This is a genomic window from Variovorax sp. FW301-JW7 (assembly GCF_058788795.1).
In genome coordinates this window covers 53,130-107,580 of sequence record NZ_JBYTBC010000007.1, presented here as the reverse complement: position 1 = coordinate 107,580, position 54,451 = coordinate 53,130, and the positions used below count along the sequence as shown (strand labels likewise).

Here is a 54,451-nt window from a genome sequence, read left to right as displayed (position 1 = left end):
TGGTCAGCGGTCAGGGCCATTTGAGATCTCCAGAAAGGATGATGGGGTGGTCGATTCACGTTGCGCTGCGCCTCGTCGTTCATGTTGCGGTGCAGCATGGCCTGAAGTATAGGCAGCTGAACGCAGCGATCAAGCGGTTTTTGCTGCTGTGCAGCAATTTAGAAGCGGCCTTCTAAATTCGGCAACTTCGGGGCGCGCCGCCAGAATGAAGGCCATGCGTGCTTTCTATTCCGGGCAGTTCGTCCTGCCCCTGCCGCCGGGCCACCGCTTTCCCATGTCGCGCTACGCGATGCTGCGCGATCGCCTGCAGGAGCAGCTGCCGGACGTCGAGATGGACGCGGCCCCGCGCGCCACCGACGACGAGCTGGCGCTGGCCCACACCCCCGAATGGATCGCCGCCGTCAGCGAAGGCCGCGTGAGCCCGCAGGCCATGCGCGAGATCGGCTTTCCGTGGAGCGAGGCGATGGTCGAGCGCTCGCGCCGCTCCACCGGCGCGACCATCGCCGCTTGCCGCGCCGCCTTCGCGGGCGGCGTGTCGGCCAACATGGCGGGCGGCACGCACCACGCCTACGCGGACAAGGGCAGCGGTTTCTGCGTCTTCAACGACGCGGCGGTGGCTGCGCGGCTGATGCAGGTCGAGCAGGCCCGCACCGGCCGGCTGCTCAGGGTGGCCATGATCGACCTCGACGTGCACCAGGGCAACGGCACCGCCCGCATCTTCCAGGGCGACCCGAGTGTGTTCACGCTGTCGGTGCACGGCCAGAAGAACTTCCCGTTCCGCAAGGAGGCGAGCGACCTCGACGTGGAGCTGCCCGACGGCTGCGGCGACACCGACTACCTCGCGGCACTGGAGCACGCGCTCGACGAACTCGACCGGCGCTTCTCGCCCGGCCTCGTGATCTACCTGGCCGGCGCCGATCCCTTCGAGCGCGACCGGCTGGGCCGCCTCAAGCTGAGCTTCGACGGCCTGGAGGCGCGCGACCGCCGCGTGTTCGACTGGACCTGGCAGCGCCGCATTCCGACCGCCTTCGCGATGGCCGGCGGCTACGCCAGCGACATCGCCGAGACGGTGCAGGTGCAGCTGGGCACCTTCCGCGTGGCGCTGGACTACTGGCGCCGCTGGCAAAATGCCGCGCGATGAGCGCCCCCACCACACCCGCACCAACCCCCAAGCCCACGCCCCACACCCGCAGCGCCTACCGGGCGTTTCGCAGCATCCCGACGCGCTGGGCCGACAACGACATGTACGGCCACGTCAACAACGTCGTCTACTACAGCTGGTTCGACACCGCGGTGAACGCGCTGCTCATCGAGCGCGGCGCGCTCGACATCCACGGCGGCTCCACCATCGGCTTCGTGGTCGAGACGCAGTGCAACTACTTCGCGCCGGTGGCCTTCCCGCAGACGGTGGAGGCGGGCATCCGCGTGGCGCAGGCGGGTCGTTCGAGCGTGCGCTACGAGATCGCGCTGTTCGCCGAGGGTTCCGACACCGCGGCCGCGCAGGGGCACTTCGTGCATGTGTACGTCGACCGCGCGACGCAGCGGCCGGTGCCGTTGCCCGAGGCGCTGCAGCAGGTGGTCGATTCGCTGCGCGCCTGAGCGCCCATGAAAAACGGCGCCCGCAGGCGCCGTCCGTGAGAGGGGCCGCAGCCCCGCTTACATCGTCTTCTTCATGGCCTTGATGTCGGCCTTGCCCTGGGCTTCATCAGCCTTGGCCTGCTTCACGCAGGCGTCCTTGGCAGCGCCGGTCTGGTCGTCGCACTTTTCCTTCGCGACTTCATAGGCAGCCTTCACCTTCTCTTCGGCCACCTTGCGGGCATGGCTGTCGCTCGGCTGGTACTGCTGCTCCAGCTCGGCCTTGGCCACTTCTTCCTTGCCCTTGGCTTCCTTCTGGCAGACGTCCTTGGCGTTGTCCTTCATCGTGTCGCACTGGGCCTTGGCGACCTTGTAGTCGGCCTCGACCTTTTCCTTGGCGACCTTGTACTCGTCCTTGGTCATGGCTCCGGCCTGGCCGGCGACGAAGCAGGTGGAGGCGAGGGCGAGCATGACGAGGTGCTGTTTTTTCATGGTGTGTGTCCTTTGCGGTGAGCGTGAGTGACAGAGGAGGGCGGAGGGCGCGTTCTTTCTCAGTTCTTCTCGAACCAGAGCGCGTCCGGCGAGCGGCCGTCGCGCGATTCCCAGTCCTTCACCTGCTTCTCGGCCTCGTCGCGGCTGATGCCGTGGCGTTCCTGGATGCGGCCCAGCAACTGGTCGCGCTTGCCGGCGATGACGTCGAAGTCGTCGTCGGTCAGCTTGCCCCACTGCTCGCGGACCTTGCCCTTGAGCTGCTTCCAGTTGCCTTCGATGGTGTCCTTGTTCATGTGAATCTCCTTGCGTAAGAGTGATGACCCGGCGGAACATGCCGCCGCCGTGAAATCAATGTCGCGTGAGTGATTCCCCCTGCCGGTAGGACGTGCAGTCCGACCCTCGTAGGCACAGGCCGACGCAGGCCGTGATAATGGAACGGACGCCGACGCCAGAGACCCGAGACACCGCGCACCGCACCATGATCATTCACAGCCTGCTCGACACCGACCTCTACAAGTTCACGATGATGCAGGTGGTCCTGCACCACTTTCCGGGGGCGCGGGTCGAGTACCGCTTCAAGTGCCGCAACCCGGGCGTCAATCTCGCGCAGTTCGCGGGCCAGATCCGCGACGAGATCCGCAGCCTGTGCTCGCTGCAGTTCCGCGACGCCGAACTCGCCTACCTGCGCTCGATGCGCTTCATCAAGAGCGACTTCGTCGACTTCCTGGGCCTGTTCCGGCTCAACGAGAAGTACATCAACGTCATTCCCCAGCCCTCGGGCGAGCTCGAGATCCGCATCAAGGGCCCGTGGCTGCACACGATCCTGTTCGAGATCCCGGTGCTGGCCATCGTGAACGAGGTCTACTTTCGCAACACGCAGAAGAACCCCGACTTCGAGGAAGGCCGCCGCCGCCTCGACCTCAAGATCAGCCAGCTGCAGGAGGCCGGCCTGGGCGACCTCAAGATTGCCGACTACGGTACGCGCCGCCGCTTCTCGAAAGACTGGCATGAAGAGGTGCTGCGCACGCTGACGCAACGGCTCGGCGCCGTGGCCTCGCCGCCGGCCAAGTCGCCCGCGGGCGAGCACCTGCCGCAGCTGGCCGGCACCAGCAACGTGCTGTACGCCATGAAGCTCGGGCTCATTCCGCTGGGCACCATGGCGCACGAGTACCTGCAGGCCTGCCAGGCCCTGGGCCCGCGGCTGCGCGACAGCCAGATCTTCGGCTTCGAGAGCTGGGCGCGTGAATACCGCGGCGACCTGGGCATCGCGCTGTCCGACGTGTACGGTATGAGCGCCTTCCTGCGTGACTTCGACCTGTACTTCTGCAAGCTCTTCGACGGCGCCCGCCACGACAGCGGCGACCCGTTCCAGTGGGGCGAGCGCATGCTGGCGCACTACCACGCGAACCGGGTCGACCCGCTCACCAAGACGCTGATCTTCAGCGACGGCCTCACGGTGCCGCGCACCATCGAGCTGTACCAGCAGTTCCGCGGTCGCTGCCTGCTGGCCTTCGGCATCGGCACCAACCTCACCAACGACCTGGGCTACGAGCCGCTGCAGATCGTCATCAAGATGATCCAGTGCAACGACCAGCCTGTGGCCAAGCTGTCGGACACGCCGTCCAAGAACATGTGCGAGGACGAGAAATACCTGGCCTACCTGCGCCAGGTGTTCGAGATCGAACAACCCCCCGTTTGAAGGCTGTACTGACCTGTCTGGTACGGTACAGCCCCCATGAAGAAAACGATCCGACTGACGGCAGCCGCGGCGCTGCCGATGCTCTTTCCCGCCCTGGCCTTCGCCGCTGATTTCGACGGTGCCGCGCTCTCGCCGCTGTGGGGCGTGCCGTTCGCCGGCATCCTGCTTTCCATCGCGCTGTTGCCGCTGGCCACGCCCGCGTTCTGGCACCACCACTACGGCAAGATTTCCGCCGCCTGGGCGCTGGCCTTCCTGCTGCCCTTTGCCGCGACCTACGGCGCGGGGCTGGCGGGCGTGCAACTGGTGCATGCGCTGGTGGCCGAGTACATCCCGTTCATCATCCTGCTCACGGCGCTCTTCACCGTGGCGGGGGGCATCCACATCCGCGGCAACCTGCACGGCACGCCCGGGCTCAACACGGCGATCCTGGCCATCGGCGCGGTGCTCGCGAGCTTCATGGGCACCACGGGCGCCTCGATGCTGCTGATCCGGCCGCTGATCCGGGCCAACGACAACCGGCAGCGCAAGGTGCACGTGATCGTGTTCTTCATCTTCATCGTGTCGAACGCGGGCGGCTCGCTCACGCCGCTGGGCGACCCGCCGCTGTTCCTCGGCTTCCTCAAGGGCGTGGGCTTCTTCTGGACCGCGCAGCACATCCTGCCCGAGACCATCTTCATCCTGGCCGTGCTGCTGGCGCTTTTCTATGTCATCGACCGCCACTTCTATCGCAAGGACGGCGTGCTGCCCGTCGACCCGACACCCGACACCCCGCGCCTGGGCTTCGACGGCGCGGCCAACTTCTGGCTCTTGGGCGGCATCGTCGCGCTGGTGCTGCTGAGCGGGTTCTGGAAATCGCCCGTGGTGTTCGACGTGTTCGGCACCGAGGTCGGCCTGCCGGGCCTGGTGCGCGACGTGGGGCTGGCGCTGATCGCCATCGTCTCGTACAAGCTCACGTCGCCCAAGGTGCACGCCGACAACCAGTTCGAGTGGGGCCCGATGGCCGAGGTGGCCAAGCTCTTCGCCGGCATCTTCCTGACCATCATCCCGGTGATCGCCATGCTCAAGGCCGGCACGCAAGGCCCGTTCGGCGCCATCGTGGCGGCCGTGACGCGCGCCGACGGCCAGCCCGACCCGGCCATGTACTTCTGGGCCACCGGCATCCTGAGCTCGTTCCTGGACAACGCGCCGACCTACCTCGTGTTCTTCAACACGGCGGGCGGCGACCCGGCGGCGCTCATGACCACCTATGCCAGCACGCTGGCCGCCATCTCGGCGGGCGCCGTGTTCATGGGCGCCAACACCTACATCGGCAACGCGCCGAACCTGATGGTCAAGGCCATCGCCGAAAGCCGCGGCGTGCGCATGCCCAGCTTCTTCGGCTACATGGCGTGGTCGGGGGCGATCCTGATCCCGCTGTTCGTCCTGTGCACCTTCATCTTCTTCCGTTGATCCTTCCAGCCCTTCAAAGAAAGAGACACGTTCCATGAGCAGCAGCAAGCCCAAGATCCTGGTCGCGCGCGCGGTGTTCCCCGAGACCCTCGCGCGCCTGGCGCAGCATTTCGAGGTCGAGTCGAACCAGGCCGACGAGACCTGGAGCAAGGACCAGCTGATCGCCAAGCTGCAGGGCAAGCAGGGCGCCTTCACCACCGGCAGCGAGCGCATCGATGCCGCGGTGCTCGACGCCTGCCCCGAGCTGAAGATCTGCGCCAACATGGCCGTGGGCTACAACAACTTCGACGTCGACGCCATGGCCGCGCGCGGCGTGCTCGGCACCAACGCACCCGACGTGCTGACCGAGACCACGGCCGACTTCGGCTTTGCGCTGCTCATGGCCACCGCGCGCCGCATCACCGAGAGCGAACACTTCCTGCGCGCCGGCAAGTGGGAAAAGTGGAGCTACGACATGTTCGCCGGCTCCGACATCCACGGCGCCACGCTGGGCATCATCGGCATGGGCCGCATCGGGCAGGGCATTGCCAGGCGCGGTGCGCACGGCTTCGGCATGAACGTGATCTATCACAACCGTTCGCGCCTCGATGCCGCGCTCGAAGCCGAGTGCAAGGCCCGCTATGTCGGCAAGGAAGAGCTGCTCAAGACCGCCGACCACGTCGTGCTGGTCGTGCCGTACTCGCCGGCCTCGCACCACACCATCGGCGCGGCCGAGATCGCGCTCATGAAGCCGACCGCCACGCTGGTCAACATCGCGCGCGGCGGCATCGTCGACGACGCCGCGCTGGCCGTGGCGCTGCGCGAGAAGCGCATCGCCGCCGCCGGCCTCGACGTGTTCGAGGGCGAGCCCAAGGTCCACCCCGACCTGCTCACCGTGCCCAACGTGGTGCTCACGCCGCACATCGCCAGCGCCACCGTGCCCACGCGCCGCGCCATGGCCGACCTCGCGGCCGACAACCTCATCGCCTGGGGCACCGGCAAGGGGCCTCTGACGCCGGTCACGCCGGTGCCGGCGGCCACGAAGTAACCTGAAACCTGACCGCGAGCGCGACACGCCCCCACCTTGGAACTGACGGATCTGATTCTTCTCGCACTGGCCGCATTCGCCGTGGTGCAGCTGGTGCTGGTCATCTGGCTGCTGGCCCGCCGGCCACCCCCCCCTGATCACAGCGAAATGCTGGGCGTGCTCGCCGCCATGGGCCGCGCCCACGAGCGCACCGAGCGCGAACTGCGCCACGAGATCGGCGAAAGCTCGCGCGGCGCACGCCAGGAAACCACGCAGGCCTTCGCTACCTTCCAGCAGTCATTGACGCAGCAGGGCGCCGAGGCCACGCGCACGCAGAACGCGCAGCTCGATGCCTTCTCGCTGCAGCTCGCGTCGCTGCAGAAAACTTTGGCCGACACGCTGAACACCCAACTGCAGGGCCTGAGCGAATCGAACGCGCGCCGCCTCGCCGAGGTGCGCACGACCATGGAAACCCAGCTGGCCCAGCTGCAGCAGAGCAACACCGCCAAGCTCGACGAGATGCGCAAGACCGTCGACGAGAAGCTGCAGAGCACGCTCGAAGCGCGACTGGGCGAAAGCTTCAAGCAGGTGGCCGACCGGCTCGAGCAGGTGCACAAGGGCCTGGGCGAGATGCAGACGCTGGCCGTCGGCGTGGGCAGCCTGCAGCGCGTGCTGACCAACGTGAAGACGCGCGGCGTGTTCGGCGAAGTGCAGCTCGAGGCGCTGCTCGAGCAGGTGCTCACGCCCGAGCAGTACGCGCGCCAGGTCGAGACCAAGCCGCGCAGCGGCCAGCGCGTCGACTTCGCGATCCGTTTTCCGGGGCGCGGCGACGACGGCGCGCCGGTGTGGCTGCCGATCGACGCCAAGTTCCCGCGCGACGACTACGAACGCCTCATCGACGCCCACGAGCGCGCCGATGCCGCCGGCGCCGAGGCCGCGGCCAAGGCGCTCGAGACGCGCATCCGCGTCGAGGCCAAGTCGATCGCCGAGAACTACCTCGCAGCGCCGCACACCACCGATTTCGCGATCCTGTTCCTGCCGGTCGAAAGCCTCTACGCCGAGGTGCTGCGCCGCCCCGGCCTGATGGACGCCATCCAGCGCCAGCACCGCGTGACGCTGGCCGGCCCGACCACCTTGCTCGCCATGCTCAACAGCCTGCACATGGGCTTTCGCACGCTGGCGCTGGAGCGCCAGGCCTCCGAGGTCTGGAAGGTGCTGGGCGCGGTCAAGACCGAGTTCGAGCGCTACGGCGAATGGGTGGCGCGCATCAAGGAACAGGTGGCCAAGGCTTCCGACACCATCGACAAGGCCGACACGCGCGCCAAGCAGATGCGCCTGGCGCTGCGCAAGGTCGAGGCCTTGCCCGAGGCGCAGTCGCAGGCGTTGCTGCCGCCCACGGCCGACACTGACAGCGAGGCCGACGACACCCCGTGAAAGGTTCTGAACTGCTGCGCGTCATCGTGGCGCAGGTCTGTTTGCACGCCACGATGGCGGGCATGCGGCTCGCCACCCCGCTGCTCGCGCTGCAGCAAGGCTACAGCGCGGCGGCCGTCGGCCTGCTGATCGCGCTGTTCGCGCTGACCCAGGTGTTTCTTGCGCTGCCGGCCGGGCGTTTTGCCGACCGGCACGGGCTCAAGCGCCCGCTGTGGCTGTCGGTGATCGCGGCCTCGGGCGGGGCAGGGCTGGCGCTGGTCTTCCCGGTGTTCCCGGTCATGTGCATCGCCGCGCTGCTGACCGGCGGCGCCACCGGTGCGACCGTCATCGCGCTGCAGCGGCACGTGGGCCGCTCGGCCACCGACCCGACGCAACTCAAGCGCGTGTTCAGCTGGCTGGCCATCGCGCCCGCCGCGGCGAACTTCGTCGGACCCTTCCTGGCCGGCATGCTGATCGACCACGCCGGCCGCGCGCCGGCCGACCTGCTGGCCTTTCGCATCTGCTTCGCCGTGATGGCCTTCCTGCCGCTGCTGTGCTGGCTGCTGGCGCGCGGCGCGCACGAGCCGCCGCGGGTGGCGCCGGTGCCGGGCGCCGCGCCCACGCGGGCCTGGGACCTGCTGCGCGAGCCGATGTTCCGCCGTCTGTTGTTCGTGAACTGGCTGCAGTCGTCGAGCTGGGACGTGCACGCCTTCGTGCTGCCGGTGCTGGGCCACGACCGGGGCATCAGCGCTTCGGTGATCGGCTCCATCCTCGGTGCCTTCGCGATCGCCGCGGCTGTCATCCGCGTGGTGCTGCCGCTGATCGCGTCGCGCGCCTCGGAGCGCAGCGTGATCCTGAGCTCGACGGTCGTCACCGCTGCCGTGTTCGCCGTCTATCCGTTGCTGGATTCGCCGTGGACCATGGGCATCTGCTCCGTGATCCTGGGCTTTGCGCTCGGCGCGGTGCAGCCGATGGTGATGAGCATGCTGCACCAGATCACGCCGCATGCCCGGCACGGCGAGGCGCTGGGGCTGCGGCTCATGACCATCAACGCATCGAGCGTCGCGATGCCGATGCTGTTCGGCTCGCTCGGCGCGCTGATCGGCATTGCCGGCGTGTTCTGGGTAGTGGGCGGCGTGCTGGCGCTGGGCGCCAAGGCGACCTGGGGATTGAAGCTGTGACGGCGGTTTGAATCCCACGTTGCAAATAACAGTAATTCTCATTTGGTTGACAAAATACTGACTCAAAGTCAGTATCGGCGCCTTCTTCGTTCCTGACCCGAAGGCGTCCATGGACTCCCATTCCCCGTCGGCGGCTGCCGATCCGCGCCGCCGCCTGGCCCTGGTGGCGGCGGTCTACCTCGGCAGCTTCATTGCCACGCTCGATGTGAGCATCGTCAACGTGGCGCTGCCCACGCTGCAGCGCGCGCTCGCCACCGACCTGGCCGGGCTGCAGTGGGTGATCGACATCTATGCGCTGTGCCTGTCGGCCTTCATGCTGTCGGCCGGCCCGATCGGCGACCGTTACGGCCGCAAGCGCGCGTGGCTGGCCGGCGTGGTGGTCTTCACCGTGGGCTCGGCGATGTGCGCGATGGCGTCGGGCCTGCCGATGCTGCTCGCGGGCCGCGCGGTGCAGGGCGTGGCCGGCGCGCTGATGATTCCGGGTGCGCTGTCGCTGCTGGCGCACGCCTTCCCCGAGCCGGCGAGCCGCGCGCGGGTGATCGGCGGCTGGTCGTCGTTCACGGCGCTGTCGCTGATCCTCGGGCCGATGCTCGGCGGCCTGCTGGTGGACCACGCGGGCTGGCAGAGCATCTTCCTCATCAACCTGCCGATCGGCGTGCTGACCGTGGCGCTGGGCATGTGGGGCCTGCGCGAGTCCTCGCACCCCGAGCATGCAGCGCTCGACCCGGCCGGGCAGGTGCTCAGCGTGCTCTGGCTGGGCGCGTTGACCTACGGGCTCATTGCCGCGGGCGAGCACGGCTGGGGCTCGCGCCACGCGGTGGTCGCGCTCGTCGCGGCGGGTGTCGGCCTGGCGCTGTTCCTGGCGGTGGAGGCGCGCGTGGAACGGCCGCTGCTGCCGCTCGCGCTGTTCCGCGACGCGCGCTTTTCGGTCACCAACTTCGCCTCGTTCGTGCTGGGCTTCTCGACCTACGCCAGCCTGTTCTTCTTCTCGCTGTTCCTGCAGCAGGTGCAGGGCTGGTCGGCCAGCGAGACCGGCTGGCGACTGGTGCCGCAGTTCGTGGCGACCGGCCTCGTGGCCTCGCAGTTCGGCCGGCTGGCGCGCCGCTTCGAGGTGCACACGCTGATGGTCGCGGGCTACGGGCTGATTGGCGTGGCGATGCTGCTGCTGACGCTGTTCTCGGCCGACACGCCGTACCTGCCGCTGGCGCTGCTTTTCGTGGCGCTGGGGGCGGGCGCGGGCTTGGCCGTGCCGGCGACGAGCACGGCGGTGATGGCCTCGGTGCCCGCGCAGCGCTCGGGCATGGCCTCGGCGACCATGAACGCGCTGCGCCAGGGCGGCATGCTGATCGGCATCGCGCTGCTCGGCACGCTGATGCGCACGCGCGCCACCGCGCTGATGGCCGAATCGCTTGCGCGTGCCGGCGTGCCCGATGCACCGCAGGCGGCGGTGGCCGCGGTCTCGCGGCACGACCTCGGCGCGCTCGCAGCGCTCGACGCCGGCACCGCGCAGCGGCTGTTGAGCGATGCGCTCGCGGGCGGCTTCCATGCGGCGATGGCCTGTGCCGGCGTGGCGGGGTTGGTGGCGGCGGGGCTGCTGCTGCGCGTCAGGCCGCGTGCCGCCGCACTCGCAGCCGCCACGCGCGCCTGAGCTGTTCGCCATGCCCGCCGTCCGCATTCCCTTCCTGCGCCGCAGTGCCCGGCGCCTTCCGGTTATCTACAAGGAGTCTTTCATGATCCGTCACGAGCTCAGTCAATGGCCGCTGGTCATCAGCGTGTCCGCAGGCCTGCAGACGCTGGAAAGCCTGCAGGCCTTCACCGAGGACTGGAACCGCTGGCTCGACCGCGGCGAGCCCTTTGTCTCGCTGCGCGTGTTCGCGGACGCCGACGCGCTGGTGCATCCCGAGGGCAGCGCCCAGAGTGCGAAGCAGTGGCTGCAGGCGCGCGGCGCCGACATCCGCCGCCATATGATGGGCATGGCGAGCGTGGTGCCCGCCGACCAGTTCGAGAAGATCAGCAAGATGAACGTCGAAAAACTCTTCGGCATTCCCGCGAGCACCTTCGCCCGCACCGACGAGGCCCTGGCCTGGCTGCGCGAGCGCGTGCTGGCCCCGCGCGGCCTGCGTCTCGATGCTGCGGCCGTGCACGCCGCCATCGACACGGCACGCGCCGGTACCTGACCATGACAAGCAGCAGCCCCGACGACACCTCCGCCAGCACCGCACGCCGCCGCACCAAGGCGCCGCAGACCCGCGCCGTCGCGCTGATGGACGCCGCCGAGCAGCTGTTCATCGCCAAGGGTATTGCCGCCACCAGCATCGACGACATCGCGGCCGGCGCGCAGGTGGCCAAGGGCACCTTCTATCTGTACTTCTCGTCGAAGGAGGCGCTGCTCGGTGCGCTGCAGCAGCGCTTCGTCGACACCTTCTGCGCCCGCCTGCAGGAGGCGATGGACCGCCACGCGCCGGGCAAGTACCGCGCGCGGCTCAAGGCCTGGGTGGAAACGGGGCTGGAGACCTACCTGGACAACGTCGCGCTGCACGATGTGGTGTTCCACGAGTACCGGCCCGAGGACCGGCGCATGCGCAACGACAACGTCGTCATCACGCAGCTGGTCACCCTGCTGAAGCAGGGCGACGCCGCGGGTGTGTGGGAGGTCGAGGACGCGACGCTGACGGCCGTGATCCTCTTCAATGCGCTGCACGGCGTGGCCGACGATGCCGTGGCCATGGGGCCGCACGCGAACCCCGTGGCCGACCGCCGCCGCCGCGCCCGCGCGCTCACGCGCTTCTTCGAGCAGGCCCTGCGGCCCGACGACAGCGACGACGCCTGATCGATATCGGGTCGATCAGAGTTTGTAGAAACGTTTGATGGCGTCCCACGCGTCTTCGGGCGCGTCGACGTATTCGAAGAGCTTCACGTCGCCGGGCGAGATCACGCCTTCGTCGACCAGGAAGTCGAAGTCGATCAGCTTCTTCCAGTAGTCCGAGCCGAAGAGCACGATCGGCACCGGCTTCGACTTCTTGGTCTGCACCAGCGTGATCACCTCGAACAGCTCGTCGAGCGTGCCGAAGCCGCCCGGGAACGCCACCAGCGCCTTCGCACGCATCATGAAATGCATCTTGCGGATCGCGAAGTAGTGGAACTTGAAGCTCAGCGCCGGCGTGACGTAGGGGTTGGCTTCTTCTTCCATCGGCAGCGCGATCGCCAGGCCGACCGAGAGGCCGCCGGCTTCGTGCGCGCCGCGGTTGGCCGCCTGCATGATGCCGGGGCCGCCGCCGGTGCACACGAAGAGCTTGTCCTGCGGTTCCTTCTTCTCGCTGTACTGCGCGACCAGCTTGCCGAAGGTGCGCGCCTTCTCGTAGTAGTGCGAGTTGCGCGAGAGCCGGCGCCAGCGCTCGGCCAGGGCCGTGTCGCCGGCCGCCTCGGCCTGCGCGACCAGCGCGGCGGCCTCGTCTTCGCTGCGAAAGCGCGCGCTGCCGAAGACCACCACCGTGTTCTCGATGCCGTGGGCGCGCTGCTCGAGGTCGGGCTTCATCAGCTCCAACTGCATGCGGATGCCGCGCGTTTCGCGGCGCAGCAGGAACTCGGGATCGGCAAAGGCCAGGCGCGAGGGATCAGGGTCCAGGGGAAGGCCCCGGTCGGAATGGGACTGCAGCGTGGCCCAGGCATCGGCCAGGCGCTTGTCGTGAATGTTGTGCGTGTTGTTCATGGAGCTGTCGAGCTGAATTGACTTGGCATTGTGCGCCGACGCAAGCGATGTGCCCGCCAACGAAAAAGGCTCCTTGCGGAGCCCTTTCGTGGTGGCGGTCAACCGGGTGCGAACACGTTCAGACGCGCTTGCGGTATTCGCCGGTGCGGGTGTCGATTTCGATCTTGTCGCCTTGCGACACGAACAGCGGCACGCCGACTTCGAAGCCGGTGGCGATCTTGGCGGGCTTCATGACCTTGCCCGAGGTGTCGCCCTTGACGGCCGGCTCGGTCCAGGTGATTTCGCGCTCGACGCTGGTCGGCAGTTCGACCGAGATGGCCTTGCCGTCATAGAACACCACTTCGACGGCCATGCCGTCTTCGAGGTAGTTCAGGGCGTCGCCCATGTTCTCGGCTTCGACTTCGTACTGGTTGTACTCGGCGTCCATGCAGACGTACATCGGATCGGCGAAGTAGGAGTAGGTGCACTCCTTCTTGTCCAGCACGATCTGGTCGATCTTGTCGTCGGCCTTGAAGACCACTTCGGTGTTGAAGTTGGCGATCAGGCTCTTCATCTTCATGCGCACGGTGGCGCTGTTGCGGCCGCCGCGGCTGTATTCGGTCTTGAGGACGACCATCGGGTCCTTGCCGTGCATGATGACGTTGCCGGCGCGGATTTCTTGAGCGATTTTCATATCAGGTTCTCTGGATGTTGGCCGCTCGGTGCGCGGGGCCCTCGGCGCTGCATGCCGTCGTATCTGGCCCCGCCGTACATGTCCCGCGGCAGGTTTGGCGAAAGGCGTCCCCGACCGTGGCGGCCAGGGCTGAATTCCGCAAAGCCCGCTATTTTAGCTTTTTCCGGCGACCAGCTGCCGCAACTGGGCCAGCAGATCGTCCTGCGCGAGCAGCCTGCCGCGCGCCGCACGGGCGGTGTCGCGCCAGGCGTCCAGCGGGCCAGGCGCGGGCAGGGGCGCGTCGCCGAAGCCGTTCCAGGCGTGGTGAAAAAGCCGCAGCTGAGGCGGGGCGCCGAGCCAGTCGAGCCAGGCGTTGAGCTTGACGTGGTGCGCGTCGTCGTCCTGCGGGTAGATCTGCCAGACCAGCGGCGCGCCGGCCCAGAGGGCGCGCACCAGCGAGTCTTCGCCGCGCACGAAGTTGAAGTCGCAGGCCCACAGCAGGTGGTCGAAATCCGCCTGGCTGAGGTAGGGGAGGTATGAAATTGATAGCGAACTTTGGGCGCCCATCGGTCGATCGAGCGCATCAAGGCTCGCCTGCACGGCGCGCGCAGCCCGGCCTGCGGTGGCCAGCAGCCGCGTGGGCACCGGGTCGGCGGCCAGCTGGGCGAGCAGGGCGGCCAGCGCCGGCGGCTCGTAACAGAAGAGCGAGACCAGGCGCTCGCCCTCCTGCCAGGGAATCTGCTGCGCCTCCAGCCAGGGCGCCCGGTCGAAGCGCGCCTGGCGCGCCATGAGGTCGGGCTCGCGCAGCAGGCCGCCGGTGGCGGGCGTGAAGCCCGGGTAGAAGAAACGTTTCGTCAGCCCGGCCCCAGGGCCCTTGAACACCGGTGACGGCAGTCGGTGCAGTTTCTCGACATAGGGCTCGGCCGACAGGTACTCGAGGTTGATCCAGGCTTGCGCAGGGCCCGGGGCCTGTGCGAAACGCGCGATGAGCTCGGGCTCCGGGTCGCAGCCGAAGGCCTCGACCAGCACGTCAGGCACGGAATCGGCAACGGCGCGGCGCACGGCTTCGGCGTCGGACCAGTCGATCACCTGCACGCCGTCGCAGCCGGCCGGCGCCATCCAGTGCAGCGCCGTCGGGTCGTCGACCCACAGCCGCGCGCGCTCGCCCGCCGCCGCCAGCTGGCAGGCCAGGCGCCAGCAGACGCCCAGGTCGCCGTGGTTGTCGATGACCTTGCAGAAGATGTCCCATTGCATGCGCGTGCCCATGGCCGCGAGTGTGCCCGTCTTCGCGGTCGCTCAGGCGCGGGCGAAAACGGGGCCCGCTTGCTATGCTGCCCGTCGCCACAACAACCATCGGAGAGAGCCAGACCATGAGGATGCAGACCCGTCGCCGTTCGTCGTTTTCTTCTTCGCCCTTGCGCAGCGCCAAACGCGGCGTGCTCGCGCTCTCGCTGGCCCTGGCCGGCATCGCCGGCGCCCAGGCGCAGACCGCGCCGCTCACCGCGCAGCAGCAGCGCTTTCGCGAGATCTACAAGGAACTGATCGAGATCAACACCACGCACTCGGTGGGCGACAACACGGTCGCGGCGCGGGCCATGGAAAAACGGCTGGTCGACGCGGGCTTCGCGCCCGGCGACATCCAGATCTTCGAGCCCTTCCCGAAGAAGGGGAACCTGGTGCTGCGCTTCAAGGGCGACGGCAGCAAGAAGCCGCTGCTGCTCTTGGCCCACATCGACGTGGTCGAGGCCCGCCGCGAAGACTGGAAGACAGACCCCTTCAAGCTGCAGGAAACCGGCGGCTACTTCACGGCGCGCGGCGCCATCGACGACAAGGCCATGGCCGCGGCGCTGGTCTCCGTGCTGGGGCAGCTCAAGCAGGAAGGCTTCAAGCCCAAGCGCGACATCATCCTGGCGCTCACCGCCGACGAAGAGCGCGGCGACGCACTCAGCAACGGCGCCTTCTGGCTCATCAACAACAAGCCCGAGCTGCTGCAGGCCGAGTTCGGCATCAACGAGGGCGGCGGCGGCGAGCTGCGCGGCGGCAAGCCGAACCTGCACCGCATGCAGGTGGCCGAGAAGATGTACACCACCTACATGCTCGAGGCGCGCGACGTGGGCGGCCACAGCTCGGTGCCCACCAAGACCAACCCGATCTACGCGCTCTCGGCCGGCCTGGAGCGCCTGGGCAACTACGCCTTCCCGATCAAGCTTGCGGACGTCACCAAGACCTACTTCGCGCGCAGCGCGCCGTTCGCCACCGGCCAGCTGGCCGACGACATGCGCGCCATCGGCACCGGCAACCCCGACGCCGGCGTGCTCGAGCGCATGACGGCCAACCCGGCCTACAACGCCCAGCTGCGCACCACCTGCGTGGCGACGATGGTGCAGGCCGGCCATGCCGAGAACGCGCTGCCGCAATCGGCCAAGGCCACGGTCAACTGCCGCATCCTGCCGCACGACGATCCCGAGGAGGTTGAGCGTCTGCTGACCCAGGCGGTGGGCAACGACAAGATCGTGGTGCGCAACATGGGCAAGCCGCTGCGCAGCCCGGCCTCGCCGCTCAATGGCGACCTCGTGAAGACGGTCGAGACGCTCACGCAGCAGATGTGGCCCGGCGTGCCCGTGGTGCCCGCCATGAGCACCGGCGCCACCGACAGCCGCTTCCTGCGCAACGCCGGCATCCCGATGTACGGCGTGACCGGCATGTTCCTCGAGCCGGCCGATGCGCGCGCGCACGGGCTGGACGAGCGCATCGAGATCCAGCGCCTGTACGACGGGCGCGAGTTCCTGTACCGGCTGGTGTCGGAAGTCGCGAAGTAAATCAACAGGTGATCAGGCAAGGGGGCTGGCGCAGCGAAGGCGGCGCCAGCCCCCTTGTCGTTCAGGGCGTGAAGGTGTCGCCCAGCACGATGCCTTCGCGGCGCGGATCGGCGCCGCCGGTCAGCGCGGGCTTGCCGCCGACGTTCGTGCGCAGGATGGTGCTCACGCCGCTGGACTGCGCCCCCAAGTTCACCGTGTGGCCGAGCGCGCGCAGGCCGGCGATCAGCGGGTCGTTGTTGCCCGAGTTGGAGGTGTCGATGGCCGGGTGCTCGCCGCCCACGTTGGTGAGGCTGTAGGTGGCGCCGGCGGGCGTCGGTGGTGGGGTGTTGGTGGCACCGAAGTCGACCAGTGACGTGGCTTGTTGCGCATCGAGTCCCCAGTCGAGCGCGCCGACCAGTGTCTTCACCACGTACTGGATGATCGTGCCGCCGCCCGGCGAGCCGGTGCCCATCACGAACTCGCCCATGCTGCCGTCGGCGTTCTTCTTGAACACCAGCGTCGGCGCCATCGTGCTGCGCGGGCGCTTGCCGGGGGCGACGCGGTTGGCGAACTTCACGTTCGGGGTCACCGAGGTGTCGATCGGGTTGAGTGCGAAGTCGGTCAGCTGGTTGTTCAGCAGGAAGCCTTGCGTCATGTGGAACGAGCCCATGCTGGCTTCCACCGTCGTGGTCATCACGACCACGTTGCCTTGCTTGTCGACGACGGTGAAGTGCGTGGTGCCATGCTCTTCGGTCTTGTCGACGCCCAGCGGCACGTCGCCCCGATCGCCAGCCTTGGCGAGGTTCATGCTCTTCGTCAGGCTGATGAGGCTGGCGCGGCCCTGCAGGTAGGACTTGTCGATCAGCATGGCGGGGCTGCCGCCGGGAAGCGGCACGAAGTCGGTGTCGGCCACGTACTTGTCGCGGTCGGCATACGCCAGGCGCTCGGCCTCGCTCACCAGGTGCACGCCCATTACGCTCGGCTTGCCGCCTTCGAGGTCGATGGCGGTCGGCTTGTGGTCGCTCAGCGTGAAGTTCTCGAGGATGCCGAGGGTCGCCACCACCGCGATGCCGCCCGAGGAGGGCGGCGACATGCTGCAGATGTAGTACTCGCGGTAGGTGCTGCAGACCGGGTCGCGGCGCTTGGCCTTGTAGGTGGCCAGGTCGGCCAGCGTGGTCTTGCCGGGGGTGATGGCCGAGCCGTCGCTGGCCGCCGTGGTGACCCCGATCTTGTCGACGATGCTCTTGGCGATGTCGCCCGTGTAGAAGGCGTTGGCGCCCTGTGTGGCGATGGTGTTCAGCGTCCTGGCGTAGGCCGGGTTCGTGAGCCGGGTACCCAGCGCCTTGGGCGTGCCGTCGGCGTTGAAGAAATAGGCCGTGGCGTCGGCGTCGCGCTTCAGGCTCGATGCGGAACCCGCGATGGCGCTCGCCATGCGCCCGCCGATCAGGAAGCCGTCGGACGCCAGCGTGATGCCATAGCCGAACAGGTCTTTCCAGGGCAGCTTGCCGTGGTCTTGATAAGCGATGTCGAGCATGCGCACGGCGCCGGGCGTGCCGATGGAGCGGCCGCTCGCTCGGGCGCCGCCGGGCTTGGGTGCGGTCTGGTCGTTCGTGTCGTCGATCCAGCGCAGGTAGTTCTCGGTGGCCGCGGCCGGTGCGGTCTCGCGCCCGTCATAGGCCTGCACCTTCTTCGTCGCCGCGTCGTAATGGAGCATGAAGGCGCCGCCGCCCAGCCCGCTCGATTGCGGCTCGACCAGGCCGAGCACGGCCTGCACCGCCACCGCCGCATCGACCGCGCTGCCGCCGGCCTTGAGCACGTCGCAGCCGGCGCGCGTGGCCAGCGGGTGGTTCGCGACCACCATGTAGTTCTTGGCGTACACCAGCTTGTGGCCGGGCACGTAGCCCGACGCCGGTTCCGGCGCGGCCGGATCGCCCGGGTCGCCCGAGCCGACGACCACCGAGGTGCCGCTGCTCGGGATCTGGCAGCCGTTGTCGGCGGCGGGCGGTGCCGTGGGCGTGGTCTGGTTGGCCGCGTTGATCGCGGCGATGGCCGCGACCAGTGCGGCGTTGTTCTGCGCGTTGTTGTTGCTGTTTCCGCCGCAGCCGGCCACGGCCAGGGAGAGCGCGAGGGGCGTCAGGGCCCACCACGCGCGCGTGGAGTTCTTGTTCATGGAGAGTGTTTCCCGAGTGGTGTTATTCGAAGGACAACGGGCGCTCCTCACGCCCGCGTCCATCATGAGCACATTTCATTCCCGTGCGTGTCGCGTTCGTACCGGGGGCGCCGCAGGGGCCCGCGCCGCGCGCCACAATAGCCGCCATGTCCGACGTGCATTCCGATCAATTGCTCAGCGAAGTCGCGGCCCTGCCGCAGTTGCCGGGCGTCTACCGCTATTTCGACGCGGCCGGCGCCGTGCTGTATGTGGGCAAGGCGCGCAACCTGAAGAAGCGGGTCGCCAACTACTTCCAGAAGAGCCACGGGGGCACCCGCATCGGCCACATGATCTCGAAGATCGTGCGCATGGAGACCACGGTGGTGCGCTCCGAGGCCGAGGCGCTGCTGCTCGAGAACAACCTGATCAAGACGCTCAAGCCGCGCTACAACATCCTGTTTCGCGACGACAAGAGCTACCCCTACCTGAAGATCGCCTCGCACGGGTTTCCGCGGCTGGCCTACTACCGCGGCGCGGTCGACAAGAAGCACCGCTACTTCGGGCCGTACCCGAGCGCCTGGGCGGTGAAGGAATCGATCCAGCTGCTGCAGAAGGTGTTCCGCCTGCGTACCTGCGAGGACACGGTGTACGCCAACCGCACGCGGCCTTGTCTGCTGTACCAGATCAAGCGCTGCAGCGGCCCCTGTGTGGGCCTCATTTCGCCCGAGGCCTACGCGCAGGACGTGGCCAGCGCCGAGGCCTTCCTGCTCGGCGACACGCAGGGCGTGCTCTCCACGCTGGAGCAGCGCATGACGGCGCATGCCGAGAAGCTCGAGTTCGAGCAGGCGGCCGAGCTGCGCAACCAGATGTCAGCCATCTCGCGCGTGCTGCACCAGCAATCGATCGAGGTGGTGTCCGACAAGGACGTGGACATCCTCGCGGTCAAGGTGCAGGGCGGCAAGGCCTGCGTCAACCTCGCCATGGTGCGCGGCGGGCGCCACCTGGGCGACCGCGCGTACTTTCCGGTGCACGTGGACGACGCGGCGCAGATCCACCACGGCGAGCTCGACGCCGAAGACGGCGCCGCCCCGGTGGCCGCCGACCCGATCGAGGTGCAGGTGCTCGAGGCCTTCATCGCCCAGCACTACATCGACGTGCCGGTGCCCGCCACGCTGGTGCTGGGCCGGCAGGTGAGCCGCGCGCTCATCGAGGCGATTTCGCAGCAGGCCGGCGCGCGCGTCACGGCCGTGTTCCAGCCGCACGAGCAGCGTCGCCACTGGCTCGAGATGGCCGAGACGAATGCCGGCCTGCAGCTCGCGCGGCTGCTGGCCGAAGAGGGCTCGCAGCAGGCGCGCACCCGTGCGCTGGCCGACGCGCTCGAGCTGGCGTCGGACGACCTGGAGAACTTCCGCGTCGAGTGCTTCGACATCTCGCACACGGCGGGCGAGGCCACGCAGGCCTCGTGCGTGGTGTTCGCGCACCACACGATGCAGAACCGCGAGTACCGCCGCTACAACATCGACGGCATCACGCCCGGCGACGACTACGCCGCCATGCGCCAGGTGCTGCACCGCCGCTACGGCAAGCTGGCCGAGGCGATGGCGGCCGAGACCGAGGCCCTGGCCCCGGGCGACGCGGAAAGCGAAGGGGCCGAGGGCGTCGAGGCGCCGCCGCCCAGGACGCCGGCCGCGCGCATGCCCGACCTGGTGCTGGTCGACGGCGGCAAGGGCCAGGTGTCGATGGCGCGCGAGGTGTTCAGCGAACTGGGCCTGCCGCTGTCGCTGATCGTCGGCGTCGAGAAGGGCGAAGGCCGCAAGGTCGGGCTCGAAGAGCTGGTGTTCGCCGACGGCCGCGAGAAGGTCTACCTCGGCAAGGATTCGGCCGCCCTGATGCTGGTGGCCCAGATCCGCGACGAGGCACACCGTTTCGCCATCACCGGCATGCGGGCCAAGCGCGCCAAGGTGCGGGTGGGCGGCAGCCAGCTGGAAGACATTCCGGGCATCGGCCCGAAGCGCCGGGCGCGCCTGCTGCAGCGTTTCGGCGGCATCCGCGGCGTGGCGGCGGCGAGCGTGGAAGACATTGCGTCGGTCGAAGGCATCGCCACCGAACTGGCCGAGGAAATCTATCGCGCGCTGCGCTGAAGACGGGATTGCCCCCGACCTTCCAGCGCTTCACGTGTGCATGACACAATCGCCCGCATGTTCTGGACCCTACCGACCATCATGACCTGGACGCGCATCGTCGCGATTCCGTTGATCGTCGGCGTTTTCTACCTGCCGATCAGCGAACCGACGCGCAACCTGATCGCCACGGTCATGTTCATCGTGTTCGCCGCCACCGACTGGCTCGACGGCTACCTGGCGCGCAAGCTCAACCAGACCTCTTCCTTCGGCGCCTTTCTCGATCCGGTGGCCGACAAGTTTCTCGTCTGCGCAGCGCTGCTGGTGCTGGTGCATCTGCAGCGCGCCGACGTGTTCGTGGCGCTCATCATCATCGGCCGCGAGATCGCCATCTCGGCGCTGCGCGAATGGATGGCGCGCATCGGCGCCGGCAAGAGCGTGGCGGTCCACATGATCGGCAAGGTCAAGACGACCGTGCAGATGGTCGCGATTCCCTTCCTGCTCTATGACGGGCACCTCTTCAAGGTGATCGACACCGGCCTGTGGGGCCAGTGGCTGATCTGGATCTCGGCGGTGCTCACCGTCTGGTCGATGGTCTATTACCTGCAGAAGGCCATTCCCGAGATCCGGGCCCACTCCAAATGACGGCGGCCGTCTCGGTCCGCAACGCAGGCTGGCTGCGGGCGATGCCGGCGGTCTTCGTGCTGATCTGGAGCACGGGTTTCATCGTTGCGCGCTATGGCATGCCCTATGCGCCGCCCCTCAAGTTCCTTGCCGTGCGCTATGCGCTGTCGCTCGCCTGCTTCGGCGTGTGGGTCGTGCTCGCGCGCGTGGCGTGGCCGGCGAAGCGCGCGCAATGGGGGCACCTGGCGGTCACGGGCATGCTGATGCAGGCCGGCTACCTCGGTGGCGTCTGGGCGGCCGTGCATGCGGGCATGGGCGCGGGGCTGGTGGCGCTGCTGGTCGGCATCCAGCCGGTGCTCACGGCGGTGTGGCTGTCTTTCAACGGTGGGCGCATTTCGGGACGGCAGTGGGCCGGGCTGGCCCTGGGCTTCGCGGGGCTCGTGCTCGTGGTGTCGCGCAAGCTGGGGCAGGGCACCGAGGTCAATGCGCTGACGATGGGGCTGGCCGTGATGGCGCTGCTGTCCATCACGGCGGGCACGCTGTACCAGAAGCGTTTCGTCGCGCCTTGCGACGTGCGCAGCGCCAGCGCGGTGCAGATGGCCGCCGCGCTGCTCGTGACCCTGCCTTTTGCCGCGCTCGAGGCGCAGGCCATCGAATGGAACACGCACTCGATCGGCGCGATGGCGTGGTCGGTGCTGGCGCTGTCGCTGGGCGGCAGCTCGCTGCTCTACATGTTGATTCAGCGCGGCACGGCCACCGCCGTCACCAGCCTGCTGTACCTCGTGCCGCCGTGCACGGCGCTGATGGCCTGGCTGCTGTTCGCCGAACCGATCACCTGGACCACGGTGCTGGGCATCGGGCTGACGGCCGTCGGCGTGAGCCTCGTGGTGCGCGCCGAGCGCTGACGGCGCTTTCCTTTTCTTTCAGCGCCCGCCCGGCTTGACCGGCTTCCAGGGCTCCGAGCGGAATTGCTCGACGAGGTGATCGACCAGCAGGCGCACGCGCCGCGGCGTCTTCGGTCGCCACGGCGCGACCCAGTGGATGTCGGCATCGGGCATGCCGTACTGCGGCAGCACGCGCACCAGTTCGCCGCTCGCCAGCTGCGGTGCGATGTCCCAGAGGCTGCGCAGCATGACGCCGCGGCCCGCAAGGCACCAGTCGCGCACCATCTCTCCCGAATTGCTCGTGAGCGGGCCCTGCACCCGCACGCGTGCCGTGCTGCCGTCGCGCGCGTGGCGCAGCGTCCAGAGCGCGAACTGGCGCGATTGGGCGGCGTCGCCGTTCTCGCGCGCGATCAGGCAGTCGTGCGTGGCCAGCGCCTCCACCGTGGCGGGCGTGCCACGGCGTGCGAGGTAATCGGGCGAGGCGGCCAGCACGCGCTGGTTGCGCGCGATGCGGCGCGTGGTCCAGTCGGCGGCGCGGTGCTGCTGCACCGCCCACAGCCAGACGGCGCCGTCGTAGCCTTCGGCGCCCAGGTCGGGCAACTGCTCGCTCAGCAGCAGCTCGACCTGCAGGCCGGGATGCTGCGCCTGGAAGTCGGCGAGCGCCGGGCCGAGCCAGCGCCGGCCGAAGCCGAAGGTGGCCGCGAGGCGGACCGTGCCGATCAGCGCGTTCTGCCGTTCGCCGAGTTCGCTTTCGAGCGCCGCGAAGCCGTCGAGCAGCGTGCGCGCATGCAGGCACACGGCCTCGCCCTCGGCCGTGACGCTGAGCCGCCGCGTCGTGCGGTCGAACAGCCGCTGCCCGAGCCGTGCCTCCAGCGCGCCGAGCCGCTTGGTGATGACCGAGGGCACCACGTCGAGCGTGGCGGCGGCGCCAGCCAGGCTGCCCTGGTCGCGGATGGCCAGCACCAGTTCGAGATCGCCGCGTTCCATCGCGTGGGGATTCATGCCAAAGTGGAAAGTATGAATTGGCTGATTGTTGCTTGATGGCCGCCAGGGTGCAACGCACAATCGCGGCGTGACGGCTTCCTTCCTCGACTTTCCCCGCTTCGACATCGCCCGCGATGGCGTGCGCATCCACGGTCGCGTCGGCGGGCAGGGCGCTCCCTTGCTGCTGTTGCACGGCCATCCGCAAACGCACGCGATCTGGCACCGCGTGGCGCCCGCGCTGGCCGAGCGCTTCACGGTGATCGCCGTGGACCTGCGCGGCTACGGCGACTCGGGCCGACCGGCGGTCGACGCCGAACACGCGGTCTACAGCAAGCGGGAGATGGCGCACGACGCGCTGGCCGCCATGCATCACCATGGCTTCGAGCGCTTCGCCGTGCTGGCGCACGACCGCGGCGCGCGCGTGGCCCACCGGCTCGCGGCCGACCATCCCGGCGCGGTCGAGCGCATGCTGCTGCTCGACATTGCGCCGACGCTGGCGATGTACGAAGGCACCACCGAAGCGTTCGCCAAGGCCTACTGGCACTGGTTCTTCCTGATCCAGCCGCCGCCGCTGCCCGAGGCGCTGATCGCCTCCGACCCGGTGCGTTACATACGCAGCGTGATGGGCGGGCGGCACGCGGGCCTCGCGCCGTTCGCGCCCGAAGTGCTGGCCGAGTACGAACGCTGCATCGCCATTGCGGGCACCGCCGAAGCCATCTGCGAGGACTACCGCGCCTCCGCCACCATCGACCTCGTGCACGACCGCGCCGACATCGCCGCCGGCCGCCGCCTCGCGCAGCCGCTGCGCGTGCTGTGGGGCGAGCACGGGGCGGTGGGGCGCGCGTTCGATGTGCTCTCGCTGTGGCGCGAACGGGCCGACGACGTGTCGGGCCGCGCCTTGCCTTGCGGCCACTACATCCCCGAAGAAGCCTCCGAGGCCTTGCTGGCCGAGGCGCTGAATTTTTTCGTTTCCCCCGAACACCCAGGAGCCCACCCATGAGCACCCACAGAATCGCAGTCATCGCCGGCGACGGCATCGGCAAGGAAGTCATGCCCGAGGGGCTGCGCGTGCTCGATGCGGCGGCGCGCAAGTTCGGCATCGACTTGAAGTTCGACCACTTCGACTTCTCGAGCTGGGACTATTACGAGAAGCACGGCCAGATGCTGCCCGACAACTGGAAGGACCAGATCGGCGGCCACGACGCCATCTTCTTCGGTGCGGTCGGCTGGCCCGAGAAGATTCCCGACCACGTGTCGCTGTGGGGCTCGCTGCTCATGTTCCGCCGCGAGTTCGACCAGTACATCAACCTGCGTCCCGCGCGCCTGATGCCCGGCATCGTCGCGCCCGTGGTGCGCCGCGACGGCACGCCGCGCCAACCCGGCGAGATCGACATGTACATCGTGCGCGAGAACACCGAAGGCGAGTACTCGAGCATCGGCGGGCGCATGTACCAGGGCACGCCGCGCGAGATCGTGGTGCAGGAAACCGTGATGTCGCGCGTGGGCGTCGACCGCGTGCTGAAGTTCGCGTTCGAGCTTGCGCAATCGCGGCCGAAGAAGCACCTGACCAGCGCCACCAAGTCGAACGGCATCTCGATCACCATGCCGTACTGGGACGAGCGCGTGGTGGAAATGGCCAAGGGCTACCCGGGCATCACGCTCGACAAGTTCCACATCGACATCCTCACGGCGCACTTCGTGCAGCGGCCCGACTTCTTCGACGTGGTGGTGGCGAGCAACCTGTTCGGCGACATCCTGTCCGACCTGGGCCCGGCCTGCACCGGCACCATCGGCATCGCGCCCAGCGCCAACCTCAACCCCGAGCGCACCACGCCCTCGCTGTTCGAGCCGGTGCACGGCTCGGCACCGGACATCGCCGGCCAGGGCATCGCCAACCCGATCGGCCAGATCTGGTGCGGCGCGATGATGCTGGAGTTTCTCGGCCACAAGGACGCGCATGACGCGATCCTGGCGACCATCGAGAAGGTGCTCGCGCCCCAAAGCGGCGCACCGCGCACGCCGGACATCGGCGGTCGGGCGGGCACGGCCGACCTCGGAAAGGCAATTGCCGAGGCCCTTTGAAAAGTACGTCGCGAAACGCCCCTAAAATCGCGCGCTCCGCTGGGCTGCAGTGCGTTGTGTCTTATTGACACCCCGCAGACCAGTGGTTGTAATCCTCGCTGGCAGTGCGCTGCCGAGGCGTCAGGCCTGCCATGTTCTTGAGTCGCACCCGTCGCGGCCAGGTCGCAGCTGACGAAAGCCGACCAACTTTTTTTCGACAAGGGGCCCTTGTGAACAAGACCGAACTGATTGAGCACATCGCAAAGAACGCCGATATTTCCAAAGCCGCAGCGACCCGTGCGCTCGAATCCACCATTGGCGCCATTCGTACCACGCTCAAGAAGGGCGGTTCCGTGTCGCTCGTCGGTTTCGGCACTTTCGCAGTCGGCAAACGCGCAGCCCGCACCGGCCGGAATCCCCGCACCGGCGACGCGATTAAAATCAAGGCAGCCAAGATCCCGAAGTTCCGTCCCGGCAAGGCGCTCAAAGACGCGCTGAACTGAGGCTGTAGACTCGGAGAGTATTCCAGGTGGGGTGCTTAGCTCAGTTGGTAGAGCGGCGCCCTTACAAGGCGTAGGTCGGGGGTTCGAGCCCCTCAGCACCCACCACCACCCGATGCAAAGGCGAACACCGGTTCGCCTTTTTTATTGCCGTCCGGCGCCCGTCGAAAAAGAGTGTTCAAGCATGTTTGATACCTTCCGCAAGTACAACAAAGTCGTGATGATTTTCTTGTTCTTGCTGATCATTCCCTCGTTCGTCTTCTTTGGTGTCGAGCGCTACCAGGGCATGGGCGGCGACGAGAAGGTGGCCCGCATCCAGGGTCACGACATCACCAAGCCCGAGTGGGACCAGCAGCACCGCGTCGAGACCGACCGCATCCGCCAGCAGTCGCCCAACGTCGATCCGACGCTGCTCGACTCCGACGCGCTGCGCTACGCCACGCTGGAACGCATGGTGCGCGATCGCGTGCTGGCGGCCGCGGCGGTCAAGTCCAACGTATCGGTGTCTGAAGACCGCCTCTCGCGCATGTTCGCGCAGGACGCCGGCCTGGCCGCGTTTCGCACGGCCGACGGCAAGTTCGACCGCGAAGCCTTCCTGCGTGCCACCGGCCGCACGCCCGAGCAGTACGAAGCTTCGGTGCGCGCCGACATGGCCTCGCAGCAGGTGCTGCTGGGCGTGACGGGTACGAGCTTCGCGCCGGCGGCACTGACCGCGGCCACCGTCAATGCGTTCTACGACCGCCGTGAAATCCAGGTCGCGCGTTTCGCGCCCGAAGGCTTCGCGTCGAAGGTGACGGTGAGCGATGCCGACATCGAGACCTACTACAAGGACCACACGGCGCAGTTCCAGGCGCCGGAGCAGGCCAGCATCGAGTACCTCGTGCTCGACCTCGAAGCCGCGAAGAAGAACATCGTCGCGAACGAATCCGACCTCAAGACCTACTACGAACAGAACACCGCGCGCTTCGGCACCAAGGAAGAGCGCCGTGCGAGCCACATCCTGATCACTGCGCCGGCCAGCATGTCCAGCGGTGACCGGGCCAAGGCGAAGGCCAAGGCCGAACAGCTGCTGGCCGACGTGAAGAAGGCACCCGCCACCTTCGCCGACGTGGCGCGCAAGAACTCGCAAGACCCCGGCTCGGCCGAGAAGGGCGGCGACCTCGACTTCGTCACGCGCGGCGCGATGGTCAAGCCGTTCGAAGACGCGATGTTCGCGCTCAAGAAGAGCGACATCAGCGACCTCGTCGAGACCGAGTTCGGCTACCACATCATCCAGCTGACCGACATCAAGCCGGCCGTGGTGCCGCCTTTCGAGAAGGTGCGCGCCACCATCGAGAGCGAAGTGCGCGCGCAACAGGCCACGCAGGAATTCGCGAAGGCTGCGGAAATCTTCACGGACACCGTGTACCAGCAGCCCGAGAGCCTCAAGCCGGCCGCCGAGAAGCTGAAGCTCACGATCCAGACCGCGACCAACGTGCCGCGCACGCCCGCGCCGGGCGCCACTGGCCCGCTTGCGAGCCGCAACTTCCTGCAGGCGCTGTATGCCTCCGACGCGCTGGAGCGCAAGCAGAACACCGAAGCCATCGAAGTCGGTCCGAACCAGCTCGCATCGGGCCGCGTGACGCAGTACACGGCCGCACATCCGATTCCGCTGGCCGAGGTGAAGGACAAGATTCGCGCGCAGCTCATCACCGAGCGCGCCGCTGCACTGGCCAAGGCCGAGGGCGAAGCCAAGCTCGCCGCCTGGAAGGTGAAGGCCGACGGTGCCACTTTCGGCGCGCCGGTCACGGTGTCGCGCATCGATGCGCAGTCGCAGCCCGCACCGGTGATCGACGCCGCGTTGCGCGCCGACGGCGCCAAGCTGCCTGCGCTGCTCGGCGTGGATCTGGGCACGCAAGGCTACGCCGTGGTCCGCGTGACCAAGGTCGTGCCGCGCACGCCACCGACGGCCGAACAGGCGCAACAGGAAAGCATGCAGATCGCCCAGTCGGTGACTGCTGCCGAAGCCGCTGCGTACTACGAGCTGCTGAAGCAACGCTTCAAGGTGGAGATCCTCGTGCCGAAGCCGGTCGACACGCTGCCGACCGCTGCTGCGGCTCGCTGATACAGCCGAGCGACTGCTGCTCGCAACAAGCCCGGGTCCGACGACCCGGGCTTTTTTTTGGTCGCACGAGGGACAAGCGCCGCCCGCGCTTCTTGCCAGAATCCGGCGCATGGGAACCCTTTACCTCGTGCGCCATGGGCAGGCCAGCTTCGGTGCTGCCGACTACGACAACCTGAGCGAACTCGGTCACCGGCAGGCCGTGCGCCTGGGCGAATACTGGCGCGAGCGCGGCATGCGTTTCGATGCCGTCATCACCGGCACGCTGAAGCGCCACAAGCAGACCTGGGAGGGCATCGCCCAAGGATTGGGGCTGTCGCGCGACGACGTGTTGCCATGGCCGGGGCTCAACGAATACGACAGCGAGGCCGTCATCGCCACGGTGCACCAGGGCAAGCTCGAAAAGCCCGATTCACCCGAGATGTACCGGCATCACTTCCGTCTGCTGCGCGATGGACTCGGCGCATGGATGCAGGGGCGCACGGCACCGGTCGGCATGCCGAGCTACATCGACTTCCTGGCCGGCGTGACCACGGCGCTCGACCATGTGCGCGAGCGGCACCACGGCGCGAAGGTGCTGGTGGTGTCGAGCGGCGGGCCGATCAGCACCGCGGTCGGCCACGTGCTGGGCACGAGCGCCGAGACGACCATCGAACTCAACCTGCGCATCCGCAACAGCTCGGTGACCGAGTTCGCCTTCACGCCGAAGCGGCACATGCTCGTGACCTACAACACCTTGCCGCACCTCGATGGCCCGGCGTACGAGGACTGGGTCACCTACTCCTGAACTGCGTCAGGCCTGCCAGACGCCGTAGCCGGCGCGGCGCAGGGCGATGCCCAGGTCGACCTCCATCAGCCGCGCATCGTCATACGGCATCGGGTTGTAGCGTTCATAGAGCGCGGGCAGCAGCCGCAGGCCGAACTCCTGCACGAAGCGGTTGGCCTGGATGCCGGCCTTGTGCTTGTCGAAGCGGATGTCGGGGTCCAGGCCGGTCATGCCGACATAGACGAAGGGCTTGCCGAGTTGGTAGTCGGGGTTGGCGCGCCGGAAGCGGCCGTTGTTCCAGACGCGATCGTCGAGTTCGACCACATAGACGTGGTGACGGGCGCGTGGTTTGCGGGGCATCGGCGGGGAGGCCTCGCGAGGCTGGCTGAAAAGAATGCGGTGGCTCAGTCAGCCGGGGCCGCCGGCCGCAGGGCGCGGCACAGCGGCGGGGGCGTCATCAGCTCTTGCGCTTGATGAGGCCGTAGAGAATCAGCAGCACGATCGCGCCCAGCACGGAAGCGATGAAGCCGGCGCCCTGGCCGGCGGTGTACCAACCCATCGCCTGGCCCAAATAGGTCACGCCGAGCGAACCCGCGATGCCGATCAGCGTGGTGACGATGAAGCCGGCGGAATCGTCGCCCGGCTTGACGGCCCGCGCCACGAGACCCACGACGAACCCGATCAGGATAGTCCAGACGATGCTCATGAAGAAGTTCCTTTGATGAAGTGAAGTGGCGAAGGCCGGGCCCGGTCGGGCCGCTCGCATTCATGATAGCGGAGCCATTCGCGCGTCGGCGTCGCCCAGGCACATCGAACGGGCGACTGCGAAGTTATGCCCATGGGGCAGGGCGCATGTGTGGCGGCAGGCCATCGCGGGCGGCCTCTGAAAGCGTTGGGCCGCACATCGATGTGGCATTTCAGCGTCTTTGGTGATCGCGGGAGCGAAAGCCGTGATTTTTAACGCTACAATCAGAGGCTCTACGGTGGCTGTAGCTCAGTTGGTAGAGTCCCAGATTGTGATTCTGGTCGTCGTGGGTTCGAGTCCCATCAGCCACCCCAAAAAATTCAGTCCCAGCGCTATTTCTCAATAGCACCCAAGGGATTCCAACGCCGGGCTTGCCCGGCGTTGTCATTTCTGGCTTCGCCGTCGCTTCAAGCGCCAGGTTGCAAGCCGCATTCTTTCCCCGCCGCTCTGATTTTGAAAGTACCCAAAATGGTGCGCGTGTGTTGCGGGTTGTTGCATTCAACCAATGCGTCTGCATTTTTCTGCTGAAAAGGCGCTTGTGGCAAAAGTGGTTTGAATTAGAATTCAGCCGTTTTCAATTCACAACAGGAGTCCAACAATGGCTTCGTCACTCGCCGATATCAATTCCCAGATCCAGAAGCACGACGAGCAGATTGCCCAATTGCGCAAGCAGGCCGAAGACCTGCGTAACCAGGAACGGGCCGGCGTGATCGAAGAAGTGCGCAGGAAGATTGCGGAATACGGTTTGACCGCTTCCGATCTGAAGCTGGGTGGCGGCCGTGCGGCTGCAACCAAGCGCAGCGCAGGTCCTGCAGCCGCCAAGGCCGCCGCCAAATACCGCGGCCCGACGGGCGAAACCTGGTCCGGTGGCCGTGGCCGCAAGCCGCGCTGGGTCACGGAAGCCCTGGCAGCCGGCAAGTCGCTCTCCGATTACGAGATCAAGTGATTGCCTGCAGAATCAGTTGGACATTCGCCCAATAAAAAAGCCCGCTTCGGCGGGCTTTTTTATTGGGAAGCACGCAGGGTGATGCGCGCGTGCCCGATCAGTTCACCATCACGAGTTTTCCCTTGACGCCGCGCGATCCCATGTGCGCATAGGCGGCCTTCAATTCGGCCATCGGCATCGTGCTGTCGATCACCGGCTTGATTTTTCCCTGGCCGTACCACTGGGCCAATTCGGCCATCATCTGCGCATTGGCCTTGGGTTCGCGCTTGGCGAAATCGCCCCAGAACACGCCCACGAGCGACGCGCCTTTGAGCAGCGTCAGATTCAATGGCAGCGACGGGATCGGGCCCGACGCAAAACCGACCACCAAATAGCGACCGCGCCAGCCAATCGAGCGGAATGCCGGTTCTGCGAAATCACCACCCACGGGGTCGTAAATCACATCCGGGCCTTTGCCGTCGGTCGCCGCTTTGATGGCATCGCGGAAGCCATTGGGCAGGGCGTGCGTCGTGTAATTGATCGTCGCGTCGGCGCCAATCGAGCGGCAGAGTTCGCACTTCTCGTCGGTCGATGCCGCGGCAATCACTTTGGCGCCCGCCGCCTTGGCGATCTGGATCGCCGCGGTGCCCACGCCGCCGGCCGCGCCGAGCACCAGCACGGTTTCACCGGCCTTGAGCTGCGCGCGGTCCATCAGCGCATGCCACGAGGTGGCGTAGATCATGATGAAAGCAGCCGCATCCACGTGGCCAAAGCCTTCGGGCAGCGGCATGCACAGCGCGGCGGGTGCCAGCGTGTGGGTGCCGAAGCCACCGGTGCCCGAGAGGCACGCCACGTTCTGGCCGACCTTGAGGTGTGTCACGCCTTCGCCCACTGCCTGAATCACGCCTGCATATTCCGATCCGGGAACGAAGGGCAGCGGCGGCTTCATCTGGTACTTGTTCTGCACGATCAGCAGGTCGGGGAAATTCAGGCTGGCCGCCTTGATTTCGATCAGCACCTGGCCCGGGCCCGGCGTCGGGGTGGGCAGTTCTTTCCAGGTCAGCGCGTCGACGCCGGTGGGTTTTTCGCAAAGCCATGCGTGCATGCTCGGGGTCTCCTTCGAATGAGTCGTGTGGGCAATGAATTCGGGGCGATGATAGGCGGCGCCGTGGTGCGGTGTTGTCCCTGCTGCGACGCACCCCGCACCTACAATCCGCTGCACCCAGAAGCACCATGAAGATACTTATTTCCAATGACGATGGCTTTCAGGCGCCGGGCATCGTCGCGCTGCACGACGCGCTCAAGGACATCGCCGACGTCGAGGTCGTGGCCCCCGAGCACAACAACAGCGCCAAGTCGAACGCACTGACGCTGGCCGCACCGCTGTATGTGCACAAGGCGCACAACGGCTTCCGCTATGTGACGGGCACGCCGGCCGACTGCGTGCACATCGCGCTCAAGGGCCTGCTCGACTACCGCCCCGACCTGGTGGTCTCGGGCATCAACAACGGCGCCAACATGGGCGACGACACCATCTATTCAGGCACGGTGGGCGCGGCGATGGAGGCCTACCTGTTCGGCATCCCGGCCATCGCGTTCTCGCAGATCGAAAAGGGCTGGGCGCATGTCGATGCGGCGGCCCAGGTGGCGCGCCGGCTCGTGCAGCAGATCGAGCGCGAAAAGATGCTCGATGGCCCCGCCTTCCTGCTGAACGTGAACGTGCCGAATCGCCCGTTCGACGAGCTGAAGCCGGTCAAGGTGTGCCGGCTCGGCCGCCGCCATGCGGCCGAAAAGGTGATCACGCAGGACAGTCCGCGCGGAGAAACCATGTACTGGATCGCCGGTGCGGGCAGTGCCAAGGACAGCGGGGAGGGCACCGACTTCCACGCGACCGCCGACGGGCATATCGCGCTGACGCCGTTGCAGATCGACCTGACCGACCACGCCAACCTGGGCCAATGGCGCGAGACGGTGGCCCGTCTCGGCAATTGACGACATGGCGACCCCTCCACGGCCCAGTTTCCCGGTTCGACTGACCCCCACCGCCTCGGCCGCCACGCGCGGGCGCATGCCCGCCGTGCCGGTCAAGCCGATGGTGCCGTCCACGCCCTCGATGGCCTCCGATGCCGTGCGGGCGCGCATGGTGCAGAGGCTCGCGGCCCAGGGCATCAGCGATGCGCGCGTGTTGCGTGCCATGGGCGCGGTCGAGCGGCATCGCTTCGTCGACAGCGCGCTGGTCAACCAGGCCTACGAAGACACCAGCCTGCCGATCGGGCTGGGTCAGACCATTTCCAAGCCCAATGTGGTGGCCCGCATGATCGAGCTGCTGCTGGGCGCGCCGGCGCTGGCCGGCAAGCCACAAGATCGATTGGGTCGCGTGCTCGAGATCGGCACCGGCTGCGGCTACCAGGCCGCGGTGCTGAACGAGGTGGCCACCGAGGTCTACAGCATCGAGCGCCTGCGCGGGCTGCACGAGCGCGCGCGCACCAACCTGCGGCACTTCCGGCTGGCCACCGTGCACCTGATGTTGGGTGACGGCATGATCGGCTACGCCAAGGGCGCGCCGTACGCGGGCATCATCGCCGCGGCCGGCGGCGAGGCCGTGCCCGAGGCCTGGATCACGCAGCTCGCGGTGGGCGGGCGCATCGTCGCGCCGACCCATTCAGTCACCGGCGGACAAGCCCTTGTCGTGATCGACAAGACCCCCCGTGGGCTCGAGCGGCGCGTTCTTGAGGCGGTTCACTTTGTCCCCCTAAAATCGGGCATCGCTTGAAGGAATAACAAATGCAGGGTTTTGGCAATCGGAGTTTGTTCGCAGGCATCACGTTGGCAGTTGTGCTCGTGATCGCGGGCTGCTCCGCACCGCGGGGTCCCGCGCCGGTCGAAGACCGGGGCACGATGACGCGCGCACCCGGGGCGACGACGCCCGGTGGTCCCCCCATCACGACCGATGCGTCCGGCAAGCCGCTCGCCGGTATCGAGAATTACGGCAAGCCTGGCTACTACGCCGTGCGTCCCGGCGACTCCATCCGCCGCATCGGCAGCGAAACCGGCCAGCGTTGGCAGGACATCGTGCGCTGGAACAACCTCGACAACCCCGACCTGATCGAGGTCGGCCAGGTGTTGCGCGTGATTCCGCCGACCGGCGCCAGCAGCAGCACGGCCGTTGCCACGGCACCGTCCTCCTCTTCTTCCAATGAAGGTGCGACCACGAAGCCGGTGGCCCCGCAAGCCTCCGTCACGCCGGCTGTGCCGGCCAGCGGTGCGAGCGGCACCAAGTCGCCAGCGCCTGTCACGGCCTCGCCCTCGGGGCCGAGCAGCGGCAACTCGGGCGACGACGACCTGGGCTGGATCTGGCCCGCGAGCGGTTCGCTGATCGCCGGTTTCGACGAAGCCAAGAACAAGGGCTACGACATCAGCGGCAAGGCCGGCGACCCCGTGCTGGCCGCGGCTGACGGTCGTGTGGTCTACGCCGGTGCCGGCCTGCGCGGCTACGGCAACCTGATCATCCTGAAGCACAACAACACCTACCTCACGGCGTATGCGCACAACCAGACGCTGCTCGTGAAGGAAGACCAGTCGGTTCAGAAGGGCCAGAAGATCGCCGAAATGGGCAACAGCGATGCCGATCGCGTGAAGCTGCATTTCGAGATCCGCCGTCAGGGCAAGCCCGTCGACCCGTCGCGCTACCTGCCCAATCGGTGATGCCATGGCTGCCTCCCGCCCTCGCCGCACACTGCCCGTGCGCGGGCTGGCGGGGCAGGGCAGCCCTTCACCTCGAAGCAACGGGGGCCGCAATGGCCACCAGGACAGCGGCGACGAGCCGCTGAGCGCAGACTCCCTTCCCGAAGACGTCGACCACGGCCTGCCGATCGCTTCTGCAGCGTCGGCTTCGGTTCACGGTGCCGCCACCGAAGTCATGGGCGGCGAGGGTGCCGATGCCTTGACCATCTACCTGCGCCAGGTCCGGCGCACCGAACTGTTCACCCCGGCCGAGGAATACACCACCGCCTGCGCCGCGCGCGCCGGCGACTTCGCGGCGCGGCAATCGATGATCGAGCACAACCTGCGGCTCGTGGTCAACATCGCCAAGAACTACTTGGGGCGCGGCATGCCGCTGTCCGACCTCATCGAGGAAGGCAACCTGGGGCTGATGCACGCCATCACCAAGTTCGAGCCCGAGCGCGGGTTTCGTTTTTCCACTTACGCGACTTGGTGGATCCGCCAATCGGTCGAGCGCGCCGTCATCACGCAATCGCGGGCGATCCGCCTGCCGGTGCATGTCGTGCGTGAGCTGCAGCAGGTCTTGCGGGCACGCCGCACGCTCGAGGGCGACGCGGAGTTCCTCGCGAGCCGGCCGGACGGCGTGCGCGTCGAGGACGTGGCCGCGCTGCTCGGTCGCGAGGTGCAGGCGGTGGCCGACCTGCTGGCGTTGGCCGAGGCGCCGCGTTCGCTCGATGCGGGCGACGCGCGCGGCGAAGAAGGCTTCACGCTGGCCGACACCGTGGCCTCCGACGACGAGCAGGGCAACCCCGCCGGCGTGACCCACACGCACGAGGTGGAGCGCCTGCTCGACCAGTGGGTGCAGGCGCTCAACGCGCGGGAGCGCGAGGTGCTTGAAGGCCGCTATGGCCTGCACGACCGGGAGCCCGAGACGCTCGAGGTGCTGAGCGTGCGGCTGGGCCTGACGCGCGAGCGCGTGCGGCAGATCCAGAACGAGGCGCTGGCCAAGATGCGCAAGCAGCTGGCGCGCTCCGGCGTCGGCCGCGACGCGCTGTTCTAGGGGTCTGAAGAAAAGAAGGTAACCCGTCGCGGCCGGACCGCCCCGGCCACGCTGAGACAATCGGGGGATGACGGAATCCATCGAAGAAAAGAAAGTCCCCGCGAACCCCGCCGATGAATGGCTCCTGGTTGAGTCGCTCGACCTGGACGCACAAGGCGTCTCCCACAAGTCCGACGGCATGGTCGTGTTCATCGAAGGTGCGCTGCCCTTCGAGGAAGTGCAGTTCAACGTCCATCGGCGCAAGAACAACTGGGAACAGGGCACGGTCACGCAGATCCGCCGCGAGTCCTCGCAGCGCGTGCGCCCGGGGTGCCCGCACTTCGGCCTGCACACGGGCGCGTGCGGCGGCTGCAAGATGCAGCACCTCGACGCCGCCGCCCAGGTGGCGGTGAAGCAGCGTGCGCTCGAAGACAACCTCTGGCACCTGGGCAAGGTCAAGCCCGAGAACCTGCTGCGCCCGCTCGAAGGCCCGGCCTGGCACTACCGCTACCGGGCGCGCCTGTCGGTGCGCCACGTGGTCAAGAAGGGCACGGTGCTGATCGGCTTCCACGAGCGCAAGAGCCGCTACCTGGCCGACATGCAGGTCTGCCCCGTGCTGCCCAAGCAGGTCAGCGCCATGCTGATGCCGCTGCGCGCGCTGATCGGCTCCATGGACGCACGCGAGACCTGCCCGCAGATCGAGCTGGCCTGCGGCGACGCGCCGGACTCCACCGCGCTGGGCACCATCGCCCTGGTGCTGCGGCACCTGGAGCCGCTGTCGGGCGCCGACATCGGGCGGCTCAAGGCCTTTGCGGCCGAGAACGAAGGCGTTCAATGGTGGCTGCAGGCCAAGGGCCCGGACACCGTGAAGCTGTTGGAAGAGGGCGGTACGCCGCTGGCCTACCGCCTGCCCGCGTTCGGCGTGACGATGCCGTTCAAGCCCACCGATTTCACCCAGGTCAACCCGCACATCAACCGCGCGCTGGTCGGCAAGGCGCTGCGCCTGCTCGACGTGCAGCCCGAGGAGCGCGTGATCGACTGGTTCTGCGGCCTGGGCAACTTCACGCTGCCGCTGGCCAGCCAGGCGCGCGAGGTGCTCGGCATCGAGGGTAGCGACACGCTGGTGGCACGCGCCACCGACAACTTCCAGAGAAACCAACCTGCAACGCCCGAGCGGCGCGCACTGTCGGCCACCCGGTTCGTGGCGCGCAACCTGTTTGACATGACGCCCGAGATGCTGGTGGCCGACGGCAGTGCCGACAAGTGGCTGGTCGACCCGCCGCGCGAAGGCGCCTTCGCGCTGGCCAAGGCCATGGCCGACCTGCACCAGCAGCCTGAACTGCGCACCGGTGGCTGGACGCCTCCCAAGCGCATCGTCTACGTGAGCTGCAACCCGTCGACGCTGGCGCGTGACGCCGGCCTGCTGGTGCACCAGGCGGGCTACCGCTGCACCTTCGCGGGGGTGGTGAACATGTTCCCGCACACGGCGCACGTCGAGTCGATCGCGGTCTTCGAGCTGGAATGAAAAAAGGCCCCTCGGGGCCTTTTTTCTTGGGGGCGGGGAAGCCGCTCAGTCGCGCTCGCCGCCGAAGATGCCCAGCAGGGCCAGCAGGCTCTGGAACACATTGAACATGTCCAGGTACAGGGCCAGCGTGGCGCTGATGTAGTTGGTTTCGCCGCCGTCCATGATCTGCTTCAGGTCATAGAGCATGTAGGCCGAGAAGATGCCGATGGCGGCCACCGAGATCACCAGCATGCCGGTGCTCGAGCCCACGAAGACGTTGATGACGGCGCCGAGCATCAGCACCAGCGCACCGACGAACAGGAACTTGCCCATGCCCGACAGGTCGCGCTTGATGACCGTGGCCAGCGAGGCCATCACGAAGAACACGCCGGCGGTGCCGCCGAAGGCCGTCATGATCAGTTCGGGGCCGTTCTTGAAGCCCAGCACCATCGCGAGCAGGCGCGAGAGCATCAGGCCCATGAAGAAGGTGAAGCCCAGCAGCACCGGCACGCCGGCGGCCGAGTTCTTGGTCTTCTCGATCGCGAACATGAAGCCGAAGGCGCCGCCGAGGAAGACCATCAGGCCCAGCCCGCCGGTGAGCGAGCGGGTGATGCCGGTGCTCACGCCGATCCAGGCGCCCAGCACGGTGGGCAGCATGCTCAGCGCCAGCAACCAGTAGGTGTTGCGCAGCACGCGCTGGCGTTCGGCCTGCGGCAGTGTCTGGCCGTAGCCGGTGGAAGTGTCGAGGGTGGTCACACGGTCGTTCATGGCCGAAGCTCCTGAGGTTGCTGCATGCAATGACACGCAGTTGGGCGCATTCTAGGGGGCTGCAAGAGGGGGCTCTGCAAAGACCGTATGCCGGTTGTTCTTAAGCCCCCGCGGGACGCTGCGGCGCCCCGCCGTTATGCTGTCGGGTTTCGACGCAACCTGAGCTTATTCATGAAGACCAAATCATTCCTCGAACTCGCCGACGTCAAGGCCATCGCCGCTGCAGCGGAAGCCGAGGCCCTGAAGAACAACTGGGCCGTGACCATCGCCATCTCGGACGACGCCGGCAACCTGCTCTGGCTGCAGCGCCTGGACGGCGCCGCCGCGCTGTCCTCGCACATCGCTCCCGCCAAGGCGCACACCGCCGCCATGGGCCGCCGCGAGAGCAAGGTCTATGAAGACATCATCAACGGCGGCCGCACCGCGTTCCTGACGGCGCCCCTGGTGGAAGGCCTGCTCGAAGGCGGTGTGCCGATCGTGAAGGACGGCCACGTTATCGGCGCAGTCGGCGTGAGCGGCGTGAAGTCGAACGAAGATGCACAGATCGCCAAGGCCGGTATTGCCGCGCTCGGCCTGTAAGCCTTTTCATTTCGCCCAAAGCAAAACGCCGACCATCTGGTCGGCGTTTTCTTTTTTGGGGCTTCAGCGTGAAAAAAAGCTTGGCTAGTCGGCGAACCGTTGGCTAGCAAAAAACGACCCTTCGGAGATGAATCTCCTTGAGTCGCCCCACGATGAAACTTGCGCGAGGGGCGGGCTGAGCGACCTACTTGGTCAGGATCAGCTTGCCGAGTTTGGTGGCCTGAAGCCGGTAGAGCGAGCCGTTGTGCATGATGCCCACGGTCTTGCTTCCTTTCAGAAGCTCCGTGCTTTCGACCATCGGCGCCGGACGCGCCACCTGGATCGATGCATGACCGCCACCCGATTGGTCGAGCGAAGGGTGGTTCAGGACAGAAAAGGCATTCGGGGTGGCTGGCATCTGGAGTTCCTTTATGGAAGCGATGAGTGAATGATAATGATTCTCAATAAAAAGTCAATCGTCGCGATCAACTTTTTTTCGATCATTTCTTCACCCGTTCAGATCACTTCGTGTCGGGCTCCGTGATGAAGCCGATCTTGCGCACGCCGGCCTCACGCGCCTCGGCCATGGCCTTGGCCACGCGCTCGTAGCGCACGGCCTTGTCGCCGCGGATGTGCAGCTCGGGCTGCGGTTCCTTGGCGGCTTCGGCGGCCAGGCGGTTCGGCAGTTGGCTGTCGTCGATCTTCTCTTCGTTCCAGTAATAGGAACCGTCGGCCGTGACGCTGAACAGGATGTTCTGCGGCTTGGGCTGCTCGGGCTCGCTGCTGGCGCGGGGCAGGTCGATGTTGACCGCGTGCTTCATGACCGGCACGGTGATGATGAAGATGATCAGGAGCACCAGCATGACGTCGACCAGCGGCGTCATGTTGATCTCGTTCATCACCTCATCGGGTTCGTCTTGGGTTCCGAAAGCCATGATGCTGCTCAGCCCTTCTTGAGCGGAACCACGATCGCTTCATTGCCGCCGCTTTGCACGCGGGCGCCGGTCACGAAGTAGGCGTGCAGGTCGTGGGCGAAGCTGTTGAGCTTGGTCAGCACGAACTTGTTGCCGCGCACCAGGGCGTTGTAGCCCAGCACCGCGGGAATGGCGACCGCCAGGCCCAGGGCCGTCATGATCAGCGCTTCGCCGATCGGGCCGGCCACCTTGTCGATGGTTGCCTGGCCGGCCGAGCCGATGCTCATCAGCGCGTGATAGATGCCCCAGACGGTGCCGAACAGGCCGATGAACGGCGCCGTCGAACCCACCGAAGCCAGGATGGCCAGGCCGGTCTGCAGGCGGGCCGTGAAGGCGTCGATGCCGTTGCGCAGGGCGCGCGTGATCCAGTCGCTCACGTCGAGCGCGTCATGCAGGTGCGCCTTGGTGTTGCGGTGGTGGGCAGCGGCCTCGCGGCCCTCGAGTGCCAGGGCGCGGAAGGGGTTGCCGTCGCCGGTGCCCAGCTTGTTCAGGGCGGTGGCGAAGTCTTCGCTGTGCCAGAAGTCCTGCGAATGCTTGGCAAAGCGCTTGTAGCGGATGACGTCGAGCGCCTTCACGATGATCACGATCCACGATGCGAGGGACATGCCGATCAACAGAATCGCGACAGCCTTGGTGACGAAGTCGCCCTGATTCCAGACGTTCATCAAGCCAAAATGGGAATCCATACGAAGTTGCTCCAGAGAAAAATTAGTTCAGGACGTAGTTGACGGGGGCGTCGTAAGACATGGCCTGCACCACGCCGTTGACCTTGCCGGGCACGAACCGGCATTTCATGATGTATTCGACGGCCGCCTCGTCGAGGCGGTCGAAGCCGCTGGATTTCTTGACCTCGGCACTCTTGGGCAGGCCGTCGGCGCCCACGAGCACGCGCACGATCACCTTGCCCTGCTCGCCGAGCCGCTTGCTCATGGCGGGGTAGACCGCCTTCGGGTTCTGCAAATAGTCGGCATTGCTCGACGGCAGCTGCACGGCGGGCGGCGCCGGGGGCGACGGCGGCGGTGCGGGAGGGGCTGGCGGCGCGGGCGGTGCCGGTGGAGCGGGCGGGGGCGGCGGCTCGGTGGTGCCGGAGGGCGCATTCGGCGCAGGCGTCGGCTTGGGTTCGCGGATGGCCTGCGGGCGCGGCGGCGGCGGCGCCTTGCTCACCTTGGGTTGCGGCGGCGGAGGAGGCGGGGGCGGCGGATCGGCCTTGGGCTTCGGCGGTTCGACGAACTGGCTCAGGATCTCGACGGGAATCACCACTTCGGCGGCCCGGCGCAGCAGGCCGCTTTGCAGCGCCCACAGCGCGGCGCCGTGAAAGAGGATCACACCGCCGGCAATGACGACAGTGCGCGACAGGCCGAGAAAGGAGGGAGGGGGGGCAAAGCGGTCAGACACGATCAACCATTCGAATGCGGGCACTACAAATCGTGCCCCGATTGCAGCAAAACCGCTACAGAGACGCTACTTGCGAAAAATCCACCAGACAGAGCCGGCGACGAGGATCAGGCTGCCGCCGAGAGCCGAGACGAGTTCCATGCTTTGCTTTCCTTGATGGAGTTGGCAAGCTGGATCGCTCTCGGCGCCGATTCGCAGTTCAGGGCGGCGACCGGGTGAGAGACACTGCACTGCGCCACGATGTCGCGGGCACAACCTTCACACTGGCCACACTGGGTGGCCACGCCGAGTTCGAACTGGACTTCGTCGAAAGTCATGCCCGCGCGCACATGGCGTGCGATTTCACGGTCAGAGACTCGGCGGCAGACGCAAACGATCATGGCAGTGAAAGCGGCAGTTGGCTGGCTGTTGGATGTGACTCATTATAAATAAGAATCCATCGCATTTGCAATCACTATGACCGACATGCCACCGGACTTTGCAAGCCGGTGTTACACCTCGGCCCAGAGGCGCAGCAGGTTGTGATAGTGGCCGGTGAGCGCCACGGTTTCCTCGCATTCGCCCAGGCGGGCGCGCAGTTTCTGGATCGTCTGGTCGAGTTCGAACAGCATGCCGCGCTGGGCGTCGCTGCGCACCATGCTCTGCAGCCAGAAGAACGAGCACACCCGCGCCCCGCGCGTGACCGGGTGCACGCGGTGCAGGCTGCTCGCCGGGTAAAGGATCAGGTCGCCGGCCGGCAGCTTGACCTCGTGGGAGCCGTAGGTGTCGATCACTTCCAGCTCGCCGCCTTCGTAGTCTTCCGGCTCGCTCAAGAAGAGGGTGCACGACAGGTCGGTGCGCAGCTGCTGGCTGCTGCCCGGCACCGCGCGCACCGAGCCGTCGACGTGCACGCCATAGTGCTCGCCGCCCTCGTAGCGGTTGAACAGCGGCGGCACGAAACGCGCCGGCAGCGCCGCCGAAAAGAACAGCGCGTGGCGCGACAGCGCGGCCAGGATGGTCGCGCCGAGTTCGCGCGAGACGGGAGAAGACTCCGGCAACTGGCGGTTGCGTTTGACCTGCGCGCCTTGGTCTCCCACGGTTTCGCGGCCATCGACCCACTGGGTGGCGTCGAGCGCGGCGCGCATCTCGCGCACCTGGTCGGGACTGAGCACGTCGGGCACATGCAGCATCATTTCGGTGAACTCCACAAGAAAAAAGCCCCGGCGCAGGCCGGGGCTCGAGTTTCGCACTGCGTCGCCCGCCCGTGCCGGGGGTGACGCAGCCGTCGGGATCAGAACGCGAAGTTCGCGGTGATCTTGGCCGAGCGCGGCGTGCCCGGCGTGTAGCGGTAGCCGCTCTTGTTGATGGCGGCCGCGTACTGCTTGTCGAACACATTGGCGATGTTCAGCTGGATGTCGACGTTCTTGTTGATGCGGTACGACGCCATGGCATCGAACACCCAGTAGGCGTCGATGTACGCCGGCGTGCCCACGGCGCCGTCGGTGCCGCGGTGCAGCTTGCCGTTGTAGCGCGCGCCGCCGCCGACCGTCAGGCCGAACGGGAACTGGTAGGTGGTCCAGGCCGTGAACGAGTTCTTCGGCGTGTAGGTCAGCACGTTGGTGCCGTCGGCGGTGACGTTGGGACCGCTTTGCACCTTGGTGTCCATCGTCGTGAAGCCGGCGCTCATGCCCCAGCGTTCCGTGATGGTGCCCGCCACGCCCAGTTCGATGCCCTGCACGCGCTTCTTGCCGCTCTGGTAGTACAGCGCGGTGTTGGTCGGGTCCTGCACGACTTCGTTGCTCACGTCGGTGCGGTAGACCGCGCCGGTCAGCGACAGCTTGTCGTCCAGCACGTCCCACTTCGTGCCCACTTCGAAGGTCTTGGCCTTTTGCGGCAGGAAGTCGGTGCGCGCCGCGCTGCTGCCCGTGCCGGCGGCCGACAGCGAGAAGTTCGCGCCGCCCGGGGGCTGGGCCGAGGTGCCGTAGGCCGCATAGATGCTGCCGTTCTTCGCGGGCTTGTAGACCACGCCGATCTTGCCGGTGAACAGGTTGTCGGAGAGCTTGAGCGACGAGGGCACCAGCGTGCCGACCGGCAGGCCGGGGTTGGTCGCTGCGGTCGACAGCGTCGCGCTCTGGAACGAGGTGCTGTAGTGGTCGAAGCGCAGGCCGCCGGTGATCTGCCATTGCTCGTTGAGCTTGATGGTGTCGAAGGCGTACAGGCCGACCGTGTTGGTCACGCCCTTGCTGTCGGCGCCGCTGAGCATGCGGTTGTAGCCGTTCACGTACGGGTTCGGCGCGTACAGGTTGGCCACCGGCCAGGCGCCGTTCTGCACGACCTTGCCGTTGAACGTCGCGCCGGGGCTGAAGTAGCCCAGGCTCGACTGCTCTTCACGGATCAGTTCGACGCCCGCGCTGAGCGAGTGGCTCAGGCTGCCGGTGTTGAACTTGGCGGTCACGTTCGTCTGGTTGACGAAGATCGTGTTTTCCTGGTTCTTGTTGGTCGGCGAGTTGCGCGTGACCGTCCACGACGCGGGAAGGCCCGGGATCGGCGTGTCCAGGAAGGCGGCGCCCGCAGCCGGCGGCCGGCCGGTCGCGGCGAGGCCTGCGAGCATGAACGACGTCAGCATGTAGTCCTGCTTCGTCTTGCCGTAGCGGGTGGTGTTGCGCAGCGTGACGTCGGGCGTGAAGTCGTGCTCCACGCGCGCGGTGAACATGTCGGCCGTCACCTTGTTGAAGTCGTACGCGGTGCCGTAGAAGTTCTTTGGATTGACCGGTGCCGCGTAGTTCAGGAAGCTGCGGCGACGCGCACCGAGGGCGACCGGATCGGGGTTCGAGTAGCTGGGCAGGCCGATGGTCGGCACGCCGCCGTCGGGCACGTTGTCCTGGTCGACGTGCAGGTAGTCGAAGTAAAAGCGCGTGGGCGAGTTCAGCCCGAGCGCGATCGACGGTGCGATGGCTGTGCGCTTGTTCTTGACGAAGTCGCGGCCGGGCACGCCGGAGTCTTCCATCGCTGCATTCAGGCGGAAGGCCGCGCCGATGCCGTTGGCGCCGCTGAGCGACTTGTTCCAGTCGATGCTGCCGCGCTTGTAGTCGGCGCTGCCGAAACCGAGCGAGCCCAGGAAGCTGTCTTCGAGCTTCGGCTTCTTGGTGACGAGGTTGATGTAGCCGGTGGGCGAGGTGCGGCCCACGTCGGTGCCCGACGGGCCCTTCACGACTTCGACCTGCTCGATGTTGAACATGTCGCGCGAGACCGAGCCCAGGTCGCGGATGCCGTCTACGAAGATGCTGCTGGAGCTGTCGAAGCCGCGCATGAACACGGCGTCGCCGGTGTTCGTGTTGCCGTTCTCGCCCAGGAAGAAGGTGCCGACGCCGGCGGTGTTGCGCAGCGCTTCGGTGAGTGTGGTCGCGCCCTGTTCGCGAATGATCTGTTCCTTGATCACCTGGATGGTCTGCGGCGTGTTCACCAGCGGGGCCGTGAACTTCGGGTTGGCCGAGGTGTCGGTCTTGTAGTCGGCGGCGCTCGAGTCCTGCACGCGGACTTCAGGCAGGGCCCGCCCGGTCTGGGCAAAGGCGGCGGGGGCTGCGATGGCCAGCAGCGTGGCTGCGGCGGCACCCGAAAGATGAGGAACGGCGCGTGCGACGGCGTGCTTGCGGCTCTTGATATAGGCCATGTTGTTTTCTCCGGAAAGGGCGGGCGGACAGAGCTCGGCTGGCTGGGTCCGCGTGGCGCGCTCTCCAGGGAGAAAAGGGCGGCAAGACTGGCTGGGTGAGCTGATCTGCGAAGGGTTTGCAAATCGATTCAAATGATATTGGTTCTCAATATCAAGGCGCTCAACTGTCCACTTTTAACCCGAAAGTTTCTCTTTTTCCGTTGCCAGGACGCAACTGACGAGGCCGTGCCGGCCCGTCAGTAGACGTCGCGGCGGTAGCGTCCGCTGGCCGAGAGTTCGGCCCACAGCGTATCGCCGGCGATCTGCCGCAGCGCCGCGTCCACGCCCGATGCCATGCCCTGCAGGCTGCCGCAGACATAGACCGCGGCGCCATCGCGCAGCCAGGCCTGCAACGTGTCGGCCAGCTGCAGCAGGCGGTGCTGCACGTAGAAGCGCTCGGCCTGGTCGCGCGAGAACACCATGTCGAGCCGGGCGAGCGTGCCGTCGGCCTGCCAGGCCTCGATTTCCTTGCGGCAGAGGAAGTCGTGGGCGGACTGGCGCTCACCGAACACCAGCCAGTTGTCCTTGCGGCCGACGGCGGCGCGCGCGCGCAGGTGGGCGCGCAGGCCCGCCAGGCCGGTGCCGTTGCCGATCAGGATCAGCGGACGGTTCTCGTTGCCCTCGAGCCGGAAACCGCGGTGCGGTCGCAGGCGCAGCGCGACGGTGTCGCCGACCGAGAGTGTCGAGGTGAGCAGGCCCGACGCGGCGCCCATCGAGCCGTCAGGGTGCTGTTCCTGCCGCACGAGCAGCTGCAGTTCGCCGTCGGCGGGCAGGGAGGCGATCGAGTAGTCGCGTGGCCGTGCCGGGTCGCTTGCGACGGCGACCTGCACCAGGTCGCCCGACGCCCAGTGCGGCAGGGCGCCGGCTTGCGGCGTGAGGCCGAGATGAAAGACCGGGCCGCCGGTGCTGCCGGCGTTGAGCAGTTCGCGCCGCGTGAGCCGCCAGGGCGCAAAGCTCGCCGGGGCGTCGTCGCCGCCCTCCGGCGCATCGCCCCAGCGGGCGTGCCAATCGGCGAGCGCGGCGGGGTCGCTGTTGTCGACCTCGATGGGATCGAAGTCGCGCACGGCGCCGGCCGTGTGGAGCCACGTGTCGAGCGCGCGGCCGAAGCCACAGAAGTGGGCGTACTGACGGTCGCCCAGCGCCAGCACGGCGTAGCGCAGCGACGGCAGTGCCAGCGGCGCGCCCATCACGCGTTCGGCGAACACGCTGGCGCCGTCGGGTGCATCGCCCTCGCCGTAAGTGCTGGCCACGAAGAGGGCGCGGCGGGCCGAGGCCAGCGTGGCGCTGTCGAGGGCGTTGAGGGCCATCACGCGCACCGCGGTGCCCGCTGCGCGCAGCCGTCGCGCGGTCTGCCAGGCGATGGTTTCCGCCTGGCCGGTCTGGCTGGCGAACAGCACGAGGGTGGGCGACGCCTCCGCGCCATCACCGGCCGACAGCGCCGCAGCTTCACGGGCTGCAGTGGCGTGCAGCCGCCGCTGACGTGCATAGATGCCCAGGCACAGCGCGGCATAGGCCGCGACCGTCGCGCTGGCCCCCAGCGCACGCCACAGGGTCTCGGTCATGCGCCGGCCTGCGCCTGCCACGCGCGCGTGGCGCGCTCGGAGATCGATCCGTCGTCGGCGCGGGAGATGAACAGGGCCGCGATGTCGCGCTGCTGCGCGAAGGCCAGGCCCTCGTCGGGGCCGAGCACGGTCAGCACGGTGGCGAGCGCATCTGCCTGCATGCACTGCGGGTGCAGCACGGTGACGCTGGCCAGCGGATGCGCCACCGGCTCGCCGTCGCGCGGATCGATGGTGTGCGACCAGCTGCGGCCTTCGATGGCGCGCCGGTGCCAGCGGTCGCCCGAGGTGGCCACCGCCATGTCGGCCAGGGCGATGCGTTGCGGGGTCGGCATCTCGGTGTCGACCTGCACCTGCCACGGCGCACCGCCGGGCCGCCGGCCGATGCCGCGCAGCTCGCCGCCGATTTCGAACAGCAGGTCGGTGAAGCCGAGCGCGCGCAGCGCGTCGACGCCGTGGTCCACCGCGAAGCCCTTGGCGATGCCCGACAGGTCGAGCTGCACGCCGCCGGGTTGCAGCAGCGTGTGATCGGTGGCATCGAATGCCAGCCGTTGCCAGCCGACGTTCGAATGGATCGTGGCCAGTGCGTCGGGCGACGGCAGGGCGTTGTCCTGCGCCGCCGCAGGTCCGAAGCCCCAGCGCGCCACCAATGCGCCCACCGTCGGATCGATCGCGCCGTCGCTGGCCTGTGCCCACGCGAGCGCGCACTGCATCACCTGCGCGAACTCCGCCGGCAGCGCATGGCGCGAACCGGCGGGCGCGGTGTTGAAGCGGCTGATGAGGGAGTCCGGCTCCCAGTGGCTCATCTGGTCGATCACGCGCGCGAGCGCGGCCTCGACCGCCTCGCGCACTTGCGCGAGCGGCAGCATCTGCGGGTTGTTGACGCGCAGCGACCAGGTCGTGCCCATCGTCTGCCCGCCGAGCTGCTGGAGGCTGGCGGGATCGGCGGGGCGGGGGACGGCCGCGTTGGCGTAGCCGCCCGCGCGCCAGGTGCTGAAGGAAAGGCCCAAGGAAAAACGCAGGGTCAGGGCATCACTTCCAGGGTGGCCGCGTAGCTCAGGCGGCGTTCCTTGGCTTGGGGCACGGTGGTCTTGCTGTCCTTGGTGCTGGCGTCGAGCCAGTACATGCCGGCGCTCGGCCAGGTCACGCTGAACTGGCCCTTGTCGTCGGTCTTGAGCTTGATCTCTTCGAGCTTGTCGCGGTACTGCGTGTTGCCGGCGGTCACGGTCACTTCGAGGTCCTTGGCGGGCTTGCCGTCCAGGTGCAGCGTGAAGGTGGCCTTCTCGCCCTTGGCCAGATCGGTCGGGCTGCCGGCGGCAATCAGTTCCAGGCCCTGGCCGATGGGCTTGAGCGCCGAGGGCTTGCCGACGGTCACGAAGGTTTCGATGCGGCCGGCCGATTGGGTGATGGTCACGTCCTGTGCATCGGCCGGGATTTCCTTGGCGATGGTTTCGGCCGTGCCGCGGGCGCGCTTGTTCTGGCCCGTGGCCTTGTCCTTCCAAGCGGCGAACGCGCCGTTGTTGACCACCGCGATGCGGTAGGTGCCCGGCTGGGCGACGCTCACGTCGAACACGTTGCGCAGCTTGAGCTTGGCTTCGGATTCGGGCTTGACCGTGCTGCCGTCGGGCGCGGTGATCTGCAGGCCGTCCAGGCGCAGCGGCGCGTGGTTGGCGACGAACAGGTCGTTCGACACGGCCGCGTCGACGCTCACGGTGTCGGCCTTCGACAGCACGGTGGTCGAGGGCAGCAGCCACGCGTTGTGCGCCTGGGTCACGGAGGCAACGGTCGAAAGGGCGAGGGCGAGGCCGGCGGCGCGCAGGGTGAAGCGGGTCATGGTGGTCCTTGGAATGAGAGAGGGGGCGGATCGGTTGGAAGTCAGGGCTTGAGTTCGAGCTTGATCTCGCCGAGCTCTTCCTTGCCGGCGGCCACCGGTTGCGCGGCGGCGGTGGGTGGCCACTGGAACGGGATGGTCACGACCTCGCGGCCGCCGACTTCACGGGCGGCTTCCACCACCAGCTTGTAGGCGCCGGGCGCGAGCTTGGGCATCGCGCCCGAGCCTTCGGTGAAGCTCAGCTGGTGCTTGCCGGCAGGCTTGGAGGCGCCGGTCACGCCGTCGACCGGCACCGCCAGTTCGCGGCCGCCGCGGCGCCACCACTGGCGCATGTCCTTGAGCCACTTGGTGCCTTCGCCCTCGGGGTTGTTGGTCTTGGTGCGCACGTCGTACCAGACGGCCAGCGTGCCGGCCATCGTGCTGTCGGCGCGCTCGATCCAGGTCGCCACGTAGGGACGGTGGTACTCCGACACGTTGAGCCGGGGAATCTCGATGTTGACCGACAGGCCGGCAGCGATGGCCGGGGCCGCGAACAGCGCCGACATGGCGATCGGCGCGAGCGAGTAGCGAAGGTGCACGGGGAAACCTCTTTCTTCCTGAATCAGCAAAGACAACGCACCGGCCGATCCGTCGATTGGACCGGTCAGTGAATGAACAGCAACGCGAGCAGCACCGGCACCACCAGCCCCATGCCCACCATGGGCCAGGTGAAGGGGCGGTTGCCCGCATGCATCTTGAGAATGAACAGCCCGGTGACCGAGAAGACCAGCGTGGCCGCCGCGAAGATGTCGATGAACCAGCTCCAGGCCGTGCCGGTGTTGCGGCCCTTGTGCAGGTCGTTGAAGTAGGAGAGCCAGCCTCGGTCGGTGCGCTCGTATTCGACCTCGCCCTCGGGCAGGCTCAGGCGCAGCCAGGCGTCGCCGCCGGGGCGGGGGAGCGAGAGGTAGATTTCGTCGTCGGACCACTCGGCTTCGCGGCCGGCGGTGTCGATGTCCCATTGCTTGCGCAGCCAGGCCTGCAGTTCGGCGGGCAGCGGGGCCTTGCCCTGCTGGGCCTTGGCGGCCGGCAGCTGCTGTTCGAGGCGGGCGCGCAAGGCGTCGTCGACCGTGCCGTTGTGCGTGGTGACCACCGGCTTGGCCTCGATCTGGCCCGCGTGGTTGAGCGTGAAGCCCGTGACGCTGAACAGGATCATCCCGACGAGACAGATGGCGGAACTGACCCAATGCCACTCGTGGAGGGTCTTGAGCCAATAGGCGCGGCGGCGGTTGTCGGAACGGGCGGGGGCAGTCATCGAAAGCGCGAATTGTAGTCGCGCAGATGAGAATGACTGCTATTCAGTGCGGATAAAGTTAAGTAAAGAGCAATAAAAAACGGGGCCGAAGCCCCGTTTGTTTGCAATGCGGTTGCAGCGTTTACTCGAGCTCGCCCACCTGCAGCTGCAGGTAGTTCTGCAGGCCGACGCGGTCGATCAGGTCGATCTGCGTCTCGAGGAAGTCGATGTGCTCCTCGGTGTCGTCCAGGATCTCTTGCAGCAGGTCGCGCGAGACATAGTCGCGCACCGATTCGCAATGCGCGATGCCGTCCTTGATGGTCGCCTGCGCGCCGGTTTCGGCGCCGAGGTCGCAGCGCAGCAGCTCGGGCACGTCTTCGCCGATGTTCAGCTTGCCCAGGTCCTGCAGGTTGGGCAGGCCGTCGAGCATGAAGATGCGGTCCATGAGCTTGTCGGCGTGCTTCATCTCGCCGATGGATTCTTCGTATTCCTTCTTCGCCAGCTTGTCCAGGCCCCAGTGCTTGAGCATGCGGTAGTGGAGGAAGTACTGGTTGATCGCGGTCAGCTCGTTCTTGAGCTGCGCCTGCAGGTGTTCGATGACTTTGGGGTCGCCCTTCATGATTATTTTCCTTGTTCTGAAAGCGGTGATTGTCGGAGGGGCGAACACGCGCTTGCAAGCAAACCCATGCTGCGCCGGTCTGCATGCGTGTGATGGTGATACACGTTCGTATTGACCTGACGCAAGGCGATGCGCGGCGCGATGGCAAACATAGCGGGTTCCAATACTTTCAATAGTTGATATCTATCAAAAACAATATATTGGTAGTTATACTCATGGCTCGCACTTATTTTTCCAACCGCAGCATCCAAGGAATCACATGTCCCTGATCAACACCGCAGTCCAACCCTTCAAGACCCAGGCCTACCTCAACGGCAAGTTCATCGATGTGTCCGACGAGACGCTCAAGGGCAAGTGGTCTGTGCTGATCTTCATGCCGGCGGCCTTCACCTTCAACTGCCCGACCGAAGTCGAAGACGCGGCCGACCACTACCCCGAGTTCCAGAAGCTGGGTGCCGAGGTCTACATCGTGACCACCGACACGCACTTCTCGCACAAGGTCTGGCACGACACGTCGCCGGCTGTCGGCAAGGCCAAGTTCCCCCTGGTGGGCGACCCGACCCACACGCTGACCAACGCGTTCGGCGTGCACATCCCCGAAGAAGGCCTGGCACTGCGCGGCACCTTCGTGATCAACCCCGACGGCATCATCAAGACCGCCGAAGTGCACTCCAACGAAATCGCCCGCGACGTCAAGGAAACCCTGCGCAAGCTCAAGGCAGCGGTCTACACCGCCGAGCACCCGAACGAAGTCTGCCCGGCCAAGTGGAATGACGGCGACAAGACCATCGCTCCGTCGTTCGACCTCGTCGGCAAGATCTAAGCGCCCCGCGCAAAGCCCGGCGCTCACGAGGCCCCGGGCTTTTTTTGTCCCCAGTTGATAGTTTTCAGATATCGAAAGTGAGTCCCTCATGCTTGACGCCAGCACCAAAGCCCAATTGAAGAGTTACCTCGAGCGCGCCACGCAGCCGATCGAGATCGTTGCCTCGCTCGACGACAGCAAGGCTTCGGGCGAAATGCTGTCGCTGCTGAAGGACGTGGCCGAAGTCTCGCCGCTGGTCACGCTGACCGAAAGCCGCGACGACAACCACCGCAAGCCCTCGTTCTCGGTCAACCGCCCGAGCGAAAACCACGGCCCGCGCTTTGCCGGCCTGCCGATGGGCCATGAATTCACGTCGCTGATCCTTGCGCTGCTGCAGATCGGCGGCTACCCACCCAAGGTCGAGCAGGCCGTGCTCGACCAGATCAAGGCGCTCGACGGCGACTTCGAGTTCGAGATCTACGTCTCGCTCACCTGCCACAACTGCCCCGACGTGGTCCAGGCGCTGAACCTGATGGCCATCCAGAACCCGCGCATCCGCACCACGATGATCGAGGGCGGCACCTTCCAGGACGAAGTCAAGGAACGCCAGATCATGGCCGTGCCGACCGTGTTCCTGAACGGCACCGAGTTCGGCCAGGGCCGCATGAGCCTGGAAGAAATCCTCGCCAAGATCGACACCAGCGGCGTCGAGCGCGAAGCCGCGAAGATCGCCGCCAAGGACGCGTTCGACGTGCTGATCGTCGGCGGTGGGCCCGCCGGTGCCGCAGCCGCCGTGTACGCCGCGCGCAAGGGCATCCGCACGGGCGTCGCCTCGGAGCGCTTCGGCGGCCAGGTGCTCGACACGCTGGGCATCGAGAACTTCATCTCGATCAAGGAAACCGAAGGCCCGAAGTTCGCCCACGCCCTCGAAGAGCATGTGCGCGACTACGACGTCGACATCATGAACCTGCAGCGCGCCAAGGCGCTGGTGCCGGGCAAGGACCTGATCGAGGTGCAGCTCGAAAGCGGCGCATCGCTCAAGAGCAAGACCGTCATCATCTCGACCGGTGCCCGCTGGCGCAACATCAACGTGCCGGGCGAGCACGAGTTCAAGAACAAGGGCGTGGCCTACTGCCCGCACTGCGACGGTCCGCTGTTCAAGGGCAAGCGCGTGGCGGTGATCGGCGGCGGCAACTCGGGTGTCGAAGCCGCCATCGACCTGGCCGGCATCGTCGGCCACGTGACGCTGATCGAGTTCGACACGCAACTGCGTGCCGATGCCGTGCTGCAGCGCAAGCTCAAGAGCCTGAAGAACGTCGACATCTTCACCAACGCGCAAACCACCGAGATCACCGGCGACCAGAAGGTCAACGGCCTGGTCTACAAGGACCGCGCATCGGGCGAACTGAAGAAGGTCGAGCTCGAAGGCGTGTTCATCCAGATCGGCCTGGTGCCCAACACCGACTGGCTCAAGGGCACGGTCGAACTCACGAAGCACGGCGAGATCGTCGTCGATGCGCGCGGCCAGACCTCGGTGCCCGGCGTGTTCGCGGCGGGTGACGTCACCACGGTGCCGTTCAAGCAGATCATCATCGCGGCCGGCGACGGCGCGAAGGCGGCGCTCGGTGCGTTCGATCACCTGATCCGTACGACGGCCCCTGCGTGAGTAAGTCTTAAGTGCCTGAAGTTGTGAAGATGAGAATTATTCTCATACAATAAAAACACGGGCACACCGCTGCCCCTTATTGCCAGCCAGGTCACTCGCGCAGCCTCTGCGCCCCAAGGTCCAGCAAGCAGTTCATCAACTGTTTCCTGGACCTTTTTCGTGGCCGCTCATTTCCCTCGACCGTCTTCCCCTCGACCCGCGCTGCTGCCCTGGCTGATCGCCTCCGCCTTCGGCATGGCCGCCGCCCCCGCGTGGTCCCAGCAACTCGCGGCGCTCGGTGAAGTGGTGGTGAGCGGATCGCGTTCGGAGCAGGCCAGGGACGACCTGCCGCTGAGCATCGAGGTCATCAACCGCCAGGATATCGAGAGCAAGCAGATCCACGACATCCGCGATGCCGTGCGCGACCTGCCCAACGTGTCGGTCAAGCGCTCGCCGGCGCGCTTCGGGTTGGCGCAGGGCAACACAGGGCGCGACAGCAACGCGGGCTTCAACATCCGCGGCCTGGACGGCAACCGCGTGCTGCTGCTGACCGACGGCATCCGCACGCCGCGCAGCTACGTGTTCAGCGCCAATGCGTTCGGGCGCGACTACTTCGACATCAGCCTCGTCGAGCGCATCGAGATCATCAAGGGCCCGGCCTCGGCGCTCTACGGCTCGGACGGCCTGGCCGGGCTGGTCAACTTCATCACCCGCGAGCCCTCGTCCTTCCTGCGCGAGGGCAAGACCTTCGGCGGCAGCGCGAACATCGGCTACAGCGGTGAAGACAACGGCGTGCGCGGCGGCGTCACGCTCGCGGGCAAGGCGAACGACGTGCTCGAATGGCTCGTGTCCGCCAACCTCGGGCGCGCCAGCGAACTCGAGAACCGGGGCTCGCTCAACGTGCCCAACCTCGACCGCACCACGCCCAACCCGCAGCGCGACCAGACCCGCTCGCTGCTGGCCAAGGCCATCCTCACGCCCAACGCCGACCAGCGCCACGCTTTCACCTTCGAGCACGTCGAGAAGCGCAGCCGCTACAACCTGCTGTCGGGCGTCGCCAAGCCGCCGTATGCGTCCACCTCGGTGATCGGTCTCAACGCCAAGACCGACCTCGACCGCGACCGCCTGACCTACGAAGGCCGGTTGCGCCTGAACAGCGTGGTGGCCGACAACCTGCTCGCCGTCGTGAGCTACCAGAAGGCCGGCTCGCGCGAATACATCTACGAAGACCGCTTCACCGCGGCCGACCGCACGCGCGACGTCACCTACGACGAGAACACCTGGCAGTTCGGCCTGCAGGCCGACAAGACGATCCGCATGGGCAGCTGGGCCCAGAAGATCACCTACGGCCTGGACTACACGCGCACCAACGTCGAGAACCTGCAGACCGGCCTTGTGCCGCCGGCCGGCGAGAGCTACCCGCTCAAGCGCTTCCCTGACACGCGCGAAACCTCGAGCGCCTTCTACATCCAGGACGAGTTCATCCACGACCGCTGGAGCATCACGCCCGGCATCCGCTTCGACCGCTTCTCGCTCGACGCGAAGCAGGCGGGCTTCAACGCGCAGGCCGTGTCGCTGTCGGGCTCGGCCGTGTCGCCCAAGCTGGGCGTGCTGTTCCGCGCCACGCCGCAGTTCAGCGTGTACGGCAACTACGCCTCGGGCTTCAAGGCGCCCAACGCGTTCCAGGTGAACAACTTCTTCGAGAACGTGATCTCGGGCTACAAGACGATCCCGAACCCGAACCTCAAGCCCGAGAAGAGCCAGAACATCGAGCTGGGTGTGCGCGGGCGCACCGGCGTCCTGAGCTTCGACGTGGCCGCCTTCACCGGCGACTACAAGGACCTCATCGAGAACGACAAGCTCGTGGGCGGGCGCGGTATTCCGCGCATCGACCCGCTGATCTACCAGACCGTCAACGTCGGGCGCGCGCGCATCAGCGGCTTCGAGATCAAGGGCGAGCTCGACTTCACCGAGAACGGCAACGGTTTCTCCGTGCCCTTCGCCTACGGCCGCACGCAGGGCCGCGACCGCACCAACAACCGGCCGCTCAACTCGATCGATCCGCAGAAGTTCAGCGCCGGACTCAAGTACCAGGCGCCGGCCTGGAGCGTGCGCCTCGATGCGGTCCATCATGGCGCCAAGGAGTGGGAAGACGTCGATCGCAGCGAAGTGACCACGGGCCTGCAGTTCCGCACGCCGGCGGCCACCACGCTGGACATCAGCGCGCAGTGGCGCATCCGCAAGGACCTGCGCCTGAACGCGTCGGTGACCAACCTCACCAACAAGCGTTACTGGATGTGGAGCGATGTGCGCGGCGTGACGACCACCTCGGCCATCCGCGACGCCTACACCCAGCCGGGCCGCAGCTTCAACGTCTCGCTGGTGGCGGACTTCTGAACCGCACCGCCACTTCTCTCACAACAAAGGACACCCGATGAATGCCGAAGACATCCGCACCCGTTTCGCCGAACTGCGCGCCAAGGGCATGCGCCACAAGGACGCCGCCGCGGCCATGGGCCTGAGCGAAGGCGCCGCCATCGCGGCGCACACGGGCGCACACGACAAGGCGCTGCGCGCCACGCGGCTGAAGGGGCCGTGGGTCGAGCTGCTGCAGGCACTGGAGCTGTGCGGCCCCGTGCTGGCGCTCACGCGCAACGAGACCACGGTGCACGAGAAGACCGGCGTCTACGAGAAGGTGTCCGGCAGCGACGCGATGGGGCTCGCACTGGGCGAGGCCATCGACCTGCGCCTGTTCTTCAGCCGCTGGCATGCGGGGTTCGCGGTCAGCGAGGCGGCGGCCAATGCCGGCGTGCCGCCATCGCTGAGCCTGCAGTTCTTCAACCCGCAGGGCGTGGCGGTGCACAAGATCTTCGTGCGCGATGCGACCGACCGCGACGCGTTCCAGTCGGTCATCGACACCTACGCCGCCGTGCCCGATGCGCCGGTGCAATTCGTGCCCGCCGAGAAGAAGGCAGCGCCGCGCGACGACAGTGCCATCGATGCGGTCGCACTGGCCGACGCCTGGCGCGGCATGCAGGACACGCACGAGTTCTTCGGCCTGCTCAACAAGTTCGACGTCGAGCGCCAGCAGAGCTTTCGCCTCACCGAAGGCGAATTCACGCAACGGGCCGAAACGGGTGCGGTGCGCGAGCTGCTGCTCGAGGCTTCGTTCGACGGCACGCCGATCATGGTGTTCGTCGGCAGCCCCGGCTGCATCCAGATCCACTCGGGGCCGGTCGTGCG

55 protein-coding genes and 2 tRNA genes (2 of these 57 only partly in view) are annotated in these 54,451 nt (G+C 67.0%); 32 read left to right on the top strand and 25 right to left on the bottom strand.

Going from position 1 to position 54,451, the window contains the following annotated elements:
• Positions 1-20 carry the beginning of a phasin family protein gene (locus AC3WQM_RS19940; protein ID WP_099796175.1) on the bottom strand. Its footprint begins 532 nt before the window's first position, so 20 of the gene's 552 nt are visible here — the first part of the coding sequence; its start codon is at positions 18-20; its stop codon lies off the left edge, out of view.
• A 185-nt stretch (positions 21-205) separates the two neighbouring features.
• Here AC3WQM_RS19940 and AC3WQM_RS19935 point away from each other — a divergent pair, with 185 nt between their 5' ends.
• Positions 206-1,141, top strand: a complete 936-nt coding sequence (locus tag AC3WQM_RS19935) for a histone deacetylase family protein (protein WP_492681084.1) — start codon at positions 206-208, stop codon at positions 1,139-1,141.
• Positions 1,138-1,599, top strand: coding sequence for an acyl-CoA thioesterase (locus AC3WQM_RS19930; RefSeq protein WP_492681082.1), 462 nt, complete (start codon positions 1,138-1,140; stop codon positions 1,597-1,599). The genes AC3WQM_RS19935 and AC3WQM_RS19930 overlap by 4 nt, the downstream gene beginning before the upstream one ends.
• 57 nt (positions 1,600-1,656) lie before the next feature.
• On the opposite strand, the gene AC3WQM_RS19925 is transcribed toward AC3WQM_RS19930, so the two are convergent.
• Together AC3WQM_RS19925 and AC3WQM_RS19920 are read right to left on the bottom strand one after the other, a co-directional pair.
• Positions 1,657-2,067, bottom strand: a complete 411-nt coding sequence (locus AC3WQM_RS19925; RefSeq protein ID WP_492681080.1) for a hypothetical protein — start codon at positions 2,065-2,067, stop codon at positions 1,657-1,659.
• Between the two features lie 59 nt (positions 2,068-2,126).
• The gene (locus AC3WQM_RS19920; RefSeq protein WP_062470554.1) at positions 2,127-2,360 is read right to left on the bottom strand and encodes a CsbD family protein; all 234 of its coding nucleotides are present in this window, start codon (positions 2,358-2,360) and stop codon (positions 2,127-2,129) included.
• 185 nt (positions 2,361-2,545) lie between these two features.
• Here AC3WQM_RS19920 and pncB point away from each other — a divergent pair, with 185 nt between their 5' ends.
• The 8 genes from pncB (at position 2,546) to AC3WQM_RS19880 (ending at position 11,645) form a co-directional block, all read left to right on the top strand.
• Positions 2,546-3,766, top strand: coding sequence for a nicotinate phosphoribosyltransferase (gene pncB / locus AC3WQM_RS19915; protein ID WP_062470551.1), 1,221 nt, complete (start codon positions 2,546-2,548; stop codon positions 3,764-3,766).
• A gap of 36 nt (positions 3,767-3,802) precedes the next feature.
• A complete protein-coding gene (locus AC3WQM_RS19910) occupies positions 3,803-5,215 on the top strand; it encodes a sodium:proton antiporter (protein ID WP_492681078.1) in 1,413 nt (470 codons plus the stop codon).
• Between the two features lie 34 nt (positions 5,216-5,249).
• Entirely contained in the window at positions 5,250-6,242 is a 993-nt protein-coding gene (locus tag AC3WQM_RS19905; protein WP_492681076.1) for a 2-hydroxyacid dehydrogenase, read from the top strand.
• A gap of 42 nt (positions 6,243-6,284) precedes the next feature.
• Complete coding sequence (locus AC3WQM_RS19900) at positions 6,285-7,655, top strand: DNA recombination protein RmuC (protein WP_492681436.1); 1,371 nt, start codon at positions 6,285-6,287, stop codon at positions 7,653-7,655.
• Positions 7,652-8,815: an MFS transporter gene (locus AC3WQM_RS19895; protein WP_492681074.1), complete on the top strand. Its 1,164-nt coding sequence runs from the start codon at positions 7,652-7,654 to the stop codon at positions 8,813-8,815. Before AC3WQM_RS19900 ends, AC3WQM_RS19895 begins: the two co-directional genes overlap by 4 nt.
• 109 nt (positions 8,816-8,924) lie before the next feature.
• Positions 8,925-10,463 (top strand): MFS transporter, encoded by a 1,539-nt coding sequence (locus AC3WQM_RS19890; protein ID WP_492681072.1) that lies wholly within the window; start codon positions 8,925-8,927, stop codon positions 10,461-10,463.
• A gap of 82 nt (positions 10,464-10,545) precedes the next feature.
• Positions 10,546-10,992 carry a hypothetical protein gene (locus AC3WQM_RS19885; protein ID WP_139705435.1) on the top strand — a complete coding sequence of 149 codons (447 nt, stop codon included), beginning with the start codon at positions 10,546-10,548 and terminating at the stop codon, positions 10,990-10,992.
• Between the two features lie 2 nt (positions 10,993-10,994).
• Positions 10,995-11,645 carry a TetR/AcrR family transcriptional regulator gene (locus AC3WQM_RS19880; RefSeq protein WP_492681070.1) on the top strand — a complete coding sequence of 217 codons (651 nt, stop codon included), beginning with the start codon at positions 10,995-10,997 and terminating at the stop codon, positions 11,643-11,645.
• A 15-nt stretch (positions 11,646-11,660) separates the two neighbouring features.
• Here AC3WQM_RS19880 and AC3WQM_RS19875 read toward each other — a convergent pair whose 3' ends face one another.
• From AC3WQM_RS19875 to earP, 3 genes are all read right to left on the bottom strand, one after another.
• A complete protein-coding gene (locus AC3WQM_RS19875) occupies positions 11,661-12,524 on the bottom strand; it encodes an LOG family protein (protein WP_070059745.1) in 864 nt (287 codons plus the stop codon).
• Between the two features lie 118 nt (positions 12,525-12,642).
• Positions 12,643-13,197: an elongation factor P gene (gene efp, locus AC3WQM_RS19870; RefSeq protein ID WP_062479082.1), complete on the bottom strand. Its 555-nt coding sequence runs from the start codon at positions 13,195-13,197 to the stop codon at positions 12,643-12,645.
• Positions 13,198-13,350: 153 nt separating this feature from the next.
• Complete coding sequence (gene earP / locus AC3WQM_RS19865) at positions 13,351-14,430, bottom strand: elongation factor P maturation arginine rhamnosyltransferase EarP (RefSeq protein ID WP_492681068.1); 1,080 nt, start codon at positions 14,428-14,430, stop codon at positions 13,351-13,353.
• Between the two features lie 116 nt (positions 14,431-14,546).
• Here earP and AC3WQM_RS19860 point away from each other — a divergent pair, with 116 nt between their 5' ends.
• Positions 14,547-15,995 carry a M20/M25/M40 family metallo-hydrolase gene (locus AC3WQM_RS19860; RefSeq protein WP_492681066.1) on the top strand — a complete coding sequence of 483 codons (1,449 nt, stop codon included), beginning with the start codon at positions 14,547-14,549 and terminating at the stop codon, positions 15,993-15,995.
• Positions 15,996-16,056: 61 nt separating this feature from the next.
• Here the strand turns inward: AC3WQM_RS19860 and ggt are convergent, their stop codons facing one another.
• The gene (gene ggt / locus AC3WQM_RS19855) at positions 16,057-18,144 is read right to left on the bottom strand and encodes a gamma-glutamyltransferase (protein WP_492681064.1); all 2,088 of its coding nucleotides are present in this window, start codon (positions 18,142-18,144) and stop codon (positions 16,057-16,059) included.
• A gap of 146 nt (positions 18,145-18,290) precedes the next feature.
• Between ggt and uvrC the strand changes: the two genes are divergently transcribed.
• The 3 genes from uvrC to AC3WQM_RS19840 are packed head-to-tail and all read left to right on the top strand — an operon-like array spanning position 18,291 to position 21,772.
• Positions 18,291-20,264 carry an excinuclease ABC subunit UvrC gene (gene uvrC, locus AC3WQM_RS19850; RefSeq protein ID WP_489057445.1) on the top strand — a complete coding sequence of 658 codons (1,974 nt, stop codon included), beginning with the start codon at positions 18,291-18,293 and terminating at the stop codon, positions 20,262-20,264.
• Between the two features lie 57 nt (positions 20,265-20,321).
• Positions 20,322-20,888, top strand: a complete 567-nt coding sequence (pgsA, locus tag AC3WQM_RS19845; RefSeq protein WP_062479069.1) for a CDP-diacylglycerol--glycerol-3-phosphate 3-phosphatidyltransferase — start codon at positions 20,322-20,324, stop codon at positions 20,886-20,888.
• Positions 20,885-21,772: a DMT family transporter gene (locus AC3WQM_RS19840; RefSeq protein WP_492681062.1), complete on the top strand. Its 888-nt coding sequence runs from the start codon at positions 20,885-20,887 to the stop codon at positions 21,770-21,772. The genes pgsA and AC3WQM_RS19840 overlap by 4 nt, the downstream gene beginning before the upstream one ends.
• 18 nt (positions 21,773-21,790) lie before the next feature.
• Here AC3WQM_RS19840 and AC3WQM_RS19835 read toward each other — a convergent pair whose 3' ends face one another.
• A complete protein-coding gene (locus AC3WQM_RS19835; RefSeq protein WP_492681060.1) occupies positions 21,791-22,753 on the bottom strand; it encodes a LysR substrate-binding domain-containing protein in 963 nt (320 codons plus the stop codon).
• A gap of 70 nt (positions 22,754-22,823) precedes the next feature.
• Here AC3WQM_RS19835 and AC3WQM_RS19830 point away from each other — a divergent pair, with 70 nt between their 5' ends.
• The 6 genes from AC3WQM_RS19830 to AC3WQM_RS19805 all read left to right on the top strand — a co-directional run bounded on the left by AC3WQM_RS19830 (position 22,824) and on the right by AC3WQM_RS19805 (position 28,184).
• Complete coding sequence (locus AC3WQM_RS19830; RefSeq protein ID WP_492681058.1) at positions 22,824-23,735, top strand: alpha/beta fold hydrolase; 912 nt, start codon at positions 22,824-22,826, stop codon at positions 23,733-23,735.
• Positions 23,732-24,817: a tartrate dehydrogenase gene (locus AC3WQM_RS19825; protein ID WP_070059623.1), complete on the top strand. Its 1,086-nt coding sequence runs from the start codon at positions 23,732-23,734 to the stop codon at positions 24,815-24,817. Before AC3WQM_RS19830 ends, AC3WQM_RS19825 begins: the two co-directional genes overlap by 4 nt.
• A 209-nt stretch (positions 24,818-25,026) precedes the next feature.
• Positions 25,027-25,299, top strand: coding sequence for an HU family DNA-binding protein (locus AC3WQM_RS19820; protein WP_007830705.1), 273 nt, complete (start codon positions 25,027-25,029; stop codon positions 25,297-25,299).
• A gap of 29 nt (positions 25,300-25,328) precedes the next feature.
• Positions 25,329-25,404, top strand: a tRNA-Val gene (locus AC3WQM_RS19815).
• Positions 25,405-25,480: 76 nt separating this feature from the next.
• Positions 25,481-27,400 carry a SurA N-terminal domain-containing protein gene (locus tag AC3WQM_RS19810; protein WP_492681056.1) on the top strand — a complete coding sequence of 640 codons (1,920 nt, stop codon included), beginning with the start codon at positions 25,481-25,483 and terminating at the stop codon, positions 27,398-27,400.
• A 109-nt stretch (positions 27,401-27,509) separates the two neighbouring features.
• The gene (locus AC3WQM_RS19805; protein WP_192196022.1) at positions 27,510-28,184 is read left to right on the top strand and encodes a histidine phosphatase family protein; all 675 of its coding nucleotides are present in this window, start codon (positions 27,510-27,512) and stop codon (positions 28,182-28,184) included.
• Between the two features lie 6 nt (positions 28,185-28,190).
• Here the strand turns inward: AC3WQM_RS19805 and AC3WQM_RS19800 are convergent, their stop codons facing one another.
• Positions 28,191-28,523, bottom strand: a complete 333-nt coding sequence (locus tag AC3WQM_RS19800; RefSeq protein WP_095744681.1) for a hypothetical protein — start codon at positions 28,521-28,523, stop codon at positions 28,191-28,193.
• A gap of 97 nt (positions 28,524-28,620) precedes the next feature.
• Positions 28,621-28,869 carry a GlsB/YeaQ/YmgE family stress response membrane protein gene (locus AC3WQM_RS19795; RefSeq protein WP_489057439.1) on the bottom strand — a complete coding sequence of 83 codons (249 nt, stop codon included), beginning with the start codon at positions 28,867-28,869 and terminating at the stop codon, positions 28,621-28,623.
• A 277-nt stretch (positions 28,870-29,146) separates the two neighbouring features.
• Between AC3WQM_RS19795 and AC3WQM_RS19790 the strand changes: the two genes are divergently transcribed.
• Positions 29,147-29,222, top strand: a tRNA-His gene (locus tag AC3WQM_RS19790).
• A 284-nt stretch (positions 29,223-29,506) separates the two neighbouring features.
• Complete coding sequence (locus tag AC3WQM_RS19785; RefSeq protein WP_056583066.1) at positions 29,507-29,854, top strand: H-NS histone family protein; 348 nt, start codon at positions 29,507-29,509, stop codon at positions 29,852-29,854.
• Positions 29,855-29,951: 97 nt separating this feature from the next.
• Here the strand turns inward: AC3WQM_RS19785 and AC3WQM_RS19780 are convergent, their stop codons facing one another.
• The gene (locus AC3WQM_RS19780) at positions 29,952-30,938 is read right to left on the bottom strand and encodes an NADPH:quinone oxidoreductase family protein (RefSeq protein WP_492681054.1); all 987 of its coding nucleotides are present in this window, start codon (positions 30,936-30,938) and stop codon (positions 29,952-29,954) included.
• A 128-nt stretch (positions 30,939-31,066) separates the two neighbouring features.
• Here AC3WQM_RS19780 and surE point away from each other — a divergent pair, with 128 nt between their 5' ends.
• The 5 genes from surE (at position 31,067) to rlmD (ending at position 36,120) form a co-directional block, all read left to right on the top strand.
• Positions 31,067-31,825: a 5'/3'-nucleotidase SurE gene (gene surE, locus AC3WQM_RS19775; RefSeq protein WP_492681052.1), complete on the top strand. Its 759-nt coding sequence runs from the start codon at positions 31,067-31,069 to the stop codon at positions 31,823-31,825.
• Between the two features lie 4 nt (positions 31,826-31,829).
• Positions 31,830-32,606 carry a protein-L-isoaspartate(D-aspartate) O-methyltransferase gene (locus tag AC3WQM_RS19770; RefSeq protein ID WP_492681050.1) on the top strand — a complete coding sequence of 259 codons (777 nt, stop codon included), beginning with the start codon at positions 31,830-31,832 and terminating at the stop codon, positions 32,604-32,606.
• Positions 32,607-32,617: 11 nt separating this feature from the next.
• Positions 32,618-33,538 (top strand): peptidoglycan DD-metalloendopeptidase family protein, encoded by a 921-nt coding sequence (locus AC3WQM_RS19765; RefSeq protein WP_492681048.1) that lies wholly within the window; start codon positions 32,618-32,620, stop codon positions 33,536-33,538.
• A gap of 4 nt (positions 33,539-33,542) precedes the next feature.
• The gene (locus AC3WQM_RS19760) at positions 33,543-34,616 is read left to right on the top strand and encodes a sigma-70 family RNA polymerase sigma factor (RefSeq protein WP_492681046.1); all 1,074 of its coding nucleotides are present in this window, start codon (positions 33,543-33,545) and stop codon (positions 34,614-34,616) included.
• Between the two features lie 67 nt (positions 34,617-34,683).
• A complete protein-coding gene (rlmD, locus tag AC3WQM_RS19755) occupies positions 34,684-36,120 on the top strand; it encodes a 23S rRNA (uracil(1939)-C(5))-methyltransferase RlmD (RefSeq protein WP_492681044.1) in 1,437 nt (478 codons plus the stop codon).
• 45 nt (positions 36,121-36,165) lie between these two features.
• On the opposite strand, the gene AC3WQM_RS19750 is transcribed toward rlmD, so the two are convergent.
• A complete protein-coding gene (locus AC3WQM_RS19750) occupies positions 36,166-36,867 on the bottom strand; it encodes a Bax inhibitor-1/YccA family protein (protein ID WP_099796206.1) in 702 nt (233 codons plus the stop codon).
• Between the two features lie 171 nt (positions 36,868-37,038).
• Here AC3WQM_RS19750 and AC3WQM_RS19745 point away from each other — a divergent pair, with 171 nt between their 5' ends.
• Complete coding sequence (locus tag AC3WQM_RS19745) at positions 37,039-37,446, top strand: GlcG/HbpS family heme-binding protein (protein ID WP_056583078.1); 408 nt, start codon at positions 37,039-37,041, stop codon at positions 37,444-37,446.
• A 184-nt stretch (positions 37,447-37,630) separates the two neighbouring features.
• On the opposite strand, the gene hemP is transcribed toward AC3WQM_RS19745, so the two are convergent.
• The 13 genes from hemP to bfr form a co-directional block, all read right to left on the bottom strand.
• A complete protein-coding gene (gene hemP / locus AC3WQM_RS19740) occupies positions 37,631-37,843 on the bottom strand; it encodes a hemin uptake protein HemP (RefSeq protein ID WP_099796208.1) in 213 nt (70 codons plus the stop codon).
• A 103-nt stretch (positions 37,844-37,946) separates the two neighbouring features.
• A complete protein-coding gene (locus AC3WQM_RS19735; RefSeq protein ID WP_056583083.1) occupies positions 37,947-38,360 on the bottom strand; it encodes an ExbD/TolR family protein in 414 nt (137 codons plus the stop codon).
• A gap of 8 nt (positions 38,361-38,368) precedes the next feature.
• Positions 38,369-39,085 carry a MotA/TolQ/ExbB proton channel family protein gene (locus AC3WQM_RS19730; protein WP_099796210.1) on the bottom strand — a complete coding sequence of 239 codons (717 nt, stop codon included), beginning with the start codon at positions 39,083-39,085 and terminating at the stop codon, positions 38,369-38,371.
• A 22-nt stretch (positions 39,086-39,107) separates the two neighbouring features.
• The gene (locus tag AC3WQM_RS19725; protein WP_489057664.1) at positions 39,108-39,797 is read right to left on the bottom strand and encodes an energy transducer TonB; all 690 of its coding nucleotides are present in this window, start codon (positions 39,795-39,797) and stop codon (positions 39,108-39,110) included.
• Between the two features lie 104 nt (positions 39,798-39,901).
• Positions 39,902-40,174 (bottom strand): (2Fe-2S)-binding protein, encoded by a 273-nt coding sequence (locus tag AC3WQM_RS19720; RefSeq protein ID WP_062473051.1) that lies wholly within the window; start codon positions 40,172-40,174, stop codon positions 39,902-39,904.
• A gap of 111 nt (positions 40,175-40,285) precedes the next feature.
• A complete protein-coding gene (locus AC3WQM_RS19715; protein ID WP_489057432.1) occupies positions 40,286-40,966 on the bottom strand; it encodes a Fe2+-dependent dioxygenase in 681 nt (226 codons plus the stop codon).
• 98 nt (positions 40,967-41,064) lie between these two features.
• Positions 41,065-43,443, bottom strand: a complete 2,379-nt coding sequence (locus tag AC3WQM_RS19710) for a catecholate siderophore receptor Fiu (RefSeq protein ID WP_492681042.1) — start codon at positions 43,441-43,443, stop codon at positions 41,065-41,067.
• A 236-nt stretch (positions 43,444-43,679) separates the two neighbouring features.
• Positions 43,680-45,044, bottom strand: a complete 1,365-nt coding sequence (locus AC3WQM_RS19705) for a sulfite reductase subunit alpha (RefSeq protein WP_492681040.1) — start codon at positions 45,042-45,044, stop codon at positions 43,680-43,682.
• On the bottom strand, positions 45,041-46,051 hold the full coding sequence (locus AC3WQM_RS19700; protein ID WP_492681038.1) for an FAD:protein FMN transferase: 1,011 nt from the start codon (positions 46,049-46,051) through the stop codon (positions 45,041-45,043). Before AC3WQM_RS19700 ends, AC3WQM_RS19705 begins: the two co-directional genes overlap by 4 nt.
• Before the next feature lie 14 nt (positions 46,052-46,065).
• Entirely contained in the window at positions 46,066-46,875 is an 810-nt protein-coding gene (locus tag AC3WQM_RS19695) for a DUF4198 domain-containing protein (RefSeq protein WP_492681036.1), read from the bottom strand.
• Positions 46,876-46,916: 41 nt separating this feature from the next.
• Positions 46,917-47,417, bottom strand: a complete 501-nt coding sequence (locus tag AC3WQM_RS19690; RefSeq protein ID WP_174543631.1) for a DUF2271 domain-containing protein — start codon at positions 47,415-47,417, stop codon at positions 46,917-46,919.
• Positions 47,418-47,515: 98 nt separating this feature from the next.
• Positions 47,516-48,163, bottom strand: coding sequence for a PepSY-associated TM helix domain-containing protein (locus AC3WQM_RS19685; RefSeq protein WP_062473039.1), 648 nt, complete (start codon positions 48,161-48,163; stop codon positions 47,516-47,518).
• A gap of 121 nt (positions 48,164-48,284) precedes the next feature.
• Positions 48,285-48,761, bottom strand: coding sequence for a bacterioferritin (gene bfr / locus AC3WQM_RS19680; RefSeq protein WP_062473038.1), 477 nt, complete (start codon positions 48,759-48,761; stop codon positions 48,285-48,287).
• Between the two features lie 259 nt (positions 48,762-49,020).
• Between bfr and ahpC the strand changes: the two genes are divergently transcribed.
• The 4 genes from ahpC to AC3WQM_RS19660 all read left to right on the top strand — a co-directional run.
• Positions 49,021-49,584: an alkyl hydroperoxide reductase subunit C gene (gene ahpC, locus AC3WQM_RS19675; RefSeq protein WP_062473036.1), complete on the top strand. Its 564-nt coding sequence runs from the start codon at positions 49,021-49,023 to the stop codon at positions 49,582-49,584.
• A gap of 88 nt (positions 49,585-49,672) precedes the next feature.
• Positions 49,673-51,229 carry an alkyl hydroperoxide reductase subunit F gene (gene ahpF / locus AC3WQM_RS19670; protein WP_062473035.1) on the top strand — a complete coding sequence of 519 codons (1,557 nt, stop codon included), beginning with the start codon at positions 49,673-49,675 and terminating at the stop codon, positions 51,227-51,229.
• A gap of 159 nt (positions 51,230-51,388) precedes the next feature.
• Complete coding sequence (locus AC3WQM_RS19665) at positions 51,389-53,605, top strand: TonB-dependent hemoglobin/transferrin/lactoferrin family receptor (RefSeq protein ID WP_492681034.1); 2,217 nt, start codon at positions 51,389-51,391, stop codon at positions 53,603-53,605.
• A gap of 37 nt (positions 53,606-53,642) precedes the next feature.
• Positions 53,643-54,451, top strand: partial view of a hemin-degrading factor gene (locus AC3WQM_RS19660; RefSeq protein WP_492681032.1) — the 5' portion only. Its footprint extends 277 nt past the window's final position; only the first 809 of its 1,086 coding nucleotides appear in the window; its start codon is at positions 53,643-53,645; the stop codon falls past the right edge of the window.

What these genes read in the sequence shown, in the direction of transcription:
- AC3WQM_RS19935 (WP_492681084.1), top strand. Translation starts at nt 206, where the DNA reads ATGAAGGCCATGCGTGCTTTCTATTCCGGGCAGTTCGTCCTGCCCCTG.
- AC3WQM_RS19930 (WP_492681082.1), top strand. Translation starts at nt 1,138, where the DNA reads ATGAGCGCCCCCACCACACCCGCACCAACCCCCAAGCCCACGCCCCAC.
- AC3WQM_RS19925 (WP_492681080.1), bottom strand. Translation starts at nt 2,067, where the DNA reads ATGAAAAAACAGCACCTCGTCATGCTCGCCCTCGCCTCCACCTGCTTC.
- AC3WQM_RS19920 (WP_062470554.1), bottom strand. Translation starts at nt 2,360, where the DNA reads ATGAACAAGGACACCATCGAAGGCAACTGGAAGCAGCTCAAGGGCAAG.
- pncB (WP_062470551.1), top strand. Translation starts at nt 2,546, where the DNA reads ATGATCATTCACAGCCTGCTCGACACCGACCTCTACAAGTTCACGATG.
- AC3WQM_RS19910 (WP_492681078.1), top strand. Translation starts at nt 3,803, where the DNA reads ATGAAGAAAACGATCCGACTGACGGCAGCCGCGGCGCTGCCGATGCTC.
- AC3WQM_RS19905 (WP_492681076.1), top strand. Translation starts at nt 5,250, where the DNA reads ATGAGCAGCAGCAAGCCCAAGATCCTGGTCGCGCGCGCGGTGTTCCCC.
- AC3WQM_RS19890 (WP_492681072.1), top strand. Translation starts at nt 8,925, where the DNA reads ATGGACTCCCATTCCCCGTCGGCGGCTGCCGATCCGCGCCGCCGCCTG.
- AC3WQM_RS19885 (WP_139705435.1), top strand. Translation starts at nt 10,546, where the DNA reads ATGATCCGTCACGAGCTCAGTCAATGGCCGCTGGTCATCAGCGTGTCC.
- AC3WQM_RS19880 (WP_492681070.1), top strand. Translation starts at nt 10,995, where the DNA reads ATGACAAGCAGCAGCCCCGACGACACCTCCGCCAGCACCGCACGCCGC.
- AC3WQM_RS19875 (WP_070059745.1), bottom strand. Translation starts at nt 12,524, where the DNA reads ATGAACAACACGCACAACATTCACGACAAGCGCCTGGCCGATGCCTGG.
- efp (WP_062479082.1), bottom strand. Translation starts at nt 13,197, where the DNA reads ATGAAAATCGCTCAAGAAATCCGCGCCGGCAACGTCATCATGCACGGC.
- earP (WP_492681068.1), bottom strand. Translation starts at nt 14,430, where the DNA reads ATGCAATGGGACATCTTCTGCAAGGTCATCGACAACCACGGCGACCTG.
- AC3WQM_RS19860 (WP_492681066.1), top strand. Translation starts at nt 14,547, where the DNA reads ATGAGGATGCAGACCCGTCGCCGTTCGTCGTTTTCTTCTTCGCCCTTG.
- ggt (WP_492681064.1), bottom strand. Translation starts at nt 18,144, where the DNA reads ATGAACAAGAACTCCACGCGCGCGTGGTGGGCCCTGACGCCCCTCGCG.
- uvrC (WP_489057445.1), top strand. Translation starts at nt 18,291, where the DNA reads ATGTCCGACGTGCATTCCGATCAATTGCTCAGCGAAGTCGCGGCCCTG.
- pgsA (WP_062479069.1), top strand. Translation starts at nt 20,322, where the DNA reads ATGTTCTGGACCCTACCGACCATCATGACCTGGACGCGCATCGTCGCG.
- AC3WQM_RS19840 (WP_492681062.1), top strand. Translation starts at nt 20,885, where the DNA reads ATGACGGCGGCCGTCTCGGTCCGCAACGCAGGCTGGCTGCGGGCGATG.
- AC3WQM_RS19835 (WP_492681060.1), bottom strand. Translation starts at nt 22,753, where the DNA reads ATGAATCCCCACGCGATGGAACGCGGCGATCTCGAACTGGTGCTGGCC.
- AC3WQM_RS19825 (WP_070059623.1), top strand. Translation starts at nt 23,732, where the DNA reads ATGAGCACCCACAGAATCGCAGTCATCGCCGGCGACGGCATCGGCAAG.
- AC3WQM_RS19810 (WP_492681056.1), top strand. Translation starts at nt 25,481, where the DNA reads ATGTTTGATACCTTCCGCAAGTACAACAAAGTCGTGATGATTTTCTTG.
- AC3WQM_RS19805 (WP_192196022.1), top strand. Translation starts at nt 27,510, where the DNA reads ATGGGAACCCTTTACCTCGTGCGCCATGGGCAGGCCAGCTTCGGTGCT.
- AC3WQM_RS19800 (WP_095744681.1), bottom strand. Translation starts at nt 28,523, where the DNA reads ATGCCCCGCAAACCACGCGCCCGTCACCACGTCTATGTGGTCGAACTC.
- AC3WQM_RS19795 (WP_489057439.1), bottom strand. Translation starts at nt 28,869, where the DNA reads ATGAGCATCGTCTGGACTATCCTGATCGGGTTCGTCGTGGGTCTCGTG.
- AC3WQM_RS19785 (WP_056583066.1), top strand. Translation starts at nt 29,507, where the DNA reads ATGGCTTCGTCACTCGCCGATATCAATTCCCAGATCCAGAAGCACGAC.
- AC3WQM_RS19780 (WP_492681054.1), bottom strand. Translation starts at nt 30,938, where the DNA reads ATGCACGCATGGCTTTGCGAAAAACCCACCGGCGTCGACGCGCTGACC.
- surE (WP_492681052.1), top strand. Translation starts at nt 31,067, where the DNA reads ATGAAGATACTTATTTCCAATGACGATGGCTTTCAGGCGCCGGGCATC.
- AC3WQM_RS19770 (WP_492681050.1), top strand. Translation starts at nt 31,830, where the DNA reads ATGGCGACCCCTCCACGGCCCAGTTTCCCGGTTCGACTGACCCCCACC.
- AC3WQM_RS19765 (WP_492681048.1), top strand. Translation starts at nt 32,618, where the DNA reads ATGCAGGGTTTTGGCAATCGGAGTTTGTTCGCAGGCATCACGTTGGCA.
- AC3WQM_RS19760 (WP_492681046.1), top strand. Translation starts at nt 33,543, where the DNA reads ATGGCTGCCTCCCGCCCTCGCCGCACACTGCCCGTGCGCGGGCTGGCG.
- rlmD (WP_492681044.1), top strand. Translation starts at nt 34,684, where the DNA reads ATGACGGAATCCATCGAAGAAAAGAAAGTCCCCGCGAACCCCGCCGAT.
- AC3WQM_RS19750 (WP_099796206.1), bottom strand. Translation starts at nt 36,867, where the DNA reads ATGAACGACCGTGTGACCACCCTCGACACTTCCACCGGCTACGGCCAG.
- AC3WQM_RS19745 (WP_056583078.1), top strand. Translation starts at nt 37,039, where the DNA reads ATGAAGACCAAATCATTCCTCGAACTCGCCGACGTCAAGGCCATCGCC.
- hemP (WP_099796208.1), bottom strand. Translation starts at nt 37,843, where the DNA reads ATGCCAGCCACCCCGAATGCCTTTTCTGTCCTGAACCACCCTTCGCTC.
- AC3WQM_RS19735 (WP_056583083.1), bottom strand. Translation starts at nt 38,360, where the DNA reads ATGGCTTTCGGAACCCAAGACGAACCCGATGAGGTGATGAACGAGATC.
- AC3WQM_RS19730 (WP_099796210.1), bottom strand. Translation starts at nt 39,085, where the DNA reads ATGGATTCCCATTTTGGCTTGATGAACGTCTGGAATCAGGGCGACTTC.
- AC3WQM_RS19720 (WP_062473051.1), bottom strand. Translation starts at nt 40,174, where the DNA reads ATGATCGTTTGCGTCTGCCGCCGAGTCTCTGACCGTGAAATCGCACGC.
- AC3WQM_RS19715 (WP_489057432.1), bottom strand. Translation starts at nt 40,966, where the DNA reads ATGATGCTGCATGTGCCCGACGTGCTCAGTCCCGACCAGGTGCGCGAG.
- AC3WQM_RS19710 (WP_492681042.1), bottom strand. Translation starts at nt 43,443, where the DNA reads ATGGCCTATATCAAGAGCCGCAAGCACGCCGTCGCACGCGCCGTTCCT.
- AC3WQM_RS19705 (WP_492681040.1), bottom strand. Translation starts at nt 45,044, where the DNA reads ATGACCGAGACCCTGTGGCGTGCGCTGGGGGCCAGCGCGACGGTCGCG.
- AC3WQM_RS19695 (WP_492681036.1), bottom strand. Translation starts at nt 46,875, where the DNA reads ATGACCCGCTTCACCCTGCGCGCCGCCGGCCTCGCCCTCGCCCTTTCG.
- AC3WQM_RS19690 (WP_174543631.1), bottom strand. Translation starts at nt 47,417, where the DNA reads ATGTCGGCGCTGTTCGCGGCCCCGGCCATCGCTGCCGGCCTGTCGGTC.
- AC3WQM_RS19685 (WP_062473039.1), bottom strand. Translation starts at nt 48,163, where the DNA reads ATGACTGCCCCCGCCCGTTCCGACAACCGCCGCCGCGCCTATTGGCTC.
- bfr (WP_062473038.1), bottom strand. Translation starts at nt 48,761, where the DNA reads ATGAAGGGCGACCCCAAAGTCATCGAACACCTGCAGGCGCAGCTCAAG.
- ahpC (WP_062473036.1), top strand. Translation starts at nt 49,021, where the DNA reads ATGTCCCTGATCAACACCGCAGTCCAACCCTTCAAGACCCAGGCCTAC.
- ahpF (WP_062473035.1), top strand. Translation starts at nt 49,673, where the DNA reads ATGCTTGACGCCAGCACCAAAGCCCAATTGAAGAGTTACCTCGAGCGC.